Annotated in this window: 53 protein-coding genes and 1 pseudogene (1 of these 54 cut by a window edge); 27 read left to right on the top strand and 27 right to left on the bottom strand. The window is 60.1% G+C overall.

The features are described from left to right. Nucleotides 1-84: 84 nt before the first annotated feature. Genes KGB24_RS22145 through KGB24_RS29245 form a run of 3 tightly spaced genes read right to left on the bottom strand, consistent with a single transcriptional unit; the run spans nucleotide 85 to nucleotide 2107 of the window. A complete protein-coding gene (locus KGB24_RS22145; protein WP_192227438.1) occupies nucleotides 85-723 on the bottom strand; it encodes a response regulator transcription factor in 639 nt (212 codons plus the stop codon). Continuing rightward, entirely contained in the window at nucleotides 720-1982 is a 1263-nt protein-coding gene (locus tag KGB24_RS22150; protein WP_223416328.1) for a histidine kinase, read from the bottom strand. Before KGB24_RS22150 ends, KGB24_RS22145 begins: the two co-directional genes overlap by 4 nt. A gap of 2 nt (nucleotides 1983-1984) precedes the next feature. Continuing rightward, complete coding sequence (locus KGB24_RS29245; RefSeq protein WP_008024888.1) at nucleotides 1985-2107, bottom strand: hypothetical protein; 123 nt, start codon at nucleotides 2105-2107, stop codon at nucleotides 1985-1987. A 157-nt stretch (nucleotides 2108-2264) separates the two neighbouring features. Between KGB24_RS29245 and KGB24_RS22155 the strand changes: the two genes are divergently transcribed. The 6 genes from KGB24_RS22155 to KGB24_RS22180 all read left to right on the top strand — a co-directional run bounded on the left by KGB24_RS22155 (nucleotide 2265) and on the right by KGB24_RS22180 (nucleotide 7613). Then, nucleotides 2265-3449, top strand: coding sequence for an ABC transporter substrate-binding protein (locus tag KGB24_RS22155; RefSeq protein ID WP_223416327.1), 1185 nt, complete (start codon nucleotides 2265-2267; stop codon nucleotides 3447-3449). Between the two features lie 29 nt (nucleotides 3450-3478). Next, nucleotides 3479-4438 (top strand): YVTN family beta-propeller repeat protein, encoded by a 960-nt coding sequence (locus KGB24_RS22160; protein WP_223416326.1) that lies wholly within the window; start codon nucleotides 3479-3481, stop codon nucleotides 4436-4438. After that, nucleotides 4435-5166 (top strand): ABC transporter ATP-binding protein, encoded by a 732-nt coding sequence (locus KGB24_RS22165; protein WP_223416325.1) that lies wholly within the window; start codon nucleotides 4435-4437, stop codon nucleotides 5164-5166. Before KGB24_RS22160 ends, KGB24_RS22165 begins: the two co-directional genes overlap by 4 nt. Continuing rightward, nucleotides 5163-5954, top strand: a complete 792-nt coding sequence (locus KGB24_RS22170) for an ABC transporter permease (protein ID WP_223416324.1) — start codon at nucleotides 5163-5165, stop codon at nucleotides 5952-5954. Before KGB24_RS22165 ends, KGB24_RS22170 begins: the two co-directional genes overlap by 4 nt. A gap of 379 nt (nucleotides 5955-6333) precedes the next feature. Continuing rightward, complete coding sequence (locus KGB24_RS22175; protein ID WP_223416323.1) at nucleotides 6334-6891, top strand: PQQ-dependent catabolism-associated CXXCW motif protein; 558 nt, start codon at nucleotides 6334-6336, stop codon at nucleotides 6889-6891. A 56-nt stretch (nucleotides 6892-6947) separates the two neighbouring features. After that, a complete protein-coding gene (locus KGB24_RS22180) occupies nucleotides 6948-7613 on the top strand; it encodes a response regulator transcription factor (protein WP_008024898.1) in 666 nt (221 codons plus the stop codon). Nucleotides 7614-7934: 321 nt separating this feature from the next. On the opposite strand, the gene nahK is transcribed toward KGB24_RS22180, so the two are convergent. The 4 genes from nahK to KGB24_RS22200 all read right to left on the bottom strand — a co-directional run bounded on the left by nahK (nucleotide 7935) and on the right by KGB24_RS22200 (nucleotide 14452). After that, a complete protein-coding gene (gene nahK / locus KGB24_RS22185) occupies nucleotides 7935-10568 on the bottom strand; it encodes a hybrid sensor histidine kinase/response regulator NahK/ErcS' (RefSeq protein ID WP_162130703.1) in 2634 nt (877 codons plus the stop codon). Continuing rightward, nucleotides 10498-11661, bottom strand: a complete 1164-nt coding sequence (nosP, locus tag KGB24_RS22190; protein ID WP_008024902.1) for a nitric oxide-sensing protein NosP — start codon at nucleotides 11659-11661, stop codon at nucleotides 10498-10500. The genes nahK and nosP overlap by 71 nt, the downstream gene beginning before the upstream one ends. 624 nt (nucleotides 11662-12285) lie before the next feature. Next, complete coding sequence (locus KGB24_RS22195) at nucleotides 12286-13470, bottom strand: porin (protein WP_008040029.1); 1185 nt, start codon at nucleotides 13468-13470, stop codon at nucleotides 12286-12288. A gap of 175 nt (nucleotides 13471-13645) precedes the next feature. Beyond that, on the bottom strand, nucleotides 13646-14452 hold the full coding sequence (locus tag KGB24_RS22200; protein WP_223416322.1) for a sulfite exporter TauE/SafE family protein: 807 nt from the start codon (nucleotides 14450-14452) through the stop codon (nucleotides 13646-13648). Nucleotides 14453-14612: 160 nt separating this feature from the next. On the opposite strand from KGB24_RS22200, the gene KGB24_RS22205 reads away from it, so the two are divergent. Then, nucleotides 14613-15476, top strand: a complete 864-nt coding sequence (locus tag KGB24_RS22205; RefSeq protein WP_223416321.1) for an MBL fold metallo-hydrolase — start codon at nucleotides 14613-14615, stop codon at nucleotides 15474-15476. A 311-nt stretch (nucleotides 15477-15787) separates the two neighbouring features. On the opposite strand, the gene bkdR is transcribed toward KGB24_RS22205, so the two are convergent. Next, nucleotides 15788-16276 (bottom strand): Bkd operon transcriptional regulator BkdR, encoded by a 489-nt coding sequence (bkdR, locus tag KGB24_RS22210; protein WP_008034067.1) that lies wholly within the window; start codon nucleotides 16274-16276, stop codon nucleotides 15788-15790. A 186-nt stretch (nucleotides 16277-16462) separates the two neighbouring features. Here bkdR and KGB24_RS22215 point away from each other — a divergent pair, with 186 nt between their 5' ends. The 5 genes from KGB24_RS22215 to KGB24_RS22235 all read left to right on the top strand — a co-directional run bounded on the left by KGB24_RS22215 (nucleotide 16463) and on the right by KGB24_RS22235 (nucleotide 22648). After that, nucleotides 16463-17698 (top strand): 3-methyl-2-oxobutanoate dehydrogenase (2-methylpropanoyl-transferring) subunit alpha, encoded by a 1236-nt coding sequence (locus KGB24_RS22215; RefSeq protein WP_008034068.1) that lies wholly within the window; start codon nucleotides 16463-16465, stop codon nucleotides 17696-17698. 1 nt (nucleotide 17699) lies between these two features. Then, nucleotides 17700-18758 (top strand): alpha-ketoacid dehydrogenase subunit beta, encoded by a 1059-nt coding sequence (locus tag KGB24_RS22220; protein WP_008034069.1) that lies wholly within the window; start codon nucleotides 17700-17702, stop codon nucleotides 18756-18758. Next, complete coding sequence (locus tag KGB24_RS22225) at nucleotides 18759-20030, top strand: dihydrolipoamide acetyltransferase family protein (protein ID WP_223416320.1); 1272 nt, start codon at nucleotides 18759-18761, stop codon at nucleotides 20028-20030. It begins immediately after the preceding gene. Nucleotides 20031-20033: 3 nt separating this feature from the next. Then, nucleotides 20034-21416 (top strand): dihydrolipoyl dehydrogenase, encoded by a 1383-nt coding sequence (gene lpdA / locus KGB24_RS22230; RefSeq protein WP_192416574.1) that lies wholly within the window; start codon nucleotides 20034-20036, stop codon nucleotides 21414-21416. 212 nt (nucleotides 21417-21628) lie between these two features. Continuing rightward, complete coding sequence (locus KGB24_RS22235) at nucleotides 21629-22648, top strand: branched-chain amino acid aminotransferase (protein WP_008034076.1); 1020 nt, start codon at nucleotides 21629-21631, stop codon at nucleotides 22646-22648. A 182-nt stretch (nucleotides 22649-22830) separates the two neighbouring features. Here KGB24_RS22235 and KGB24_RS22240 read toward each other — a convergent pair whose 3' ends face one another. Next, complete coding sequence (locus KGB24_RS22240; protein ID WP_223416319.1) at nucleotides 22831-23661, bottom strand: ArsR/SmtB family transcription factor; 831 nt, start codon at nucleotides 23659-23661, stop codon at nucleotides 22831-22833. Between the two features lie 82 nt (nucleotides 23662-23743). Here KGB24_RS22240 and KGB24_RS22245 point away from each other — a divergent pair, with 82 nt between their 5' ends. Then, a complete protein-coding gene (locus tag KGB24_RS22245) occupies nucleotides 23744-24856 on the top strand; it encodes a cytochrome P450 (protein WP_223416318.1) in 1113 nt (370 codons plus the stop codon). Nucleotides 24857-24972: 116 nt separating this feature from the next. Then, nucleotides 24973-26004 carry a D-cysteine desulfhydrase family protein gene (locus KGB24_RS22250; RefSeq protein ID WP_223416317.1) on the top strand — a complete coding sequence of 344 codons (1032 nt, stop codon included), beginning with the start codon at nucleotides 24973-24975 and terminating at the stop codon, nucleotides 26002-26004. Between the two features lie 135 nt (nucleotides 26005-26139). Here the strand turns inward: KGB24_RS22250 and KGB24_RS22255 are convergent, their stop codons facing one another. Next, complete coding sequence (locus KGB24_RS22255; protein ID WP_032832522.1) at nucleotides 26140-26478, bottom strand: FKBP-type peptidyl-prolyl cis-trans isomerase; 339 nt, start codon at nucleotides 26476-26478, stop codon at nucleotides 26140-26142. Nucleotides 26479-26641: 163 nt separating this feature from the next. On the opposite strand from KGB24_RS22255, the gene KGB24_RS22260 reads away from it, so the two are divergent. From KGB24_RS22260 to KGB24_RS22270, 3 genes are all read left to right on the top strand, one after another. Then, nucleotides 26642-27721, top strand: coding sequence for a sensor domain-containing diguanylate cyclase (locus KGB24_RS22260; protein ID WP_008035634.1), 1080 nt, complete (start codon nucleotides 26642-26644; stop codon nucleotides 27719-27721). A 137-nt stretch (nucleotides 27722-27858) separates the two neighbouring features. Further along, on the top strand, nucleotides 27859-29667 hold the full coding sequence (locus KGB24_RS22265; protein WP_223416316.1) for a monovalent cation:proton antiporter-2 (CPA2) family protein: 1809 nt from the start codon (nucleotides 27859-27861) through the stop codon (nucleotides 29665-29667). A 78-nt stretch (nucleotides 29668-29745) separates the two neighbouring features. After that, entirely contained in the window at nucleotides 29746-30846 is a 1101-nt protein-coding gene (locus KGB24_RS22270; protein WP_223416315.1) for a DNA alkylation repair protein, read from the top strand. A 16-nt stretch (nucleotides 30847-30862) separates the two neighbouring features. Here KGB24_RS22270 and KGB24_RS22275 read toward each other — a convergent pair. Then, nucleotides 30863-31753: pseudogene (locus KGB24_RS22275) on the bottom strand (LysR family transcriptional regulator); the annotation flags it as partial. Between the two features lie 121 nt (nucleotides 31754-31874). Between KGB24_RS22275 and KGB24_RS22280 the strand changes: the two are divergent. From KGB24_RS22280 to KGB24_RS22290, 3 genes are all read left to right on the top strand, one after another. After that, nucleotides 31875-33521, top strand: a complete 1647-nt coding sequence (locus KGB24_RS22280) for a GMC family oxidoreductase (RefSeq protein WP_223416313.1) — start codon at nucleotides 31875-31877, stop codon at nucleotides 33519-33521. A 291-nt stretch (nucleotides 33522-33812) separates the two neighbouring features. Next, entirely contained in the window at nucleotides 33813-35435 is a 1623-nt protein-coding gene (locus KGB24_RS22285; RefSeq protein ID WP_008032527.1) for an MFS transporter, read from the top strand. Between the two features lie 152 nt (nucleotides 35436-35587). Further along, nucleotides 35588-36376 (top strand): alpha/beta hydrolase, encoded by a 789-nt coding sequence (locus KGB24_RS22290; protein ID WP_223416312.1) that lies wholly within the window; start codon nucleotides 35588-35590, stop codon nucleotides 36374-36376. Between the two features lie 9 nt (nucleotides 36377-36385). Here KGB24_RS22290 and KGB24_RS22295 read toward each other — a convergent pair whose 3' ends face one another. From KGB24_RS22295 to KGB24_RS22320, 6 genes are all read right to left on the bottom strand, one after another. Next, complete coding sequence (locus KGB24_RS22295) at nucleotides 36386-36715, bottom strand: hypothetical protein (RefSeq protein ID WP_008032532.1); 330 nt, start codon at nucleotides 36713-36715, stop codon at nucleotides 36386-36388. A gap of 201 nt (nucleotides 36716-36916) precedes the next feature. Then, entirely contained in the window at nucleotides 36917-37957 is a 1041-nt protein-coding gene (locus tag KGB24_RS22300; RefSeq protein WP_223416311.1) for a GGDEF domain-containing protein, read from the bottom strand. 254 nt (nucleotides 37958-38211) lie between these two features. Then, complete coding sequence (locus tag KGB24_RS22305) at nucleotides 38212-39180, bottom strand: nitrilase-related carbon-nitrogen hydrolase (RefSeq protein WP_223416310.1); 969 nt, start codon at nucleotides 39178-39180, stop codon at nucleotides 38212-38214. Nucleotides 39181-39373: 193 nt separating this feature from the next. After that, nucleotides 39374-40306 carry a GlxA family transcriptional regulator gene (locus KGB24_RS22310; protein WP_223416309.1) on the bottom strand — a complete coding sequence of 311 codons (933 nt, stop codon included), beginning with the start codon at nucleotides 40304-40306 and terminating at the stop codon, nucleotides 39374-39376. A 176-nt stretch (nucleotides 40307-40482) separates the two neighbouring features. Then, nucleotides 40483-41418, bottom strand: a complete 936-nt coding sequence (locus tag KGB24_RS22315) for a phosphatase (protein ID WP_008024127.1) — start codon at nucleotides 41416-41418, stop codon at nucleotides 40483-40485. Between the two features lie 107 nt (nucleotides 41419-41525). Further along, on the bottom strand, nucleotides 41526-42146 hold the full coding sequence (locus tag KGB24_RS22320) for a cell wall hydrolase (RefSeq protein ID WP_223416308.1): 621 nt from the start codon (nucleotides 42144-42146) through the stop codon (nucleotides 41526-41528). Nucleotides 42147-42345: 199 nt separating this feature from the next. On the opposite strand from KGB24_RS22320, the gene KGB24_RS22325 reads away from it, so the two are divergent. Next, the gene (locus tag KGB24_RS22325) at nucleotides 42346-43197 is read left to right on the top strand and encodes a CAP domain-containing protein (RefSeq protein ID WP_223416307.1); all 852 of its coding nucleotides are present in this window, start codon (nucleotides 42346-42348) and stop codon (nucleotides 43195-43197) included. A 250-nt stretch (nucleotides 43198-43447) separates the two neighbouring features. Continuing rightward, complete coding sequence (locus tag KGB24_RS22330; RefSeq protein WP_223416306.1) at nucleotides 43448-44347, top strand: bestrophin family protein; 900 nt, start codon at nucleotides 43448-43450, stop codon at nucleotides 44345-44347. 18 nt (nucleotides 44348-44365) lie between these two features. Here the strand turns inward: KGB24_RS22330 and KGB24_RS22335 are convergent, their stop codons facing one another. The 3 genes from KGB24_RS22335 to KGB24_RS22345 form a co-directional block, all read right to left on the bottom strand. After that, nucleotides 44366-45154: a DeoR/GlpR family DNA-binding transcription regulator gene (locus KGB24_RS22335; protein ID WP_008024119.1), complete on the bottom strand. Its 789-nt coding sequence runs from the start codon at nucleotides 45152-45154 to the stop codon at nucleotides 44366-44368. Nucleotides 45155-45276: 122 nt separating this feature from the next. Continuing rightward, the gene (locus tag KGB24_RS22340; RefSeq protein ID WP_223416305.1) at nucleotides 45277-45945 is read right to left on the bottom strand and encodes an ATPase; all 669 of its coding nucleotides are present in this window, start codon (nucleotides 45943-45945) and stop codon (nucleotides 45277-45279) included. A 136-nt stretch (nucleotides 45946-46081) separates the two neighbouring features. Next, the gene (locus tag KGB24_RS22345) at nucleotides 46082-47008 is read right to left on the bottom strand and encodes a LysR family transcriptional regulator (RefSeq protein ID WP_008024114.1); all 927 of its coding nucleotides are present in this window, start codon (nucleotides 47006-47008) and stop codon (nucleotides 46082-46084) included. Between the two features lie 132 nt (nucleotides 47009-47140). Between KGB24_RS22345 and KGB24_RS22350 the strand changes: the two genes are divergently transcribed. From KGB24_RS22350 to KGB24_RS22360, 3 genes are all read left to right on the top strand, one after another. Further along, entirely contained in the window at nucleotides 47141-47545 is a 405-nt protein-coding gene (locus KGB24_RS22350; protein ID WP_223416304.1) for a RidA family protein, read from the top strand. 90 nt (nucleotides 47546-47635) lie between these two features. Continuing rightward, the gene (locus tag KGB24_RS22355) at nucleotides 47636-48130 is read left to right on the top strand and encodes a PaaI family thioesterase (RefSeq protein ID WP_223416303.1); all 495 of its coding nucleotides are present in this window, start codon (nucleotides 47636-47638) and stop codon (nucleotides 48128-48130) included. A 48-nt stretch (nucleotides 48131-48178) separates the two neighbouring features. Then, entirely contained in the window at nucleotides 48179-48799 is a 621-nt protein-coding gene (locus tag KGB24_RS22360; RefSeq protein WP_008024109.1) for a LysE family translocator, read from the top strand. A 200-nt stretch (nucleotides 48800-48999) separates the two neighbouring features. Here the strand turns inward: KGB24_RS22360 and KGB24_RS22365 are convergent, their stop codons facing one another. From KGB24_RS22365 to KGB24_RS22380, 4 genes are all read right to left on the bottom strand, one after another. Then, on the bottom strand, nucleotides 49000-51480 hold the full coding sequence (locus KGB24_RS22365; RefSeq protein ID WP_223416302.1) for a TonB-dependent siderophore receptor: 2481 nt from the start codon (nucleotides 51478-51480) through the stop codon (nucleotides 49000-49002). A gap of 118 nt (nucleotides 51481-51598) precedes the next feature. Next, a complete protein-coding gene (locus KGB24_RS22370; RefSeq protein ID WP_008033355.1) occupies nucleotides 51599-52555 on the bottom strand; it encodes a FecR domain-containing protein in 957 nt (318 codons plus the stop codon). Next, on the bottom strand, nucleotides 52552-53073 hold the full coding sequence (locus KGB24_RS22375) for a sigma-70 family RNA polymerase sigma factor (RefSeq protein ID WP_223416301.1): 522 nt from the start codon (nucleotides 53071-53073) through the stop codon (nucleotides 52552-52554). The genes KGB24_RS22370 and KGB24_RS22375 overlap by 4 nt, the downstream gene beginning before the upstream one ends. A gap of 279 nt (nucleotides 53074-53352) precedes the next feature. After that, nucleotides 53353-53907 carry a TetR/AcrR family transcriptional regulator gene (locus KGB24_RS22380; protein ID WP_223416300.1) on the bottom strand — a complete coding sequence of 185 codons (555 nt, stop codon included), beginning with the start codon at nucleotides 53905-53907 and terminating at the stop codon, nucleotides 53353-53355. A 126-nt stretch (nucleotides 53908-54033) separates the two neighbouring features. On the opposite strand from KGB24_RS22380, the gene KGB24_RS22385 reads away from it, so the two are divergent. Together KGB24_RS22385 and KGB24_RS22390 are read left to right on the top strand one after the other, a co-directional pair. Continuing rightward, nucleotides 54034-54684 (top strand): DJ-1/PfpI family protein, encoded by a 651-nt coding sequence (locus KGB24_RS22385; RefSeq protein WP_223416299.1) that lies wholly within the window; start codon nucleotides 54034-54036, stop codon nucleotides 54682-54684. Nucleotides 54685-54707: 23 nt separating this feature from the next. Next, nucleotides 54708-55244, top strand: coding sequence for a DUF2867 domain-containing protein (locus tag KGB24_RS22390; protein WP_223416298.1), 537 nt, complete (start codon nucleotides 54708-54710; stop codon nucleotides 55242-55244). 171 nt (nucleotides 55245-55415) lie between these two features. Here the strand turns inward: KGB24_RS22390 and KGB24_RS22395 are convergent, their stop codons facing one another. From KGB24_RS22395 to KGB24_RS22405, 3 genes are all read right to left on the bottom strand, one after another. Next, a complete protein-coding gene (locus KGB24_RS22395) occupies nucleotides 55416-55622 on the bottom strand; it encodes a co-regulatory protein PtrA N-terminal domain-containing protein (RefSeq protein ID WP_008033360.1) in 207 nt (68 codons plus the stop codon). An 89-nt stretch (nucleotides 55623-55711) separates the two neighbouring features. Next, nucleotides 55712-56359: a hypothetical protein gene (locus KGB24_RS22400; RefSeq protein WP_008033361.1), complete on the bottom strand. Its 648-nt coding sequence runs from the start codon at nucleotides 56357-56359 to the stop codon at nucleotides 55712-55714. A gap of 238 nt (nucleotides 56360-56597) precedes the next feature. After that, on the bottom strand, nucleotides 56598-56626 hold the 3' portion of the coding sequence (locus KGB24_RS22405) for a DUF2790 domain-containing protein (RefSeq protein ID WP_008033362.1). The gene runs 250 nt beyond the window's last position; the window shows 29 of its 279 coding nt (coding positions 251-279); its start codon lies beyond the right edge, outside the window — the gene reads right to left on this strand; it ends in the stop codon at nucleotides 56598-56600.

Raw genomic sequence — 56626 nt, forward strand, 5'->3', positions numbered from 1 at the left:
CGGTGGATCAGTCGACATCAATGGTGCCTGCCCCACCGCTATCGCCAGCAAGCCGGCTCCTACAGGGGTGGTGTGTAAATTCGATCACCCCGCCTTGCGCACCACCCCCATATCAATCCCCAGATGCACCAGCTCGGCATGGGAGCTCACCTGCAATTTGCTCTTGAGTAACGTCAGGTGATTGGAGACGGTCTTGCTGCTGATGCTCAGCTGTTCGGCAATCACACGGGCCGGGGTGCCTTTGGCGAGCATCACGAAAATCTCCAGTTCGCGCTGGGTCATGCTCTGCAAACGCGGGTCGCTGGCGTCCTGTTGCGGGTGACACGCCAGTTGAGTGGCCAGGGGCTGTTCGATGTAGGCGTGGCCCGCGAGAATCCGCCGCACCGCCTCGATCAGCACTTCGGGCGCCGAGCTTTTGGTCAGGTAACCCGAAGCGCCCGCCTCCAGTGCCTGGCGCACCAGCGGCAGCTCATCGTGCATGCTGAAAAACAGCACGCGCAGTTGTGGCAGACGCTGTCGCAACCGGCGCGTGGTTTCCAGCCCGCTGATCCCCGGCAGGCCGAAATCCATGATCACCAGATTTGGCACGGCCTCCTGAACCCTGATCAGCGCTTCTTCACCCGTCGCGGCTTCACGCACTTCCATCGCTGGCAGCAACGCGCGCAACAAACTCGCATAGCCCTGACGGACCACCGCATGGTCATCCACCAGCAGAATATTCATGACGCCTCCAAAGGCATGCTCAAGGCCAGCGCCCAACCGGCGCCGGGGTGGCTGATGATGCGTAACTCACCGCCCAGACTGCGGGCGCGCTCGAACATCGAATACAAACCGACACCCGGCCGCTGTGGCTGGAGGGCACCGCATCCGTTGTCACGAATCAATAAGCGCAAGTGGCCGCCGCAGTGTTGCAGGCGAACCCGCACCTGGCTTGCATCGGCGTGGCGAGCGACGTTGGTCAAGGCTTCCTGCAACAGGCGGTAGAGATGGGTCTTGTCCGGCGCAGACAATGGCGGCAACGAAGCGCTGACGCGCAACTGACAATCGACACCCTGTCGGCCTTGCCACTGCTCCACCAGCAACGCGAAAGCCTCGGCCAACGGCAGGTGTTGCAACACCACCGGATAGAGGTCGTGCACCAGCGCTCTGAAACCTTGTTGCAGGTGCTCGCAGTTGTGTTCCAGCTCACGCACCGTGCGCTCCACGGTGTCCGGTTGATCGGCGACCAGGCGCAACAAACAGGCCTGAGCGCGAATCCCCGCCAGGTATTGACTGAGATCGTCGTGCAGGGTCTGCGCCAGATGAGTGCGTTCCTGTTCCTGCACCGCCAGCAAGGTCTGGGTCAGTTGCGTGTTGTCGGCGCGCGCCTGTTCCAGTGCTTCGGTCATGCGATTGAAGTGCACCGCCAGTTGCTGCGCTTCCGGCAGCCCTTGCGCGCGCAGTCGCACCTTGAGCTGGCCTCCGGAAACCTGCCGCAATGCACGCAACAACTCATCGAGCAGGCCCATTCCCCGGCGCACGGCCCAGCGAATGGTCAACAGACTCAACAACAACGCCAGGCCACACAGGCTCAGTAATTGCTGGAGGGAATCCCAGACTTCATCGATTTCATCCCGTGGGTCGACCGCAATCAGCACACGCCGGCCATCCTGCAGATCCAGCTCCCGCGCACTGTGCCTGGCCTCGGCAAACAGCAATCGCCCGAGCCAGGCGTCAAGCCCGTCCTGCATTGGCGGTTGTGCCGATTCGCCCGGTTCGAGCCAGCGCACCCGCACGTGACGCAGACTTTGCGTCAACCGTGGTTGCAGGCTGGCGGGATCGCGCGCGGCGGTTTCGCTCAAGTACTCGACCACCGCCTCGGCGGATTGCAGCTCTCGCTCCACATCCGCCAGCGCCTGGTGCACCAGCAAGCCCATGCACGCCAACGTGACCAGCGCGAAAAATCCGCAGACCCAGAGGTTGATCCGCCACAGGGCCGACACGCCTAGCGCCCCGGTGTCGCAGGCATCACCAGCAGCGACGCGGGGCGCGGGCCGTGGAGTTTGTCGACGCCGATCAGACTCAGGATCAGCAGCAACGGCAGGAGCAGCGCCTTGAGAATACGCATGGTCGATCTCCTTCAGAGTGATGGCCGTTGTTGCCCATGCTAAAACCGCGCCGCCCTCGGCGAGTTACTACCTTGGTACTGCCTCACTGGTACTTTCTGCATATTTCATCCCGTCCTCAGGCTTCCTATGCTGGCGCTACCCGTGATGGAGTGCCCTATGCGCCAGCTTGCCCCCTACGCCCTGATCTACCTGCTGGCGATTGCCTGCGCCGCCGGGCTGGCGACACAAAGTCAGGCGGCCGATGCACCGCTGCAAGTGCAGATCGGCTACCTGGGTTATCACCCCGACCCGGGGCCCTTGCTGTCGAACATCATTCCCGAGCCCGTCGATGCCGGACTGCGTGGCGCCGAACTGGCGATCACCGACAGCAACAGCACCGGGCGCTTTCTCAATCACAGTTACAGCCTGGCCAACGCCAACGTCGACAACCCGCAGGCCTTGCTCGATGCGGCCAAGGCGCAACACGCACAAGGTCTGCGCCTGTTTGTGGTGAACGCGCCGGTGGCCAGCCTGCGGCAACTCAGCGCCGCCCTGCCCGACAGTTTGCTGATCAACGCCGGCAGCCCGGATGACAGCCTGCGCACCACCGATTGCCTGCCAAACGTGCTGCACACGCTGCCGAGCCGGGCGATGCTCGCTGATGCCTTGGCGCAGTTTCTGGTGGTGCGCAAATGGCAGCGGGCACTGCTGATTGTCGGCCCGACCGCCGACGATCAAGCCTATGCCGCCGCCCTGCGCCGCGCGGCGAAACGCTTCGGCGTGCAACTGGTGGCGGAAAAAACCTGGAGTTTCGATAACGATCAACGCCGCAGCGCCCAGGCCGACATGCCGCTGTTCACCCAGACCGCCGAGTACGACGTGGTACTGGTGGCCGATGAACGCGGTGACTTCGGCGAATACGTGCCCTACCAGACCTGGTATCCGCGTCCGGTGGCCGGCACTCAAGGCCTGACCCCGGTGGGCTGGCACAAGACCGTGGAAACCTACGGCGCCGCCCAATTGCAGAAACGCTTCGAAGCCATGGCCGGGCGCTGGATGAACGACCGCGACTTTGCCGCGTGGATGGCCGTGCGCAGCATCGCCAGCGCGGTGAGCAAACTGCGTCAGACCGATCCGATGGCGATCCGCAACCTGGAAATCAGCGACCAATTGCCGCTCGATGGCTTCAAGGGTCGCAAGCTCAGTTATCGCCCGTGGAACGGCCAGTTGCGCCAGCCGATCCCCATCGTGCAGCCGCGGGCGCTCGTCAGCACCTCACCACAGGACGGCTTTCTGCACCCCTTCAACGAAATGGACAGCCTCGGTTACGACAAGCCCGAGGTCAGCTGCCGCTTTCCCTGATCTTCCACAACAACAATAAGGAATCCGCCATGCGCCGCACCCTGCTTTCATGCGCCCTGTTGCTCGCTGCCGGGCACGCCGCGGCCAGCACCGCCTGGGTCTCCAACGAAAAAGACAACAGCATCAGCCTGATCGACATGCAGACCCTGCAAGTCACCGACACCCTGCCCGTCGGCCAGCGTCCGCGTGGTCTGTTGCTGTCCCACGACAACAAGCTGCTGTACATCTGCGCCAGCGATTCGGACCGGGTGCAGGTGATGGACGTGGCCACGCGCAAGATCATCAAGGAACTGCCTTCAGGCAAGGACCCCGAGCAATTCGCCCTGCACCCGAACAATCGCTGGCTTTACGTTTCCAACGAGGACGACGCGCTGGTGACGGTGATCGACACCGAAACCTCCAAGGTGCTGAGCCAGATCAACGTCGGCGTCGAGCCCGAAGGCATGGCCGTCAGCCCGGACGGCAAATGGGCGGTGAACACCAGCGAAACCACTAACATGCTGCACTGGATCGACACCGGCACCCAGACCCTGGCCGACAGCACGCTGGTGGATCAGCGCCCGCGTTTCGTCGAGTTCGCGCCCGATGGCAAACAGTTGTGGGCCTCGGCGGAAATCGGCGGCACCGTGACCATTCTTGACACCGCCACCCGGCAGGTCCTCAAGACCCTGACCTTCCAGATCAAGGGCGTGCACCCGGACAAGGTGCAACCGGTGGGCATCAAACTCAGCGCCGATGGCAAGTACGGTTTCGTCGCGCTGGGCCCGGCCAACCACGTCGCGGTGATCGATGCCAAAACCTTCGAAATCCTCGATTACCTGCTGGTCGGCCGTCGCGTGTGGCAGATGGCGTTCACCCCGGATCAGAAACAATTGCTGGCCACCAATGGCGTCAGCGGCGATGTGTCGGTGATTGATATCGACAGCCTCAAAGTGAGCAAATCGGTGAAGGTCGGGCGCTATCCGTGGGGCGTGGTGGTGACGCCATGAACGCACTGGAAGTCAGCGACCTGAGTTTCGCCTACGGCGCGCGGGAGGCGTTGCGCCAAGTGAGTTTCAGCCTGGCGCCCGGTCGTTTTGCGGCGCTGCTGGGGCCGAACAGCGCCGGCAAATCGACGCTGATTGCCTTGCTGACCCGGCTGTACGATGTGCAACGCGGTGATATCCGTGTCGGCGCTTGTTCGTTGCGGAATGCGCCGCGCCCGGCGCTCAAGCAGTTGGGTGTGGTGTTTCAGCAAAGTACGCTGGACCTGGACCTCAGCGTCGAGCAGAACCTGCGTTATCACGCCGCGCTGCACGGAATGTCGCGGCGTGAAACCGCAATTCGGGTCGATGCCGAACTGGCCCGTCAGTCGTTGACCGAACGCCGTCGCGAGCGGGTACGCGAGCTGAATGGCGGTCATCGTCGCCGGGTGGAAATCGCTCGCGCGCTGCTGCATGAGCCACGCCTGTTGCTGCTCGACGAGGCCAGTGTCGGCCTCGATCCGGCCAGTCGCCTGGCGCTCAATCAACACATCCGCAGCTTGTGCCGCGAGCACCGCCTCAGCGTGCTCTGGACCACGCACTTGCTGGATGAAGTGCAGCCTAGCGATGACTTGCTGATTCTCCATCAAGGCCGTTTGGTCGCCAGCGGCCAGGCCGATGCGTTGAGCCTGGAACACGGCGGCGACCTCGGTTCGGCCTTCGCTCGCTTGACCACCTCGGGAGCCGTGCGATGAACGCGTATTGGCAATGTTTCAGCGGTATCGTGCTGCGTGAATGGCTGCGTTTTGTGTTGCAGCGCACGCGGTTTCTCAGTGCACTGGTGCGCCCGCTGCTGTGGCTGCTGGTGTTCGCCGCCGGTTTTCGCGCGGCACTCGGCATCGCGATCATCGAGCCCTACGACACCTACATTCCGTATGAGGTCTACATCATTCCGGGGCTGGCCTGCATGATCCTGTTGTTCAACGGCATGCAAGGTTCGCTGTCGATGGTCTACGACCGGGAGATGGGCAGCATGCGCGTACTGCTTACCAGTCCCTTGCCCCGCACGTTTCTGCTGTGCAGCAAACTGTTGGCCACGTCGCTGATTTCGCTGTTGCAGGTGTATGCCTTTCTGGCGATTGCCTGGGTGTACGGCGTGCAGCCGCCGGCCATGGGCCTGTTGATCGCCTTGCCGGCGTTGCTGCTGGTGGCGTTGATGCTCAGTGCGTTGGGGTTGTTGCTGTCAAACGCGATCCGCCAACTGGAGAACTTCGCCGGGGTGATGAATTTCGTGATCTTCCCGCTGTTTTTCCTGTCGTCAGCGCTGTACCCGCTGTGGAAGATGCGCGAGTCGAGCGAGTGGTTGTATTGGTTGTGCGCCGTGAATCCGTTTACGCATGCAGTGGAACTGGTACGGTTTGCCTTGTACGAGCGCTTCAACCCGTTGGCATTGGCGGTATGCATCGGCCTGACACTGCTGTTTTCGCTACTGGCGGTACTCACCTTCAACCCCCAACACGCCACCCTGCGCAAATCCAGCTGATTCCAGTGTGCCAGACACGCCGCCATCGCCAGCAAGCCGGCTCCTACAGGATCGTGGATACACCGTTATTTTGTGAACGACATTGGACTGTAGGAGCCGGCTTGCTGGCGATCCAGACAACACGGTGCGTCAGACACACCGCCATCGCCGGCAAGCCGGCTCCTACAAGGGATGTGATCTGCCGTTATCGCGCGGACAACCTCAAACTGTAGGAGCCGGCTTGCCGGCGATCAATGCAACGCGGTGCATCAGGCAAGCCGGCTCCTACAGTCCATCACACCAAAATTACTACTTTAGTACTGGTTTTCCTGTCTATCGTCGCATTCCCAACGCACCGCGACTGGCATGTAATGGGCTCATAACTATAAGGACTGAACCCATGCCGCGTGCCCGACGTGTTCTGCTACGCCCTTCCCTCGCTGTGTTATCGCTGAGCCTGTTGCTGGGCGTCGCACACGCCGAAACACCGCTGTTCTCCGCTGACGGCTACCGCATCGGCCTGTACCGCAGCCCCACGCCGAATCAGGCCGAGGGGGCCACCATCATCGACACCGCCGCCCTGCAAACCCTGCTCACCCAGAGGCCTCGCCCGGTGTTGATCGATGTCTACCGCCGCCAATGGCTGCAAGGGCGTTTCATCGAAGACCAGCCCCACGAAAACCTGCCCGGTAGCCACTGGCTGGCCAACACCGGCGACGGCGACCTGACACCCGACTGGCAGGATTACTTCACACGCAATCTGCAAAAATTCACCGCCGGCGATCCCCGGCAACCGCTGGTCTTTTACTGCCGGTCCGATTGCTGGTTGAGCTGGAATGCGGTCAAACGCGCGGCCGCCATGGGCTATAAGACTCTGTATTGGTATCGCGATGGCCTGGATGCCTGGCAAGCGGCGAACCTGCCCGTGACACCCGCCCTGCCCGAGCCTTTTCCCTGACCTTTACGCGTGCGTGTTGTTGCCACACCATAATCAAAATAATGAGGTGAAAGGCTATGTACAAAATTCTGATTGCCGACGATCACCCGCTGTTTCGCGAAGCCATTCATAACGTCATCAGCGATGGATTCCCGGGCAGCGAGGTCATGGAAACCGCCGACCTCGACAGCGCCCTGGCGCTGACTCAGGACCACGACGACCTGGACCTGATCCTGCTCGACCTGAACATGCCCGGCATGCACGGCCTCAATGGCCTGATCAACCTGCGCAACGAGGCACCGACCATTCCAGTGGTGATCGTCTCGGCGGAACAGGACAAGCAGATCGTACTGCAAGCCATCACCTATGGCGCGGTGGGCTTCATCACCAAGTCCTCGCCACGGGTGCAGATGACCGACGCGATCCAACAGATTCTCAATGGCAACGTCTACCTGCCGCCGGACATCATCCGCACGCAGAAAAGCGGCACCCACCGCCGGATGAACGACACCCCGAGCTTTCCGCCGGAACTGCTTCAGGCCCTGACCCGCAAACAGTTGCTGGTGCTGGAGCGCATGACCAAAGGCGAGTCGAACAAACAGATCGCCTACACCCTGGAAATCGCTGAAACCACGGTCAAGGCCCACGTCTCGGCGATTTTGCGCAAACTCAATGTGCACAATCGGGTGCAAGCGATCCTGAGCGCCGGGGATATTGATTTCGGCTCTTATCTACGACGTTGAGACCGCGCCGCGCCCATCGCCAGCAAGCTGGCTCCTACAGGAACAACGCAATCCCCTGTAGGAGTCGGCTTGCCGGCGATGAGGCCATCAGCACCCGCACAAATTTCAGGGCCGGCCAAGCAAATCGCCAGCAAGCTGACTCCTACAAGAACAACGCAATCCCCTGTAGGAGCCGGCTTGCCGGCGATGAGGCGATCAGCCCCCGCACAAATTTCAGGGCCGGCCAAACAAATCGCCAGCAAGCTGACTCCTACAGGAACAACGCAACCCCCTGTAGGAGCCGGCTTGCTGGCGATGAGGCCCTCGACATCAACAAAAATCTCAAGGCCTACCGAGCAAATGACTCATCGCCGTCTTCAGCTTCATCGGCCGCACCGGCTTATGCATCAAGGTGTGCCCCAACTCTCGAATCTGCAATTTGAGTTCATTGCTGTAATTGGCGGTGATCATCATCGCCGGAATGGCTGAGCCGCGTCGGGCGTTGATCCGCGCCACGGCATCCACGCCGTTCTGATCGTCATCCAGGTGGTAATCGGCAATCAGCAAATCCGCCTCGGCGTGATAATTGTCCACTTGCCGCGCCAAATCCTGCTCCGACAACGCCGTCACCACCAGACAACCCCAGCCTTCGAGCAAGGTGCGCATGCCGGCGCAAATCGCCGCATCGTTGTCCAGCACCCAGACCCGCGCACCGCGCAGGCGTTCGAGCATCGGCTCGCTCATCAACAGGCTCGGCAATGCCTTGGGTGCCGTCGCGCTCAACGGCACCTCGACGGAAAACACCGAGCCCTTGCCCGGCCACGAACGCACGTGAATGCGGTGCCCGAGAATCCCGGCAATTTTCTCGACAATTGCCAGCCCCAGCCCCAACCCGCGATCCTGATCCGGACGTTGCACATCACCGCGTTTGAACTCCTGGAAAATCTCTTCCAGACGGTTTTCGGCGATGCCCATGCCGCTGTCCCAGACCTCGATCGACAGCCGCTGATGATGCCGCCGGCAACCGAGCACCACGCGGCCGCTGTAGGTGTAGCGAATCGCGTTGCTCAACAGGTTGCGCAAGATCCGCGCAAGCAACTGAATGTCGCTGCGCACCAGCGCCGAACACCCGATAAAATGCAGCTCAAGCCCTTCGCTACGCGCGACCTGGGTGTACTCGGCGGCGAGGTTTTCCAGCAACTCGCTCAAGGCGAACGGCGCGATGTCGGCCTTGATCACCCCGGCATCTAGTTTGGAAATGTCGACCAGCGTACCGAGCAGATTCTCCACGTCTTCCAGGGAATTGCTGACGTTGCGCACCAGAATCTCGTTGGCCAGCGGCTCCCGGCGTTCGAGCAAGGCGCTGGTAAACAGGCGCGCGGCGTTCAGCGGTTGCAGCAAGTCATGACTGACGGCGGCAAGAAACTTGGTCTTCGACAGGTTGGCCTGCTCAGCTTCGAGCTTGGCCTCGCGCAGGCGTGATTCAACCCGCCGACGTTCGTCGATCTCGCGCAGCAATTGGTCATTGAGGGTCGTCAGTTCCGCCGTACGTTCGCGCACCCGCAGTTCAAGGTTCTGATAGGCCTGGTGCAACGCCTCGGCGGTGCGACGGCGCTCGGTGATGTCGCGGATCAACACGAAAATCCCCACCACTTCGCCGGTTACCAGCCGATTGGGCACGTAGGAGCGCAGCATGTAGCGCTCCTGATTATTGATGTTGGTTTCGGCGAACTCGAACGTCACGCTCTCACCGGCCAACGCCCGCGCCACATAGGCTTCCAGGCGCTGGTAATGCTGCTCGCTGTGCACTTCGCGCAGGCTCTGCCCGAGCATCACGCCGCGTGGCCAGCAGTACCATTCTTCGTAGACCTTGTTGGTGAACTCGTAGACCAGATCGGCATTGAGGTAGGCGATCAGCGCCGGTACGTGGTCGGTGATCAGGCGAATCCAGCGCTCGCTTTCGCTCAGCGCTTCGGCGTGCTGGTAGCGCTCGGTGATGTCGGTGAAAGTGTTGACGAAGCCGCCGGTGGGCAACGGATGTGTGCGGATTTCCAGGACCCGGCCATCGTACAGACGCTGCTCGCATTCCTGCACCGGGCGCCCGTTGCCGTCGCGGCTGGCCGGGGTCAGCAAGTTCAACTCGCTGTCGGCGATCACTTCGGCGAACGGTCGATGCGCCGCCACCGGCGCCAGGCCGCTGAGTTCAAGGAAGCGCCGGTTCCACAACTCCAGAATGCCCTCGGCGTTGACCATCGCTACGCCTTGGGACAGGTTGTCTACAGCCCGTTGCAACAAGTGCGATTTCTGCGCCACGGCCTGCTCGCGGCGCACGGTTTCACTGAGTTTGACGTCGGTGATGTCGGTGAACAGGATCACCCGCCCGCCTTCCTGGGTCGGCCGTTCGCTGACTTGCAGCCAGCGACCGTCCTGCAAGCGGAACAGCAGGTTCTCGTCGGCCTGCCCGCGCGGTTCTTCGGTGAACAGACCGGTGGACAGCATCAACCGCTTGACCTCGGCCAGGCGCATGCCGGCGTTGATTCGCACCCGGCTGTTACCCCAGAACGCCTTGAAGCGGCTGTTGAACAGCACGATCCGCTGCTCCGCGTCGAATAATACAAAGGCGTCGGAAATGCTCTCGATGGCGTCGATCAGGTGTTGATGCGCGGTTTCCGCGCGCAGACGCGCTTCGCTGAGCAAGTGATTGCCTGACTTCAGTTCAGCCATGGCCTGGTTCAAGGCATCGGTGCGCTCACGCACCTGTTCGGCCAGCACCACCGAATGCTGGAACGCCGCGTACGGGTCGTTGCCGCGGGTGATGCCGGACTCGATCCGTTCGATCAGCGCAGCATTGATGCGCTGCAATTTGTGATTTTCGTGCCGCAGGCTGGCGACTTGAGCCGCAAGCTCAGCGATGTCCAGGGGAGCGGCCTCGGGCAATGGCAACCCCGGTGAAGGTCTGGTTGATGTGCATGCCATTGAACTGTTCTCCGTAGGTGTTGAAACCCATCACCCGCTGGTCGCGCAAAAACCTGCCGATCTGCTCCAGATTGCCGCCGTCTTCCAGTTCCAGGCGCCTGAGAAAACAGTCGCAGCCGATGGTCAACAACAGGTCACCGAGGCGTTCCTGCAAACCGTCGAACAGGGTTTGCAGATTGGGCAGCATCGGCCCTGGAGTCATGACGGTGAGGACGATGCCGTTTTCCACGGCGCAGTAGAAACTCAGGCTCAAGTCCGGGTGCACCTGCTGGATGGCCCGCACGTAATACTGATCGTTGATCCGCACCGCCAGCGGGTGGGCGGCGAAGATCCGATGATCGAGTTCAGCCACGGGCACGCCGATGTGCCGGGCGTACTCCTCGGCGGCCGGTTCGGCATTCAGTTCGAAGACCCGGCGCGAGGCGCTGTCGGCGCCAGTGACCACCAGTTTTTCCGCCCTCGGCAGGATGTGGTGGGTGGTGAAGACTTCGAAGTCGAGCCAGGTGTTGACCAGCACCACCACCGCCGCGCCGCTGTGGAACTCGCCGCCGAAGTAAACGTGGGTGTGGGTCAGGTAATTGTCGTCGCCGGCCGAGCCACCGAAATGCGGAATGTCGCCCAACGCAGCGCTCAACGCCGCGAGCACCATTTCTTCACGGCTGGACAAACCATCGAGCAAGGTCAGGGCGAAGCTGTTGCCCTTGATCGGCGCCAGGGTGTTGCTGCGACAACCACTGACCAGACGCTCGACCATTTGCTGGGCGTCGATCAGGCTGAAGCGCTCCATCTCGTCGATCAATTCGGCATCGATGGAAAAATGCCGATGGTCGAAACCCACCGCCGTCACGCAGTTGCGCCCGTAACCCAGCGGGGTGATTTCACCGGCGCTGGTGCAGCCGACCAGACGGATACCGCCGAAGCTCTGCTGCAAGGCCTGGCCCAGCGCCTGCAAGTCGTACTCGGCGGAGCAGAAAAACAGCACAAAGCCCAAATGCGGATGCAGCAACTGCCGCGCCAACTCCTGGGCCACCTGCTGGGCATCGGTCGCCTGGGACATCGCACTGACGACCCCGTCGCTCTGAACCTGCTGCATCGTCGCCTCCCGCAGGTGCGCATGTGTGAGGTTGGAGTGTACGAAGGCAGCGGTCGGCTACGTATGCTACTTGGGTAGCGGTCAGGCGCTTCGATGGGATGAGAGTTCCAGCAAACACCACAAAACCTGTAGGAGCCGGCTTGCTGGCGATAACGGTCGGTCAGGCAACAATGATGGTGACTGACAGTCCGTCATCGCCGGCAAGCCGGCTCCTACAAATCCGTGCCCGGCGCGCCATTTTCTGCATGAAACAAAACCTGTAGGAGCCAGCTTGCTGGCGATGGCGGTGGGTCAGGCAACAATGATGGTGACTGACAGTCCGTCATCGCCGGCAAGCCGGCTCCTACATGTCCGTGCCCGGCGCGCCGCTTTCCGCCATGACACAAAACCTGTAGGAGCCAGCTTGCTGGCGATGGCGGTGGGTCAGGCAACAATGATGGTGGCTGACAGTCCCTCATCGCCGGCAAGCCGGCTCCTACAAATACGCGCCCGGCGCGCCGTTTTCTGCCATGACACAAAACCTGTAGGAGCCAGCTTGCTGGCGATGGCGGTGGGTCAGGCAACAATGATGGTGGCTGACAGTCCGTCATCGCCGGCAAGCCGGCTCCTACAAGGGATTGGGGGTTACCAGGTCAACACCGCCCCCACCGCGAAGGTGTCGGTGTCTTCGTTTTGCGCGCTGGTTTGGTGGCCATTGATTTCGAACTGGTTGTACTCGGCCACCAGTTTCAGGTTGTCGTTGACGTCATGGAACAGCGCAATGCCGCGAGTTTCATAGTCCGCGCCGCTGCCCACCACGCCGTTGCCGTCGTCCTTGGTCTTGCCGTAGGACAAGGCCAGGCGGTTTTTGCCCAGCTTGTACGAGCCCTGCAACAGGTAGCCGTCGCTGTCGACATTCCGCAGTGTCGGTTCGCCGGCGTTGTTGGTGAAGAACGGGTTGATGCCCTTCGCTTGGAATCCGGAACCGGTCAATGACAAGCCGCCCATTTTCGCCTGCACGCCATAGCCCAAACCTTTGGAGGTCACGGACTGCACCGTGGAATCGGTGTTGTCCGAAGTCTGGTAGCTGCCGTTCACCCAGCTGTAAATCTTCGCCCCGGCAAGGTCGAACTGATAGGTGATCTCGCTCTCGGTGCGCGGGTTTTCCTGATAGGCCTTGCCGGTCGCGCTGCTGTCGTTGGTGTCCACCGGGTCCATGATCCCGACCGCGACTCGCAAGCCGTCCATCACCGGGGTGCGGTAAGTGATCTGCGATGTCGGGAACGGGTACGGATAACCGCTGCCGATGTTGCCGAACGACACCCCGCCGCCATCCACCAACCCGAGCGTGTCGCTGACCTGGCCGTAACCGGCCAGCAACTCATCGAGCAGAATGTTGGAACGGGCAAACAAACCGAAGTCCTTGCCGATCAGCACTTCGCCCCATTCCGGGTTGGCCACCGTGCCGTAGAACTGCCGCACGTCGATGGCGGTGTCGGTGCCGTTGGTTTCGCTGTCGTTGATGGTCACCCAGAACGACGCCCGGGCGCCGAGCTTGAGGTCATCGACTTGCTTGCCCATGTTGAAGCCCAGGTAGTTGGGCAAAAAGCCCATTTTCACCCGCGCCTGTCGACGGTCGAACTGCTCGCCGGCACGGTCGACGTCGCTGTTCACATAGAAGGCGTTGATGTAGCCATCGGTGGAAAACGTGGTCTGGTCCTTGTCGTACAGCATGATTTCGGCTTCGGCCATTGAGCTCAAACCCAGGGCCGACAGGCTGGCGATGAAGGCTGGCAAGTAACGGTGCTTGAAATTCTTATTGTTGTGCATGACGCGCTCCGCAGCGGGGGACTGGATGTCGGAGGCGATTATCGAAAGCGGACCGGCGGCGTCATACGCTGCCTTGGGGGTGGTTTTGAAGTGCTTTGGCGTGGCCGGTGGCGTGCAGCAAGTTGGGTGTAAGACCGGGCCACGACGAGGGCCCGGAACTTAAGGTGTAAGACGCCTAGATGCCGGCCTTGAACAGCATGTAGGCCGCGACCACCACGCAGAGGCTGGCGAAGCCGATCTGCAAGGCCCGGGCCGGGACTCGGGCGCACAGCTGTCGGCCGACGATCATGCCGATGACGCTCGCGACGATGAACGCCACGCCCAGACCATCGATCCGCACCCCGGCATGAAATGCACCGATCACGCCGATGGCAGAAATCAGGCTGATGACCATCAAGGACGTCGCGACGATCCCGCGCATCTGCACATCGGTCAGTTGCTTGAACGCCGGGACAATCAGAAACCCGCCACCGACCCCGAGCAACCCCGAGACCACACCGGTCACCGCGCCGAGTGCGGCCAGGGTTGCGGTGCATTTGGCGGTCCAGGAAAAGCGCCCGGTCTGTTGATCGAGCATGCAGTTTTTCTGGCCCCAGTTGGCGTGGCCGTGATCGCTCGGCCCTTCTTCATGGCGCTCGCGGCGCAGCATCCGCCAGGCCACCATGACCATCAGCAGGCTGAACAGAATCATCAGGATTTTTTCCGGCAGTTGATGGGCAAAGTAGATGCCGACTGGGGAAAAAATCGCCCCCAGCAAGGCGATCAACAACGCCGCGCGATAACGCACCAGGCCATGGCGCAACCCATCGACGGCGCCGACCGCCGCCGCACTGCCCACCGCAAACAATGCAACGGGGGCCGCTTGTGTCATGGTCAAACCCAACCCCAGCACCAGGGCCGGAACCGCAAGAATGCCGCCACCGGCGCCGGTCAATCCGAGGACCAGGCCCATGGCCACACCAAATAAACTTGCCAGCAACATAAAACGCTCGTGATCCATGAGAAGAGCCGGGAACGCCCGGTATCGATGACTGACAGGATAGAGCCCGCGCAGCTTTTTTCCTGCATTGAATTGATCGGGGCTGGTCAGCGCAGGGAAAATGAAACTACCCTGAACACCTGTCCCAAAAGAAACGGCCACCATGCCCGCCTTGATTGAAGCCTTCCTCGACCCCGCCTCATCGACCTACAGTTACGTCGTTTACGAGGCCGACGGCAGCCAGTGTGCAATCGTCGACCCGGTGCTCGACTACGACCCGGCCGCCGGGCGCACCGCCACCACCCAGGCCGATAAAATCATCGCCTTCGTGGGTGAACATCAGTTGCAGGTGCAATGGCTGCTGGAAACCCACGCCCACGCCGATCACATGTCTGCCGCGCCTTATCTGCGTCGCGAGCTGGGCGGCAGGATTGCGATTGGTCAATCGATCAGCAAGGTGCAGGGCGTGTTCAAAGGCCTGTTCAACCTTGAACCGGAATTTGCCGTGGACGGTTCGCAGTTCGATCACCTGTTCGCCCCAGACGAATCGTTCATGATCGGCAACCTCAGGGCCACGGCGCTGCACGTACCCGGTCACACGCCGGCGGACATGGCCTATTTGATCGACAGCAGCGTCATTCTGGTGGGCGATACGTTGTTCATGCCGGATGTCGGCACTGCGCGCTGCGACTTTCCCGGCGGGAATGCCAATCAATTGTTCGCCTCGATCCAGAAGCTGCTGGCGTTTCCGGCCAGCGTGCGGCTTTACGTTTGCCACGACTATCCGCCTGAAAATCGCAAACCCCAGTGCCAGACCACGGTGGGCGAGCAGCGCAAGAGCAACATCCACATCCATGACGGCATCGACGAAGCGGCATTCGTCGCCATGCGCATCCGGCGCGATGCGGGGCTGGGCATGCCGACGCTGTTGTTGCCGGCGATTCAGGTCAACGTACGAGCCGGGAATTTGCCGCCGCCCGAGGAAAACGGCGTCACCTACCTGAAAATCCCCCTGAACAAACTCTGACCCCTTTGTAGGAGCCAGCTTGCTGGCGATGGCGATCCCGAAGCCGCCATCGCTGGCAAGCCAGGCTCCTACAAATACGCGGTGTCACACCAACCCGCCCCCACCACAAAACCTGTAGGAGCCGGCTTGCTGGCGATGGCGATTCCAAAGCCGCCATCGCTGGCAAGCCAGGCTCCTACAATTGCGCGGTGTCACACCAAACCGCCCCCACCACAAAACCTGTAGGAGCCAGCTTGCTGGCGATGGCGGCTTCGGAGTCGCCATCGCCAGCAAGCCGGCTCCTACAGGTTTTGTGGTGTTTGGGGGGGCGGTCAATTGGTCAGGGTCAATCCATTCGCCGGCAGCGGCAGCGCGGTTTTATAGCGCACTTGCTTCAGCGCAAAGCTTGAGCGGATGTTCGCCACACCGGGCACTTTGGTGAGGAAGTCCATCATGAAACGCTCCAGCGACTGAATGGTCGGCACCAGCACCCGGATCAGATAATCCGGATCACCCGCCATCAAATAGCACTCCATCACTTCCGGACGATCCGAGATCGCTTCCTCGAAATGCTGCAACGCCTCCTCCACCTGTTTCTCCAGGCTGACATGAATGAACACATTCACATGCAGCCCCAACAGGTCGGCATCCAGCAGCGTCACTTGTTCGCGAATCAGTCCCAATTCTTCCATCGCCTTGACCCGGTTGAAGCACGGCGTCGGCGACAGATTCACCGAGCGTGCGAGGTCGGCGTTGGTGATGCGCGCGTTCTCTTGAAGGCTGTTGAGAATGCCGATATCGGTACGGTCCAATTTGCGCATGAGAAAAAACCACCTGTTATTTTTGTTTATGCAGATTTTTTAACCTCAAATGACCACCAACGCAACGAAACACAGATAAATATTCTCCTGCGCCGGGCCTATGATGTTTGTAGGACAAGATTTCCATAACACGTGGAATGACGGTCAGCTCACTACAAGAAATTCACAAGATCGAGCGTAGAAGCCATGAACCAAGCGTATGAACCGCTGCGCCTGCACGTCCCTGAACCCTCGGGCCGTCCCGGCTGTAAAACCGACTTCTCCTACCTGCATCTGACCGATGCCGGCACGGTGCGCAAACCCCCAATCGACGTTGAACCCGCCGACACGGCCGATCTGGCCCGCGGCCTGATTCGCGTGCTCGACGATCAGGGCAATGCCTTGGGCCCGTGGGCCGAAGGCGTACCGGTAGAGATCCTGCGTAAAGGCATGCGCGCCATGCTCAAGACGCGGATCTACGACAACCGCATGGTGGTCGCCCAGCGTCAGAAAAAAATGTCGTTCTACATGCAAAGCCTTGGCGAAGAAGCCATCGGCAGCGCCCAGGCCCTGGCCTTGAACATCGACGACATGTGCTTCCCGACCTACCGCCAGCAAAGCATCCTGATGGCACGTGAAGTGCCGCTGGTGGACCTGATCTGCCAGTTGCTGTCCAACGAGCGCGATCCGCTCAAGGGCCGTCAGTTGCCGATCATGTACTCGGTCAAGGAAGCCGGTTTCTTCACCATTTCCGGCAACCTCGCCACCCAATTCGTCCAGGCTGTCGGCTGGGGCATGGCCTCGGCGATCAAGGGCGACACCAAAATCGCCTCGGCCTGGATCGGCGACGGCGCCACTGCCGAGTCGGACTTCCACACCGCCCTGACCTTCGCCCACGTGTACCGCGCGCCGGTGATCCTCAACGTGGTCAACAACCAATGGGCCATCTCCACCTTCCAGGCAATTGCCGGTGGTGAAGCAACTACGTTCGCCGGTCGTGGCGTCGGTTGCGGCATTGCCTCCCTGCGCGTCGACGGTAACGATTTCTACGCGGTCTACGCCGCTTCCGCCTGGGCTGCCGAGCGCGCCCGCCGCAACCTTGGCCCGACCATGATCGAATGGGTCACCTACCGCGCCGGCCCGCACTCGACCTCCGATGATCCGTCCAAATACCGTCCTGCCGACGACTGGAGCCACTTCCCATTGGGCGACCCGATTGCGCGCCTGAAGCAGCACCTGGTGAAAATCGGTCACTGGTCCGAAGAGGAACACGTCGCCGTCAGCGCCGAACTGGAAGCCGAAGTGATCGCCGCGCAGAAAGAAGCCGAGCAGTACGGCACCCTCGCCGGCGGCCAGATTCCGAGCGCCGCGACCATGTTCGAAGACGTTTATAAAGAGATGCCGGAGCACTTGAAGCGCCAGCGTCAAGAGTTGGGGATCTGACATGAACGATCACAACAACAATATTCAACCGGAAACCGCCATGACCACGACCACCATGACCATGATCCAGGCCCTGCGCTCGGCCATGGATGTGATGCTTGAACGTGACGACAACGTCGTGGTGTTTGGTCAGGACGTTGGCTACTTCGGCGGCGTGTTCCGTTGCACCGAAGGCTTGCAGAACAAGTACGGCACCTCCCGCGTGTTCGATGCGCCGATCTCCGAAAGCGGCATCGTCGGCGTTGCCGTGGGCATGGGCGCCTACGGTTTGCGTCCGGTGGCCGAGATCCAGTTCGCCGACTACGTGTACCCGGCGTCGGACCAGATCATTTCCGAAGCCGCCCGCCTGCGTTATCGCTCGGCCGGCGAGTTCACCGCCCCGATGACCCTGCGCATGCCTTGCGGCGGCGGCATCTACGGCGGCCAGACGCACAGCCAGAGTATCGAGGCGATGTTTACTCAGGTCTGCGGCTTGCGCACGGTGATGCCGTCCAACCCGTACGACGCCAAGGGCTTGCTGATCGCCTCCATCGAAAACGATGACCCGGTGATCTTCCTGGAGCCAAAACGCCTGTACAACGGCCCGTTCGATGGTCACCACGAACGTCCGGTCACGCCATGGTCGAAACACCCGGCCGCGCAAGTCCCGGACGGTTACTACACCGTGCCACTGGACGTCGCCGCCATCACCCGTCCGGGCAAGGACGTGACCATCCTGACTTACGGCACCACCGTTTATGTGTCGCAGGTTGCCGCTGAAGAAACCGGTATCGACGCTGAAGTCATCGACCTGCGCAGCCTGTGGCCGCTGGACCTGGAAACCATCACCAAGTCCGTGAAGAAAACCGGCCGCTGCGTGATCGTTCACGAAGCGACCCGCACCTGCGGTTTCGGTGCCGAACTGGCTGCCCTGGTGCAAGAGCATTGCTTCCACTACCTGGAAGCGCCGATCGAACGCGTCACCGGTTGGGACACCCCCTACCCGCACGCGCAAGAGTGGGCGTATTTCCCTGGTCCGTCCCGAGTGGGCGCGGCTTTGCATCGGGTTATGGAGGTCTGAATGGGCACGCACGTTATTAAAATGCCGGACATTGGTGAAGGCATTGCAGAAGTTGAACTGTCGGTATGGCACGTCAAAGTCGGCGACATGGTCGTCGAAGATCAGGTGCTGGCCGATGTCATGACCGACAAGGCGATGGTCGACATCCCTTCGCCAGTTCACGGCAAGGTCATTTCGCTGGGCGGCGTACCCGGCGAAGTCATGGCGGTTGGCAGCATCCTGATCAGCATTGAAGTTGAAGGCGCGGGCAACGTTAAAGAGTCGGCCCAGCCTGCGGTTGCAGCCGCGAAAGAAGCACCGGCACCCAAAGTCGAAGCTGTTGTGGCAACCAAACCGGCTCCTGCCGCAGCGCCGCGAGCGGCCGTCTGCCAGGGCCCGATGGTGGCTCGCGAAGCTGACGAGCGTCCGCTGGCCTCCCCGGCCGTGCGCAAACATGCACTGGACCTCGGCATTCAATTGCGCATGGTGCGTGGCACCGGCCCTGCCGGTCGCGTGCTGCACGAAGACCTGGACGCCTATCTGGCGCAAGGTCAGTCGAATGCTACGACTGCCACTGCCGCTTACGCCCAGCGTAACAACGAAGAGCAGATCCCGGTGATCGGCATGCGCCGCAAGATCGCCCAGCGCATGCAGGACGCCACTCAGCGCGCCGCCCACTTCAGTTATGTCGAAGAAGTCGACGTCACGGCCGTGGAAGAACTGCGTGCGCACCTGAACGAAAAACACGGTGCGACCCGTGGCAAGCTGACCCTGTTGCCATTTTTGGTCCGTGCGTTGGTTGTCGCCCTGCGCGACTTCCCACAGATCAACGCCCGTTACGACGACGAAGCCCAGGTCATCACCCGCCTCGGCGCGGTGCATGTGGGCATCGCCACTCAAGCCGACATCGGTTTGATGGTGCCCGTGGTGCGTCACGCCGAAGCCCGCAGCCTGTGGGACAACGCCGCCGAAATCTCCCGCTTGGCCAACGCCGCGCGTAACGGCAAGGCAAGCCGCGATGAATTGTCCGGCTCGAGCATCACCCTGACCAGCCTCGGCGCATTGGGCGGAATCGTCAGCACCCCGGTGCTGAACCTGCCGGAAGTGGCGATCGTCGGCGTCAACAAAATCGTCGAACGCCCGATGGTGGTCAAAGGCCAGATCGTGATCCGCAAGATGATGAACCTCTCCAGTTCCTTCGATCACCGCGTGGTCGATGGCATGGACGCGGCGCAATTCATCCAGGCCGTTCGTGGCTTGCTCGAACAACCCGCTACCTTGTTTGTGGAGTAAGGCATGCAGATTTTGAACACCACGCTGCTGATCATCGGCGGCGGCCCTGGCGGTTATGTGACGGCGATCCGTGCCGGTCAGCTGGGCATCTCGACCATTCTGGTGGAAGGCGAATCGTTGGGCGGTACTTGCCTGAACATCGGCTGCATCCCGTCGAAAGCGTTGATCCACGTTGCCGAGCAGTTCCACCAGACGCAGCACCACAGCAAACATTCTGCGTTGGGCATCAGCGTCTCGGCGCCGACCCTCGATATCAGCAAAAGCGTCGAGTGGAAGGACGGCATCGTTGATCGTCTGACCACTGGCGTTTCGGCGCTGCTGAAAAAGAACAAAATTCAGGTTATTCAAGGTTTTGCGAAAGTTATCGATGGTAAAACCGTAGAAGTCGGCGACACGCGTATTCAGTGCGAACACCTGGTGCTCGCCACCGGGTCGAAAAGCGTCAACCTGCCGATGCTGCCGATTGGCGGGCCGATCATTTCCTCAACCGAAGCCTTGGCACCAACATCGGTACCGAAACGGCTGGTGGTGGTGGGTGGCGGTTACATCGGTCTGGAACTGGGGATTGCCTATCGCAAGCTCGGCGCCGACGTCAGCGTGGTCGAGGCACAGGATCGCATCCTGCCGGCCTACGACGCTGAACTGACCCAGCCTGTTCATGATGAATTGAAAAAACTCGGCGTGAAGCTTTACTTGAAGCACAGCGTCCAAGGCTTTGATTCTAATAACAATACATTGCAGGTTCTGGAACCGAACGGCGAGACCCTGAACCTGGAAACCGATCAGGTGCTGGTTGCCGTTGGCCGCAAACCCAACACCCAGGGCTGGAACCTCGAAGCGCTGAATCTGGACATGAACGGCTCGGCGATCAAGATCGACAACCGTTGCCAGACCAGCATGCGCAACGTCTACGCCATCGGCGACCTCAGCGGTGAACCGATGCTTGCGCACCGGGCCATGGCTCAGGGCGAGATGGTGGCCGAACTGATCAGCGGTAAAACCCGCGAATTCAACCCGACGGCTATCGCTGCCGTGTGCTTCACCGACCCGGAACTGGTGGTGGTCGGCAAGACCCCGGACGAGGTCAAGGCGGCGGGTCTGGACTGCATCGTTTCAAGCTTCCCGTTCGCGGCCAATGGCCGGGCGATGACGCTGGAATCGAAAAGTGGCTTCGTGCGAGTGGTCGCTCGTCGGGACAATCACGTGATTGTTGGCTGGCAGGCCGTTGGCGTGGGTGTTTCGGAATTGTCGACCGCGTTTGGCCAAAGCCTGGAAATGGGCGCCCGACTGGAAGACATCGCCGGCACCATCCATGCGCATCCGACCTTGGGCGAAGCCGTCCAGGAAGCGGCGTTGCGGGCTCTTGGCCACGCGCTGCACCTGTAAAACAAAGCGTACGCCGAACCTGTAGGAGCCGGCTTGCCGGCGATGGCGGTATATCTGGCACACCGAGTCGTATCGATCGCCGGCAAGCCGGCTCCTACAAGGAATGCATTCCGGGCTGCGAATTGGGCCCGGAATGAAGTATTGTTGTCCCCATCCAAAAAACGTCAGAAGCCTTGAACCGTTTCGACGGTTGTTAAGTGATAGAGGGTGTCATGGGTAACGAAAGCATCAATTGGGACAAGCTGGGTTTTGATTACATCAAGACAGACAAGCGCTATCTGTCGCACTGGCGTAATGGCGAGTGGGACAAAGGCACCCTGACCGAAGACAATGTGCTGCACATCAGCGAAGGCTCGACTGCCCTTCACTATGGCCAGCAATGCTTCGAAGGCCTGAAGGCCTACCGTTGCAAGGACGGTTCGATCAACCTGTTCCGCCCGGACCAGAACGCCGCCCGCATGCAGCGCAGCTGTGCCCGCCTGCTGATGCCGCATGTGTCGACCGAGCAGTTCATCGAAGCGTGCAAGGAAGTGGTCCGCGCCAACGAGCGTTTCATCCCGCCTTACGGCACCGGCGGCGCGCTGTACTTGCGTCCGTTCGTGATCGGCGTGGGTGACAACATCGGCGTGCGTACCGCACCCGAGTTCATCTTTTCGATCTTCTGCATCCCGGTCGGCGCTTACTTCAAAGGTGGCCTGACTCCGCACAACTTCCTGATCTCCAGCTACGACCGTGCCGCCCCACAAGGCACCGGCGCAGCCAAGGTCGGTGGCAACTACGCCGCCAGCCTGATGCCTGGTTCCCAGGCCAAGAAGGCGCATTTTGCCGACTGCATCTACCTGGACCCGATGACCCACACCAAAATCGAGGAAGTCGGTTCGGCCAACTTCTTCGGGATCACCCACGACAACAAGTTCGTCACCCCGAACTCGCCGTCGGTACTGCCGGGCATCACCCGTCTGTCGTTGATCGAACTGGCCAAGACGCGTCTGGGCCTGGAAGTGGTTGAAGGTGACGTGTTCATCGACAAGCTGTCCGACTTCAAGGAAGCCGGCGCTTGCGGTACGGCTGCCGTGATCACCCCGATCGGCGGTATCAGCTACAACGACCACCTGCACGTGTTCCACAGCGAAACCGAGGTCGGCCCGGTCACCCAGAAGCTCTACAAAGAGCTGACTGGCGTGCAAACCGGTGAGATCGAAGCGCCAGCAGGCTGGATCGTCAAGGTTTGATCTGACCTCTGCTGCATCCAAGCCCCCCATCGTCTTGGCGATGGGGGGCTTTTTTTTTGGGGCTTTCACTGGCTTAGCCCGGTCCATTGTAGGAGCCAGCTTGCTGGCGATGGTCGTTAACGATAACGCGTACGGACTGGTTCACCGCGACGCACTTGAGCTCATCGCCAGCAAGCTGGCTCCTACAGGTTCTGTGTTTCCCGAGAATCCGTGTCAGGAACTCCGTTTGCCAGTGTGATCCGCTTGCCCCCCCTGCCCTTGATGCCGCTGGCCTGACCGGCCTGGGTGATCAATCCCGGAATCAGCGCGCCGACGGGCAGACTTTGCTTCAGGTCAAACCGGGCGCCGATTTCCTTGCGGCCCAACTCGGTCAACGTCAGCGCCCGGCTGTCCAGATCCTGCGTCACCCATTTGCGCTTGATCGCCGTTTGCAGCAACGCCGCGCCCAACGAACCACCCAGATGCGGTCGGCGCATGTTCCAGTCCAGGCACGGGCAGGCAAACCGTCGGCGCTGCGTGGTCAGGTCGTTGACTTCAATGCCCAGCCCTTCGAACAACGCCTCGCCGCTGTCACTCAGCCGATAAGCCAGCTCATCGGTTTCCAGCAACCAGCCTTTTTCCAGCAGCCGGTCATGCAGCAACACCGCCAGCGTGCCGGCCATGTGGTCGTAGCACGTGCGGGCAAATTGCAGACGGTCCGGGGTGCGTGGGTTGAACGTCGGCGCGGTGTTCTGGCCGATCACCATCAACGCTTCCAGCGCATGGGCCACGCGTTTGTCCGCGAGGCTGTAATAGCGATGACGCCCTTGAACATGCAGACGCAGCAGCGCCAGGTCCTTGAGTTTGGCCAGATGCGCGCTGGCAGTGGAAGCGCTGACTTCGGCAATCGCCGCCAACTCAGTGCTGGTGCGGGCGTGGCCATCCATCAAAGAACACAACATTCTGGTCCGGGCCGGTTCGGCAATGGCCGCCGCCACCTGTGAAACACCGAGGTCGTGTGGTTCTGCGTTCATATTTCGCTCCCGGACGAATCAAGCCCTTTTCGGACTGGAGATAGTAGCAACACTTCTCCCACCACGAACAAGGCTGCGACCCATGGACCCGATCATCGCTGCGACTCATGCCGATCCTTATCCTTATTACGCGCAACTGCGCGCTCAAGGCGGACTGGTTTTTCACCAGGGACTGAAACTGTGGGTGGCCAGTAGCGCCAAAGCGGTGGCGGCGGTGCTGGCGCATCCTGACTGTCACGTGCGGCCGACTCACGAACCCGTGCCCAAGGCCATTGCCAGTGGCATGGCCGGCAAGGTCTTCAGTCAGTTGATGCGGATGAACGAGGGCGAACGCCAGCGTTGCCCAAGATCGGCGATCCAGCCGGGGCTGGCGCTTATTGACGGGGAGGAAGTCAACGCGTTGGTCGGCGCGCGGCTGCTCAGCCCCGACGCCGAAGGGCTGCACAAGGCAATGTTCCTTGGCCCGGTGTGTGTTGTGGCGGCGTTGCTGGGGTTTTCGCCCGCACAGGCTCGGGTGATCAGCGAGCTGACCGGGGATTTCGTCGCGTGCCTGTCGCCCCTCAGCGCTCAGGCACACCTGGACGCTGCCCATGCGGCGGCGGAACAGTTGCGCGGTTATTTCATTGAGTTGCTGGACGACCCGGACAATCAAAGCGCCCTTCTTGCCGGTATCCGCCAGCGGTTTTCGGCAACCTCCGACGACAGCGAAGCCCTGACTGCCAACCTCATCGGCCTGTTCTCCCAAACCTATGAAGCCACCGCCGGGCTGATCGGCAGTGCGTTACTGGCGTTGATTCGACATCCGCAGTGGCTGAACGATTCGATCAACATTGACGCCCTGCTGGCCGAAGTCCAGCGCTTCGATCCGCCGGTACAGAACACCCGTCGCTTCGTCGCCGCATCCTGTGAAATCGAGGGTATGAACTTCAATGCGGGCGATGTGATCCTGGTGATGCTGGCGTCGGCAAATCGCGATCCGCAGTTCAATGAGCAGCCTGATGCATTCATGCTCGAACGCCCGCAGCGACGCAGTTTCACCTTCGGAGCCGGTCGTCATCAATGCCCGGGGCAGGTGCTGGCCATGTGTATCGCCAGCGCCACGCTGGCGCAGATTCTGGCATTGAAACCCGCGCTGGAGCGATTGACCTGGCGCTACCGCCCTTCCTTGAATGGCCGAATCCCGCTGTTCTCGTGAAGTGCATGTCTGCACATTTGTTACATCAGGTTAAGGGTGTAATGACTGGCAATGCGTTTATCGCGAGTGACTTTCTCCCTAGAGTCACTCTGATAAACGTCAGCGAGACGCCATCGATGCAAACCCAACTGGACAAAGCCCTGAGCGCTTTTGCGCGAGCAGACCTTCTGCAAGGCCCCACGCCCATTCAACGAGCCGAACGCCTCGAACAGCTGTTGGGCCTGGGGACGCGAGGAATTCGCCTGTTTCTCAAGCGCGACGATCATATGGTGCTCGGCGGTGGCGGCAACAAACTGCGCAAACTCGAATTCCATATTGGTGCGGCGCAGCAGGCCGGCATTGATACGGTCATTACCGTCGGCGGCGTGCAGTCCAACCATGCACGCCTGACCGCCGCAGCCTGCGCACGTTTAGGCATCGCCTGCGAATTGATCCTGACGCGCTCGGTCCCCAAGACTGATGTGGATTACGAACTCAACGGCAATGTGCTGCTCGACCAATTGTTTGGCGCGCAACTGCAAGTGCTGGCGGGAGGCACCGACTCGCTCGCCCGGGCCGAGGCTCGCGCGGCGCAACTTCGGGACGCGGGGCACAAGGTGCTGGTGATTCCCATGGGCGGTTCAACGCCCCTCGGCAGTCTCGGTTATGCGCGTTGCGCCGCAGAAATCACCCAGCAGGAGACGGCACTCGGCCTGGCCTTCAATCAGATCGTGGTGCCCAACGGCAGCGCCGGCACCCACGCCGGGCTCGCGGCCGGCTTCCAGTTGCTGGACCGAGGGGCCTCGATGGTCAAGTCTTATTCGGTGTTGTCGGATCGGGAATCGTCAGCGAACCGTACCCTGAATTTGACTCAGGATACGCTGGCATTACTCGGCGGCAATACCAGCGTACGACCCGAAGAGATCGTCGTTGACGGCAGTCAGTTGGGCGAAGGTTACGGTCTGCCTACCGAAGCCATGCAAGACGCCGTGCGACTGATGGCTCGCGCCGAAGGTTTGTTGATCGACCCGGTGTACTCCGGCAAGGCGTTTGCCGGCCTGGTGGCGGATCTCAAGCAAGAACGTTTTCGCGCCGGGGACAACGTGCTGTTTGTGATGACGGGCGGGACACCGGGGTTGTATGCGTACCGGGAGACGTTTCAGGGTTAGCCCCAATTCGCCGAACGCCTGATCGACCGCGTTATCGTTCATCGCTGGCAAGCCGGCTCCTACAACACCCTTTGTAGGAGCCGGCTTGCCGGCGATGGCGTTATGACAAACGACACATCCCCACTGACGCGCCAATCAATCATCCCGCGTCAAAACTTCCAGCAATTCAATCTCGAAAATCAGGTTCGAATTCGGCGGGATCGCCCCCATCGTGCGCTCGCCATAGCCCAGATGCGCCGGCACCAGCAATTTGCGCTTGCCACCGACCTGCATCCCCATGATCCCCTGATCCCAGCCCTTGATCACGCGTCCGGTGCCGATCACGCACTGGAAAGGTTTGCCCCGGCTGTAGGAAGAATCGAACTCGCTACCGTCTTCCAGCCAGCCACGATACTGGGTGGTGATCAGCGCACCTTTGACGGCAGCTTTGCCGTCGCCCGCTTCAAGATCGATTACCTGCAGTTCATCATTCATCATGTTCACTCTATTGTTCACTCGCCCAATTGGACGTAACGGCGCCGTTTTCCCAGAAACGTGCGCGATTGGCAACCCATACGGCCTGTTTCTACCATTAGGCGTGAACTAAGATATGCAGCACCTACCATAGGAATCAAAACGCCATGACGGCAACCTCTGCATGATTCATGTCTGGACCGGCGCAGCCATTTGCGCGTTGCTGCTTGCCTTGATTATCGCGCTGATCTGTCGCGAGCGTTCGCTGCGAAAGCAGCTCGACGAATATCGCGTGCTCATCACCCATCTGTCCGAACGACAAAACATCCATCAGGACAGCGACGCCGAACGCTTCAAACGCAGCCAGTATTTCGCCCGCATCGGCACCTGGGACTGGGATGTCGACACCGATCGGCTCTACTGGTCGGACGCGATTTACGGCATGTTCGGCTTCAAGATCGGCGAAGTGACGCCCTCCTACGCCTTGTTTTGCGCCTGCGTGCATCCCGACGACCGGGTCAGGGTGCGGGCCGGTGAGCTGCGTTGCCTTGAAACCGGCGAGAACCATGACGAGGAATACCGGGTCATCTGGCCCGACGGCACCATCCGCTGGTTGCGCGAGACCGGCAACGTGGTGAAAAACAACCACGATGAAACGATCAAGATGATGGGCGTGGTCCGCGACATCACCGAGGAAAAAGCCTCCGCCAGTTACCTGCAGCACCTGGCCCATTTCGACCCGTTGACCGGCCTGCCCAACCGGCTGGTGCTCGAAGAGCGTTTGTCCGAGGCGCTGGAACAAGCCCGTATCACCGCCACCCGAGTAGCGCTGGTGTTCGTCGACCTCAATGGTTTCAAGGCCATCAACGACCGCTATGGCCATGCCGCCGGCGACCGCGTACTCGTCACCACCGCCACGCGCCTGAAGCGAATCCTGCGCTCAACCGACACCGTCGCCCGCATCGGTGGCGACGAATTCGTGGTCATCCTCCAGGGCCTGCCGCAAGGCGGCAGTTTGCAAGACGAAGCCCGCAACATCTGCCAGAAAATCTTCGTCGAACTCTCTCCCCCCGTCACCATCGGCAACGACCAGCGCCACATCGGCACCAGCTTGGGCGTCGCGGTGTTCCCGGACCATGCGCCGAGCATGGACCGGCTGATTCATATTGCGGACCTGGCGATGTATGCGGCCAAACGCAGCGGGAATAATCAGTATCGGCTGGGTGAGCAGGGGTTGAGCCACAGTCGTGTCGAATCAACCTGATCGGACTTCGAGTGCACTGAAACAGTCCCGATTGTTGCACTCGCGCCATTCATACAATCATTGCAGGCCTGGCTTGCGCCCGTCGTCTCAGCCTTTATCCTTGTACCCCCCGCCGTACCGAGTTCTGGAGTTTCCCCATGCCCCATGAAGGCAACCTGTTGCAAGCCGCTGTCGTGTTCCTGTTCGCGGCGGTGCTCACCGTCCCCTTAGCCAAGCGCCTGCAATTGGGGGCGGTGCTGGGTTATCTGTTTGCCGGGGTGATCATCGGGCCGTCGGTGCTGGGGCTGATCGGCAACCCGCAAAGCGTCAGTCATATTTCCGAACTCGGCGTGGTGTTGCTGCTGTTTATCATCGGCCTGGAGCTGTCGCCGCGACGCTTGTGGGTGATGCGCAAATCGGTGTTTGGCGTCGGTCTCGCGCAGGTGCTGCTGACCGGGTCGGTGATTGGCGTGGTGGCGCTGTTCGTGTTTGGCCAGCCGTTGAACAGCGCGATTGTGCTGGGACTGGGCCTGGCACTGTCCTCCACGGCCTTCGGCCTGCAAAGCCTGGCCGAACGCAAGGAATTGACCAGCCCCCATGGGCGTCTGGCATTCGCGATTCTGCTGTTCCAGGACATCGCAGCGATCCCGCTGATCGCCATGGTGCCGTTGCTGGCGGGCGGTGATCACACCACCACCGCGACTGAGGATTTGAACCACGGCTTGCGCGTTTTGGGCAGCATCGCCGTGGTGGTGATCGGCGGACGGTATCTGCTGCGGCCGGTGTTCCGTGTGGTGGCCCGCACCGGTCTGCCGGAGGTTTCCACCGCCACTGCGTTGCTGGTGGTGATCGGCACGGCGTGGCTGATGGATCTGGTCGGCGTATCGATGGCGCTAGGGGCGTTCCTCGCCGGTTTGCTGCTGGCGGATTCCGAATACCGCCACGAACTGGAAGCGCAGATCGAACCGTTCAAGGGTCTGCTGCTGGGGCTGTTTTTCATCAGCGTCGGCATGGGCGCGAATCTCAGCCTGCTGCTCAGCGCACCGATCACGGTGCTGGGCCTGACCCTGTTGCTGATCGCCATCAAGCTGCCGCTGCTGTTTGTCGTGGGACGACTGGCTGGCGGTTTGGGCAAGGTCAGTGCGATTCGCCTCGGCATCGTACTGGCGGCGGGCGGTGAGTTTGCGTTTGTGGTGTTCAAGATCGGCCGCGACCAGAATTTGTTCGAACCGCGCCTGTACGATCTGCTGGTGCTGACCATCACCCTGTCCATGGCGGTGACGCCGTTGTTGCTGCTGATCTGCGCGCGACTGGTCAGCCCCAAGGTGCAGCCGGTGGTGGTGCCGGAGAAATTCCGCGAGATCGACACCGACGAGCCGCGTGTGGTGATTGCCGGCATGGGCCGGATGGGGCAAATCGTCGCCCGTATCCTGCGCGCGCAGAACATCAAGTTCGTCGCCCTCGACACCTCGGTGGAAACCATCGAACTGTCGCGCAGCTTTGGCGGCGTGCCGGTGTTCTACGGCGACCCGATGCGCCCGGAAATCCTCAGCGCGGCCAAGATCGAGCACGCGGAATACTTCATCATCGCCACCGACGACCCGGACACCAACATCAAGACCGCCGAGGTCGTGCACCGGCTGTACCCGCACATCAAGATCATCGCCCGCGCCCGTAACCGTCAGCATGTGCACCGGTTGGTGGACCTGGGGGCCGAGGCGATTCGGGAAACCTATTATTCGAGCCTGGAAATGAGCCGGCGCACGCTGGTGGGATTGGGCCTGACCCAAGCGCAGGCAGATGCGCGGATCAAGCGTTTCCAGCATCACGACGAGCAAGTGCTGGAAGCACAGCATGCGGTGTATGACGATGCGGCGAAGGTGTTGCAGACCGCGCAGGAAGCCAGGGCGGAACTGGCGAAGCTGTTTGAGTCGGATCAGCTTGAAGAACAATCCGCCAAGACTTGAGGACCTCATCGCGGGCTTGCCAGCGATGAACGATAACGCGGTGCATCTGGATAAATACTCATGTCAAAGGAATCCACCATGGCTGCCGACCAACCCGCCCCCGCCCTGAAGGAAATCTTCAACGCCGAGCGCCTCAAGCACATCGCTACCGAGATGACCGCGGTCTACCCCGACTTCAATGCCAAAGCCTTCCTGAAACTGGCCAACGACGGGCTGGCCGAGCTGTCGATCATGCAGCGCATGGCCCGGGTCAGCGAATCTCTGCACGCGGTGCTGCCGCTGGGTTTTGACGAGTCGCTGGAGGTATTGCGCGCCCTCGCCCCGCGCCTGAACAGCGGTTTCGTCAGCATCTCGCTGCCGCATTACGTCGCGACTTACGGCGCCCATGCTTTCGAGCCGTCCATGGCTGCGCTCAAATACTTCACCACATTCGGCTCTGCTGAATTCGCGATCCGCTATTTCCTGCGCAGTGACCTCAAGCGCGCGTTGGCCGTGATGCACGATTGGTCGCTGGATGAAAACGAACATCTCCGGCGCCTGGCCAGCGAAGGCTGTCGCCCGCGCCTGCCGTGGTCATTTCGCCTGGAACAGATTCAGGCCGACCCGAGCCTCGCCGCCGCGATCCTCGACAACCTCAAGGCGGACGCCAGCCTTTACGTGCGCAAGTCGGTGGCCAACCACCTCAACGACATCACCAAGGACCATCCCGAGTGGGTGCTGGACCTGATCGAAGGCTGGTCGCTGGAGAACAGGCATACCGCATGGATCGCCAGACATGCACTACGCAGCCTGATCAAACAGGGCAACCAGCGGGCGCTGGCGATCATCGGCGCGGGCGGCAAGCCCGAGGTCGAAATCATTGATGTGAACGTTGAACCGGCCGTGATTGGCCTGGGGGAGAAAATCACCTTGTCCTTCAGCGTTAAATCCACGGTCGAGGATAGTCAGCGCCTGGTGATCGACTACGCCATCGATTACGTCAAAGCCAATGGCAGCACCTCGGCGAAGGTGTTCAAGCTCAAGGCATTGACGCTGCCCGGCCATGCGACCGCCCTCCTCAGCCGTGGTCAGCACATCAAGGAACTGACGACGCGCCGACATTACGCAGGCAAACATGCAGTGCACATCCTGGTGAACGGCGAACGCCTCGCCAGCACGGCCTTCGAAATCCTCCCCTGAACACGCGATCCCCTGTAGGAGCCGGGCCTCGCAGTAGATCCTGTTCTCGCTCACACAACTCCACCACGTAATCCCACAACACCCGCAACCGCACGGACTTGTGCAGCTCGCGACGGGTGCTGATCCAGTAGCTGCGCTGGATGCTTTCATCCGGCAACAGCGGCACCAGCTGCGGATCGGCGCTGGCCATGTAGCACGGCAGCACCGCAATCCCCAGCCCCGAGCGCGCCGCCTGTTGCTGGGCGATCACGCTGGTGCTGTGGAACACCACCTGCGGATTGCGGCAGAAGCTGTTGAGGAACATCAATTCCTGACTGAACAGCAAGTCGTCGACATAGCCAATCCACGCGTGGCGCCCGAGGTCTTCGCGGCTGCGCAACGGTGGCGCCCTGTCGAGGTAAGCCTGGCTGGCATACAGCGCCAGGCGATAGTCAGTGAGTTTGCGCGTGACCAGCATGTCGGCTGCGGGGCGTTCGAGGTGGATGCTGATTTCCGCTTCGCGGTTGAGGATGCTGACAAATCGCGGCACCGCCACCAGCTCCACTTCCAGCCCCGGATAGCGCTCGAACAAACCGTTCATGCGACTGGCGAGGAACATGATGCCCAGGCCCTCGGTCACCCCCACGCGAATCTTGCCCAGCGGCGCCGTCGATTGGGTGATCTCTTCCTGGGCCAGCAAGGCGACGTTCTCCATCGCTTCGGCGTGTTTGAGCAACGCTTCACCCGCTGGCGTCAATTCATAACCCTGGGCGTGCTGGACGAACAGCGCCGTGCCGAGGCTTTTTTCGATGGCCTCGATGTGCCGGGCCACGGTGGCGTGGGTGGTGTTCAAACGGCGGGCAGCGGTGAGCAAACGCCCGCTGCGCTGCAATTCAAGAAAAAACCGCAGGTCATTCCAATCGAACATGAACCGTCCTTAGGGATACGCTGTTTAAAAACGCACAGCGGCTGCGCAAAAACTAACATTCTTTTGACGAAAGCTAACAACTAGGATGATCGACAACAAGAACAACAATACGAGGTCAGGGATGCAGACTTCCCTTGATGAATACGATTACATCGTGGTCGGGGCCGGGCCGGCGGGATGTTTGCTGGCCAATCGATTGTCGACCAACCCGCAACACCGGGTCCTGCTGCTCGAAGCCGGCGGCCGCGATAACTACGCATGGATTCACATCCCCGTGGGTTACCTGTTCTGCATCGGCAACCCGCGCACCGACTGGTGCTTCAAGACCGAAGCGCAAGCAGGCCTGCAAGGTCGCGCCCTGAGTTACCCGCGCGGCAAAGTGCTCGGCGGTTGCTCCTCAATCAACGGCATGATCTACATGCGCGGCCAGGCCGGCGACTACGATGGTTGGGCAGCCGATGGCAATCCCGGCTGGCGTTGGGACGATGTGCTGCCGCTGTTCAAGAAAAGCGAAAATCATTTTGCCGGCGATTCCGAATTTCACGGCGCCGCCGGGGAATGGCGGATCGAGCGCCAGCGACTGTCCTGGCCGATTCTCGATGCGTTCCGCAGCGCGGCCGAACAAAGCGGCATCGCCAGCATCGATGACTTCAATCAGGGCGACAACGAAGGCTGCGGCTACTTTCAGGTCAATCAGAAGGCCGGGATTCGCTGGAACGCGGCCAAGGCATTTCTCAAACCGGTCCGCCATCGTCCCAATCTCACCGTGCTGACCGACGTTGAAGTCGACCGCGTGCTCCTGGAAAACGGCCGTGCAGCGGCGGTCAGCGCACGCTGGCAGGGTCAGGCGAAAACCTTCAAGGCGCGCAAGGAAATCGTCCTTTGCGCGGGTGCCGTCGGTTCGCCGAGCATCTTGCAACGCTCCGGCATCGGCCCTCGCCCGCTCCTGGAAAAACTGGGTATCGGTGTGGCCCATGAGCTGCCCGGTGTGGGCGGCAACTTGCAGGATCACCTGCAACTGCGGCTGATCTACAAACTGCAAAACGCGCGCACCCTGAACCAGATCGCCGGCAGTGTGTGGGGCAAGATCGGCATGGGGCTGCGTTATCTGTATGACCGCAGTGGCCCGCTGTCCATGGCGCCGAGTCAGCTCGGTGCGTTTGCCCGCTCGGGGCCGGAGCAGACTTCGGCGAACCTCGAATACCACGTGCAGCCGCTGTCGCTGGAGCGCTTCGGCGAGCCGTTGCATGCCTTCCCGGCCTTCACGGCGTCGGTCTGCGATCTGCGTCCGCAAAGCCGTGGGCGAATCGACATTCGCTCGGTCAACCTGCAGGACGCGCCGCTGATTCAACCCAATTACCTGAGCCATCCGGAAGATTTACGCGTCGCCGCCGATGCGATCCGCCTGACCCGGCGCATCGTTTCCGCGCCTGCCCTGCAAGCGTTCAAACCGGTGGAATACCTGCCCGGTGACAGTTTGCAGAGCGAAGAACAACTGCACGAAGCCGCCGCGCGAATTGGTACGACGATTTTCCATCCGGTCGGTACGTGCCGCATGGGCAACGACGGGGACGCGGTGGTCGATGCCGAATTGAAAGTCCACGGCATCCCCGGCCTGCGCATCGCCGACGCCTCGATCATGCCGCGCATCACCTCGGGCAACACCTGTTCGCCGACGCTGATGATTGCCGAAAAGGCCGCACAACTCATCCTCAACCCCGCCACAAGGAGCCTGACCTCACCGATGGAACTGGTGACCAATGCCTGACCTCCAAACACAAAACCTGTAGGAGCCAGCTTGCTGGCGAAAGCGGCGGATCAATCAACATCGATGTCGCCTGAGACACCGCTTTCGCCAGCGAGCTGGCTCCTACAAGGGTTGTAGGTGGGGCACAAGAAATATGAACGACAAAGATCAACTGCAGGAGCTGGCTTGCCAGCGATAGCGGCGGATCAATCAACATCGATGTCACCCGATGCACGGACAGTAGCGGCACCCGCCCACAAGGCCGGTGCCGACAGTGGAACAACAAAAACAATCACTGTGAGGGATACCGATATGTCAGAACACGTTCAATCTCTGGAAATCACGCGCAGCACCGATGCCAGCCGTGACACCCGCAAAGTCATCTTCGCTTCGTCACTGGGAACGGTGTTCGAGTGGTACGACTTTTTCCTCTACGGCGCCCTCGCGGCGGTGATCAGCAAACAGTTTTTCGCCGGGGTCAACGACACCACCGCGTTCATTTTTGCACTGATGGCATTCGCCGCCGGCTTTATCGTGCGGCCCTTCGGTGCGCTGGTGTTCGGGCGGCTGGGAGACATGATCGGGCGCAAATACACCTTCCTCGCCACCATCGTCCTCATGGGGGTCGCGACGTTTTGCGTCGGGTTGCTGCCGACTTACGCGAGCATCGGCATCGCCGCGCCGATCATCCTCGTGGTGCTGCGCATGCTTCAGGGCCTGGCCCTGGGCGGTGAGTACGGCGGCGCTGCGACCTATGTCGCCGAACACGCGCCCATCGGCAAACGCGGATTCCACACCAGCTGGATTCAGTCCACCGCGACCCTCGGCCTACTGCTGTCGTTGCTCGTGGTGCTGGGTTGCCGCTACTTCACCGGTGATCAGTTCGAAGTCTGGGGCTGGCGGATTCCGTTTCTGTTTTCCATCGTGCTGCTGGGCATCTCGACCTGGATTCGCCTGAGCCTGCACGAATCGCCTGCGTTCGTGAAAATGAAAGAGGAAGGCAAACTCTGCAAATCGCCACTGCGTGACTCCTTCGGCAAATGGGAAAACCTCAAGGTCGTGCTGATCGCGCTGTTCAGCATCAACGCCGGGCAAGCGGTGACGTTTTATGCGGCGCAGTTCTACGTGCTGTTCTTCCTCACACAGTTCCTGAAAATGGACCCGGCCCTGGCCAACAGCCTGCTGATCGTCAGCGTGATCATCGGCGCGCCGTTCTTCATTTTCTTCGGTTGGCTGTCGGACAAGGTCGGGCGCAAACCGGTGCTGATGATCGGCCTGTTGCTGGCCACCGCGCTGTACTTCCCGATCTTCAAGACCCTGGCTCATTACGCCAACCCGGCGATCGACCAGGCCAGCCGTCAGGCACCGATTACCGTACTGGCCGACCCGGCGACCTGCACCTTCCAGTTTGATCCGGTGGGCAAGGCGAAATTTGACAGCCCGTGCGACAAGGTCAAAACCTTCCTGGTGAAACAGGGCCTGCCCTACAGCAGCGAAGCGGCCCCGGCCGGCAGCGGCGTACAGGTCAGCGTTGGTGACGTGAGGCTTGAAGGCTTTGACGAAGCGGCCCTGCGGGGTGCGGTGACCCTGGCCGGGTATCCGTCAAAAGCCGACGTCCAGTTGATCAACAAACCGATGATCGTGGCGCTGATCGTCGCGCTGATCATCATCTCGGCCATGTGCTACGGGCCGCTGGCGGCGTTGATGGTCGAGCTGTTTCCGACGCGCATTCGCTATACCTCGATGTCCCTGCCGTATCACATCGGCAACGGTTGGTTTGGCGGGTTCTTGCCGACGGTGTCGTTCGCGTTGGTGGTGTACACCGGGGACATTTTCTATGGGCTTTGGTACCCGGTGGTGATTACTGCGGTGAGCCTGGTGGTGGGGATGATCTGTCTGCGTGAGACCAAGAACGTGGATCTGGATACTAACTGAGGGTTGGTTGGTGTTTGGGCGGTTGGGGGCATGTCCGTTGCTGCGGTAACGGATATGCCCCCTCAAAAACCACACCACCAAGGGGCCCGCCGTGATTCAACTACACTCTGAAAGCGATCAAGCCGTCGCGGTCGTCAGGCCCAGAGCAGTCAATGCCACCCACTCACGTTAGCCGAATGTCGCGCACCCTGATGTATCTCGTCGTCATCGTTACCGCGTTGTACCTGGCGCTTTGCGTCGCGCTGTTCGTGTTCCAGCGAGCCCTGATCTACTTCCCGCAACCCGCCGCGCTTGGGGCGCCCGAAACGCTGCTCACGCTATCGGTGGCGGACGCGCAGGTGCAGGTCACCGTCAAACCGCACGACGGGCCAAATGCACTGATTTATTTTGGTGGAAATGCCGAGGACGTTTCGCGCAACCTGCCCGTGTTTTCCCAGGTATTCCCCGACCATGCCCTGTACTTGCTGCACTACCGGGGCTTCGGTGGCAGCACCGGCTCACCTTCCGAAGAGGCGATTTCCCGCGATGCCCTGACCTTGTTCGACAAAGTCTACGACACCCATCCCCACATCGCCGTGGTCGGCCGCAGCCTGGGCTCCGGCGTCGCCGTACGCCTCGCCAGCCAGCGCCCGGCCTCCCGACTGATCCTGATCACGCCCTACAACAGCCTTGAAGACCTCGCCGTCCGCCAGTTCCCGATATTCCCGGTGAAGTGGCTGCTGCAGGACAAGTTCGAATCGTGGAAATACGCCGAGCACATCTCGATACCGACGCTGTTGCTCGCGGCCGGGCAGGATGAAGTCATCCCGCCCTCCAGCACAGAAAAACTCTACGGGCATTTCACCAAAGGTGTGGCGACCCTGAAGGTTATTCCTGGCGTGGGGCACAATTCGATCTCCGACAGCCCGGAGTATCTGAAGCTGATGGAGGATGGGTTGTAGCTCACTCGGTCATTTACGCGCCAACTTAAAGCGCACGCAATCTTCGTAGAAACTCTGGCGCAGTGCCGCAGGTTTGATCCGCGACGGGCTGTCGTAGGTTTGCTCGGTAATACCCATGGCCGTCATGCGCATCCACGGTTTGCTGAACTTGTAGGTCTGTAATTTCTGGCGGGCGGCGTACAGCGAAACGCCGGCCAGTTTGAGTTCCTGGGCTCTGGCTGCAGTGCCCGCGCCCCAGCTGCACATATACCGGTCATTGGCTTGAAGGTCTTTGGCCTGGGCGGAGACGGCGATGCCCGCCAGGCCTAACGAAATCAGCTTAATCCATACATTGCGCATTTAAAGCCAGCCCTAACCACCTGAAATTAAAGTGATTCTGTCTGTAACTTTCGGGCTTCGGGGCCAGCAAATTGCCTTATTTCAAAACTTCTCGGTTTTCCCGTGACCCGCTTGAGTCCGATAACGCCGACCAGGATGACGACGATGCACAAACCCCGCAGCAAATAGATCGGGCCGGCGGCTTGAAAGGCGTTTCAGCGCTTAACGATGCACCCGGTTCCGCCCAGCGCGCTTGGCCTGGTAGAGCGCATCATCGGCGCGGGTCAGGAGGCTGTCCATATTCTCGCCGGGTTGCGCGAAAGCCACGCCAAAGGACGCCGTGATTGTATCGAGCACCTTGCCATCAACCCGCGCCTTGATCCGCAACGATTGTACTTTCACCCGCAGTTGCTCAGCAAAAACAGCGGCACTCGCCAGGTCGGCGCAGTGTTGCAGAATCACGCAGAACTCTTCACCACCGTAACGCGCCGCCGTGGCGTGGGGTGGCAACGAACTGCGCAACACCTGCCCGACATGCTGCAGCACTCGGTCGCCCAACGGGTGACCGTACTGATCATTGAATTGCTTGAAGTGGTCGATATCCAGCATGACCAGCGCGACGCCCTGGGACTCATTGCTCAGCGCCTGCTCCAGCAAACGGGTAAAAGCGGTACGGTTGAGCAATTCGGTCAGGCCATCGAGCGTGGCCGCCAGTTGTGCACGCTCAAGCTTGCTGCGCAGGCTCTTGATCTCACTCTGGGCCGAGTGCAGTTGGGAGAGGAACTGTTCCTGCTGACTGTGCATCAGTTGGGTGCTTTGTTGCAGCTCACTCAAAATGCCCGGCAAGCGCTCATTGACGGGCGACTCGAGCATTTCCAGGCAACGTCCCAGACTGCTCTGAAAGTTGAGATTGCCCTCGACGCTGCGCGAAACGTCGCGCTGCATGTCGTCCACCAGATTGATCGCCTGTTGCTGCCCGGCGCGAGCCTCTTCCAGCTCGTCGCGAATGATGTAGTCGCGGAAAAGCCGGGTGGCGGATTCCGGTGGGAAGCAATCGAAGTCTTTGACCACCCGGTCCAGATGACGATTGAGTTCGGGGTCCAGACCTTTGCTGTAGGTGTACCACAGCGCGTAATGCACCGGATTGGGTGGAATGTTGTGACGAACCATCAGCGGAATGGCTTGTTTGAGCAGCGCCGCGGCCTCGCGGGAATCTTCCGGATACAGCGCAAGGGCAGTCGCACGCGTCTCTGATTGGCTCATGACTTCACTGTGGTTGTTAATGATAGGCAAATGCAAAACGTTGCGAGCATAACCATACGCATGACAAACGGCCATCCCCCTGTGTATTGCCGTGCCATTCGGGTTGATTCAGGTCAGTTTTATGGCCGGCATTGGCGCCCCCCCAGCGGCAATGCCTTGAGCAACGTGTCAGCCTTTGCGACCGAGTCGACGGTCATCAGAAAGATCACCCGGCGGTCAGGGCTTGAGCGTTCCGATGACCATGACTTTCATGATCACACCTCTTCCGCTTGCGCAGTGACGGCCAGCTTCGGCTGCAAGTTGCGCTCATGCACATGGCGATGCGGTGTGCGGTCGATGTTCAGGCTGAGGATTTCCGGACGGCTGTAGTGGCCGCGACCATCCATCTGACGCTTGCGCATTTCGATCTGGAACAAGTCGATGTCGGCTATGACTTCGCCTTCACCTTCGGTCAGTGCGCCGACGACTTCACCTTGCGGATCGATGATCGCGGTGTAGCAACCACCGGAGATCGGACCAATGCCGCAACCGGTGTCCGCCATGATTTTCGCCTGCTGTTCCGGGTACAACCAGGCCGTCGAGTTCACCACGAAACACGCCGATTCCAGCGCGTGCATGCGGATGCTGACTTCCATCTGGCGGGTGAACCGCTCACCGGCGAACGAACCGGGGTACATCGAGGCGTGAATCTGTTCGCCATCCTCGATCAAGGCGTAACGCGCCAGCGGATTGTAGTGTTCCCAGCACGCCAGTTGACCAATGCGGCCAACAGCGCTGTCGGTTGCGCGCAGGCCGGAACCATCGCCCATGCCCCAGATCATGCGCTCATGATAGGTCGGTGAAATCTTGCGACGGGCCTGAATCAGGGTGCCGTCTGCATCGAACAGCAATTGCGTGTTGTAGAGAGTACTGCCATCGCGCTCGTTGACGCCGATGGACACCACCATGTTCGCGTCCTTGGCGGCTTTGCCAATGGCATCGGTGGTCGCGGAAGGCACGACGACAGCCTGATCGAGCAATTTGTAGTGCTCGGAGCCCATTTCGAACGGCGCCTGCACAAAGGAAAAGTATGGGTAGTACGGCACGATGGTTTCCGGGAAAACGGCGAACTGCACGCCTTTCTCGCCGAGTTCACGGATCTTGTCGACGACCTTTTCTACAGTACCTTCACGGCTGTAGAGCACAGGTGCGATCTGGACGGCAGCGGCTTTGACGATGGTCATGGCGGTGATCTCAGTGGGGAATGGGCTTCAACGAGATCGAGATTACGCCAATAATATTTTGGCTCAAATGTCGAATACACCACCTTTTAAGCCACGCAAGTGACTTACCGACGATGGCGTTTTCGAAATCGCCATCGCCAGCAAGCCGGCTCCTACAGATTACGCGGAGGTTCGGAATTGTGGTTCACGCAAGTCAGCCTCGATTCGCACGCTGGATGACTTGCGGAGGTTGACCAAAGGCGCGAATAAACGCCCGGCGCATCCGCTCGCGATCACCAAAACCGGTCTCTGTCGCCACCACATCGATGGCGTGCCGGCCGGTTTCCATCATCAGTCGCGCGGCCTCCACCCGCAGGTTTTCAATGGCCTTGGCGGGTGATTGACCGGTTTCGGCATGGAAGACGCGACTGAACTGTCGCGGGCTGAGGTGGGCGGCACTGGCCAGTTCCTCGACCGACAGCTCGGACTTCAAATGCTGCTTGGCATAGGTCAACGCGGCTTGAATGCGGTCAGTCTTGGGCTCGAGTTCAAGCATCACCGAAAACTGCGACTGCCCGCCCGCGCGTCGGTGGTACACCACCAATTGCCGGGCCACCCGCCGCGCCACTTCTGCACCGAGGTCACTTTCCACGAGCGCCAATGCAAGATCGACACAGGCACTCATACCGGCAGCGGTCCAGACGTTGCCGTCGTTGATGAAGATCCGGTCCTCCTCCACCTTCACCTTCGGGTAGGCCCGCTGCAGCGCCGGTGCATGGCACCAGTGCGTGGTCGCTCGGCGGCCATCGAGCAGACCGGCCTCGGCCAGCGCGATGGCCCCAGTGCAGATCGAGCCGACCCGGCGAGAGCTCTGACTGGCGCTGCGCAGAAACGCCACCATGCCCGATGAAACCGGACGGATCAGGTTGTCGCCCATCACCAGCAGCGTGTCGAACGAGCGCTGATCGAACGCGGTGGTTTCCACGCCGAAGCCGGCGGAGGTCTGCACCGTCCCGCCGTGTTCCGACAACAAGGTGAGGCTGTACACCGGCTCGTCGGCGGCGCCGTTGGCCATTTCGAACGCCGCGCACATGGCCAGGCCCAGCACCTGGAATTCGGGGTAAACGATGAGGCCGATCTCGTGCATAACGCCAATTCCTGATGACCGTAAAGGAGGCTTGATAGCTTTTCAGGCCATCGAATTTTCACTGTACGCCATGATCAGGTCTACACCTAACGGAAAGCCGTTAGCCGGCAACACGAGGCTCTGCCGTGGTCGATGCGTTGAACTATGCGAAGTTATGGAGGGATCGCGGCTGGCACTCAGTGCCGGGACATCAACCCATGCAGCACACCGAACCGCAAACCGGGCTCGGACGGTGTCATGTGCGAGACGCCGAAGACTTTGAACGCTGCCAGCATCAGCACCAGCCCACCGGGCAGGATGCTCAGGCGGTGACTTTGCAGGCCCGCGAGCCTGAGTTGATTGACGTGCCCCACTTCCAGCAGGCGCAGCGACAGGCGCAACAGGCCGCTGTAGGTAATGCCGCTCTGGCCTTCGTCGTTCAAACCGTTGGCCTTGAGCACTTTGGCGAGCATCCGTGCGGTGCCTGATGAGCCGATCACCTGCTGCCAGCCCAGCGAGCGATAACGGCGCGCCACGCGTTCGAATTGCAGGGTGGCGACACGCTCGGCTTCCAGCAGCGCCGGGGCGGTGATGCGCCCACCTTGAAAATAACGCGCACCAAAGGTGCCGCTGCCGATGGCAATGCTCTCGGTCAACAGCGGCTGCGCGCCCTGCCCGAGGATCAATTCCGTGGAGCCGCCACCGACGTCGATCACCAGCCGTTTGCGTTCCGTACCGGGAACCGTGTGAGCCACACCGGCGTAAACCAGCCGCGCTTCTTCATGCCCGGAGATCACGTCGATGCGAAATCCCAGATGCCGCTCTGCGCTGGCCAGGAATAATTGCGCATTGTCGGCTTCACGCACGGCGCTGGTCGCCACCGCCCGCACACGACCGGGCTCAAAGCCGCGTAACTTTTTGCCAAATCGCGCGAGTGCCTGCCATCCGCGATCCAGTGCCATTTCGTCCAGCGCACCGCCCTGAAAACCCTCCGCCAGACGCACCGGCTCGCGCAGGGTTTTCACTTCCTGGATCACCAGTTGCTGATTCCGCTTGACCGACTGGCCGATCATCATGCGAAACGCATTGGAACCCAGGTCGATGGCCGCAAACAGGGAGGCATCTCCTTTCATTGAGGTATTCCTTGCAAATTCATCTGTCAGCAGACCCAGGCCCGCTGAACGTTCAAGACGGTTTGCAAGAATTTTTACATGGGTTCGATGACATCCAGATGACATCGCTAATGGGCCTCTCCACCCTTGGGCTTATAGAAGAGAAACATGCTGGTCTCGGTGGTCTTGATGTATTCGCCGGCCCAATCGGGGTTCACGTTGCGGTCGTGAAAATACATCGCCCCGTTGGTGCGATCGTTGAGCTGCTTGTTGAGTGCCTTGCGCGCGATTTCCTTGGCGATCATGTATTGGGTTTCTTCCTGGACCTGATCGGAACGCCCGTCACACCACCAGGAAAACTGGCAATTCTTGGTTTCAGAACCTTGTTTGACCACCGCGCACACCGTGTCCGGAAAGCCCTCATGGCCCAGGCGATTCATCACCACGCTGGCCACGGCTTCCATGTCGGCGGAGGATTTGCCCTTGGCTTCCCAATAAATGGAGCGCGCCAGGCAGGTGATTGCATCGTCCAGCGGCGACGCGCCTGCCGGGTCGACCGCCTGCACTTCGGAGGTGGTAATCGCTTCGGACTTGGGCACCGGCACATCGGCCCCCTTCTCCGCCGCTTTCTGTTCCAACACTTCGGCCTTGTTTTCGGCCGCTTCCTTTTTTTGTTCCTGTTCAGTCGCCGATGCCTGGCCGCCGAGTAGCGTGATTGCAAAGCAGGTTGCTATCCAAATCAAGCGCATGATCGACCCTTCTGAGTGGACTGGATTCAAGCATCAAACTGTCGACGCTGAGCGCCCTGGCCGGCGACATCGCTTGATTGTAGTTGCCCGTTTTCATTTCGACAGATGGCCGACAACCTGTATTTCGGAGCGAAAAGGCATTGCGCTCACAGGGGTGAAATCGCGCATCATGGGCGCAGTCCGAACAAGGGAGATTTCCATGCGTGTCCTGCCACCCGTTTTGCGTCTTGCCACGTTGTCGCTGGGGCTGTTGTTCGCCATGAATGCGCTGGCGACCGACGAGAAACAACTGATCGACTCGATCAACGATTACCGCAGCCAGAACCAGCGGTGCGCAGGCCAGGTCTCGTCGGAACTGCCGCCGCTGGCGGGTGATCCACGGCTGGCGTTGTCCGCCACCAGCATCGGCAATCTGCAACAGGCCATGGTCGCCGCGAATTATCCGATGAAGAACGTGCAGGCGATCAGCCTGTCCGGGCCGCGCGATGCGGCGGCGGCGATGAAAGCGATCCAGGAGAGCTTTTGCCAGATAGTGCTCGATCCGCAATTCGTCGACATCGGCGTGAGCCGCCAGGACCGTGAATGGCGCATCGTGGTGGCCCGTCCATTGTTGAGTGCGCGCCTGGGCGACTGGCAGACGGAAGGCCAGAAGCTGCTCGCCGAACTCAACGTCGCCCGCAGCCGTCCACGTCAGTGCGGCACGCAATCCTTTGCCGCCGCCACGCCGTTGACCTGGAACGCCACACTGGCGACAGCCGCCGAGACGCATGCGCGGTCCATGGCCAACAACAATTACTTCGATCACAAGGACCGCGACGGTCGCACGCCGGGTGACCGGGCAGAACTGGCGGGTTACAGCGGCCAGCAGATCGGCGAGAACATCGCCGCCGGGCAAGACAGTGTGCGCAAGCTCGTCGATGGCTGGGTCGCCAGCCCCGGTCACTGCGCGAACCTGATGAACCCGCAGTATCACGAGCTGGGCGCGGCGTATGCGGTGGACCCGAAGAGCGATTCGGGGATTTACTGGACAGTGATGTTCGGTTCGCCGTAAACCGCATCTCCTGTAGGAGCGAGCCTGCTCGCGATGGACGTAAACGATGACGTGTTCTTCCTGAATGAACGCGGCGCCCTGAAGTCCATCGCGAGCAGGCTCGCTCCTACAGATACAGATCCGCGTTTGGCGTTGTCATAGACTCTGTCAATCAACTGGTCATCTAAAGTGATTGGACGCCCCGGCCCGTTGCTTCTAGCCTGCGCGCACTCATTTCGTGAACAGCGCCCTCCGACACAGGCAAAGCACCATGATCGTCCGCCCCAAACCCAATCTGATCAACATCCTCACTTCGCTCAAGGGCTCGATCGCCAGAAAAATTGCGCTGCGTTGCCTGATGGTCACGCTGCTGGCGTCCATCATCGTGCTCGTGGAAAGCCTGCACCCCAACTACTTCGCCAAAGTGAACGCGACGCCGTTCACCTTGCTCGGCCTGTCGCTATCGATTTTCATGAGCTTTCGCAACAACGCCTGTTATGACCGCTGGTACGAAGCCCGTAAAGCCTGGGGCGAAATGATCGTCGCGATCCGTTCGATGATCCGCGAAACCCAAGTGATCAAGGACGCGCACGTGCGGCAGAACATCCTGCGCAACCTTTGCGGGTTCGCCCACGCGTTGAACGCAAAATTGCACGGCAAGCGCGAACTGGACGCGGCTGGTGAATGGCTTGAGCCGAGGCCGGACGACAACGCGCCGGACATCAGCGGGCGCATTCTCAACCATGTCGGTGAGCAATGTTCAGCACTCGGCGAGTCCGAAGCCATCAGTGAGTTTCGCTATACGATCATGGCCAACCACCTGACGAGCCTGAGCCGTTCGCAAGCGGCCTGCGAACGGATCAAGCACACGCCACTGCCCTTCGCCTACACCCTGCTGCTGCACCGCACGACCTACCTTTTCTGCCTCTTGCTGCCCTTCGCCATGGCAGAGTCGCTGGGCTGGCTGACACCGGTTTTCACCGCCATTGTCAGCTACACGTTCTTCGGCCTGGATGCGATTGGCGATGAACTGGAGGACCCGTTCGGGCGTGACGAAAACGATCTGCCGACCCATGCGATGGTGCGCAACATCGAGCGCGAAATCCTCGCGGCACTGGGTGAAACACAACTTCCTCCGGCCCTTGAACCCGTCGATTTCGTGTTGAGCTGAAACGCCAGCGGGACAGGTTCAGGCCAGCGCCTGAACCACCTCGATCCCCAGTTTCCGATAATCCCCGACATCGCCCGACGCCACATGGCGCTCGGTGATCAGCGTATGGATACGGTTGCACGGCGCGACCACAAACGGCTCGACCGCGCCCAGTTTGTCCGCCGTGGTGACGGCGATCACCTGCGAAGCACTGTCGAGCAGCGCCTGTTTCACCGGCACCTCATCGAAGTGCAACGAGCTGATGCCAACTTGCGGATGAATCGCGCAAACCCCGGTGAACAGCACATCCGCCTTGATGCCCTGCAACAAGCGCACGGTCTCGTGTCCGCTGACCGACATCGTCGCGAGGTTGAGTTGCCCGCCTGCCAGAATCACCTTGATGCCTTTGTATTCGGCCAGGGTGATGGCGGTCATTGGCGAGGTCGTGATGGCGGTGATGGAAATGTCCGAAGGCAACGAACGTGCGATTTGCAGCGTGGTGGTGCCGGAATCGAACATCACGATCTGGCCATTCTCCACGCGACTGGCGGCGAGCTGCGCGAGGTGGGTTTTCACCTCATCGGTTTCGCTGACCCGCGTGAAGTAATCCTTGCCCGTGTCCTTGGGCCGAGGCAGCGCGCCGCCGTGCACACGTTGCACCAGACCGGCCGTGGCCAACTCCGACAGGTCCCGGCGGATGGTGTCTTCCGAGACGGCGAAATGCTGACTCAACTCGGAGGCCATGACCTTGCCGTCACGTTCGAGGATCAGCAGGATTTTCTGCCGGCGCAGATGAGGGAGTTCGGCGGCCGAGTGATGGTCATGCATGTTTATGCCTGAATTTGCGGGTTTGTGCGAGATTAGCCAAGCCTTTGTGCAAACACAATCGATGCAGGGTTCAGAGGGGCCCATCGCCGGCAAGCCGGCTCCTACAGGATTGCGGTGAAGCGTCAGTTGATCGCGATTTGAGCCACATGGCCTGAGGTCACCAGCGCCTTCAGCGAGGTGTCGAACTGTTTCAGTGCATTCACTTGCAATGCGGTTTGCTGGTCGATCTGCGCGGCGATCTCCGGTGCGGCTTTGCCATGCACCCAGACCGAAGGCATTTGTTGTGCGCGCGAGCCCTCGGCCTTGCCGATGTATTGCAGGTTCGAGTCGTAGAATTTGGCCATGAACCGCGCTTCAACCTGGTTGTTGCGCTTGGACACCAGACGGCTGTAAGTGTCGAGCATCACCACCACATCCGGGTGCGCCTGCACCAGCGCATCGAGGTTGTCGTAGACCGTCACCGAGGCAAACTCTTTCTGCAACGACCCCATCAGCCAGTTGATCGCCCGTTTCGGATCGGAGCTGTCGACGAAGGCGCCGCTGATGCGTGAATCCAGTTCAGGGTTCTTTGCGCCGTTCAGTGCAACCGAGTGGTACTGCTCAAGGTATTCGAGGGTGCTGACGGTGTTTTCGCTGTAGAGCACGCCCACTGATTGCGCGTGTTGCAAAGTCGCGGCGCTGTCGGCGACCGGCAGGAAGTGGCAGGACTGTTCGGCGGCGTATGCTGGCACGGTGGCGGCAACGCTGCCGGTCAGGACAGCGACAAGGGCCAACAGAGTAGAGATTCTCATCGCGCAGGTTCCTTCGGTGGCGAATTCGGTATGTGGCTATCCTCCTCCCTTGGCGAAAAAACAGAACTTGCGATTCTTGATGATGGTTATTGATCAAACGAATGGTTGCGGCAAAAGGGATCGTTACCCCCTAGCCTCATGCCCCCGGCCGATCAGCAACCGGCGCATGCTGCGCCATCAACTCGACCACCCAATCAATAAACACGCGCAGCTTCAGGCTGATGTGCCGGTTCGGCGGGAAGGCCACATACAAGGGCATCGTCTCGAGACTCCAGTCCTCGAACAGCGGTACCAATTCACCGCGAGCCTCGTAGTCCCGGGACATGTATTTGGGCAGCCAAAGCACACCGAGCCCGGCGAGGCCCGCCGCAAGAAATGCGTTGCCATCATCGACGGCCAGTACATAACGTCCTTTGACCTGCACACGCTCACGTTCGTTGTACATCGCGTAGGGCACCGGTTTGCCGGTGCGCGCCCACAAAAAGCCGACGACTCGATGATCCGAATCCTCCAGCTCTTGCGGATGCAAAGGCACACCGACGCGAGCCAGATAGCTCGGTGCTGCAAACACCCCAAGCGGCAGGTCAGCGACACGCCGGGCCATCAGCGACTGGTCCATCAGCTCGCCGCCGCGCACCACACAATCGACGTTTTCATCGATGATGTCGACGATGCGATCGCTGACGCCCATGTCGATCTGGATGTCCGGGTATCGCGCATAAAACGCAGGCAATGCCGGCACCAGAATCATCCTCGCCAGCGGGCTCGGCACATCCACGCGCAGCCGGCCTCTGGGCAACGTCGACGCACCGGACAGGCTGGTTTCGGCATCGTCCATGTCGGCCAGCAGCCGCAACACCCGCTCGTAATAGACGGCGCCATCAGCCGTGACGTTGACCTTGCGCGTGGTGCGGTTGAGCAACTTGACGCGCAACCGGGCCTCCAGTTGCTGCACCAGTTGGGTCACGGTGGTCTTGCTCATGTGCAGGGTTTCGGCCGCCTTGGTGAAACTGCCCGCCTCCACCACCCGCGCGAATGCCTGCATTGCATCAAAACGGTCCATTGCAGCCCCAGGTATCGATAGGATTGTTTGGATATCACAAACAGTGCTGGCCAAGGTTGCTCGTTTATCGCCCCGATGCAAGTCCTTACAGTCCCTTCATCGTTCACACAGAGCCCTTGATGGAGGCCTTTCATGACGCAGCGCGATGTTGTTTTCCCAGCCAAACGCCAGGCGCTATATGAGCGCAATCGCTACTCGCCGGCTATTCGCTCCCACGGCTTTTTGTTCGTCTCGGGGCAAGTCGGCAGCGCTGAGGATGGATCGCCCGAACCGGATCTGGAGAAACAGGTGCGGCTCGCCTTCACCAATTTGAACGCGATCCTCGTGGCGGCCGGTTGCACCTTCGACGATGTGATTGATGTCACCGTGTTCATCGTCGACCCCGAATCGACCTTCGAAACCATCTGGAAGATCGTGCCGGAGTTCTGGGGTAACGCACCGCACCCGACGTTGACCGGAGTCGGCGTAACGTGGCTGTATGGCTTTCAATTCGAGATCAAGGTGATTGCCAGGCTTCCTGACACCGCCGAGGAATGAACTGACGCCTGCACAGGGAATGAACGCGGCTATCCGTTCGGCGTTAGAATCGGGAAATGTTCAGCCCACACTTTTGAGGATGACCCAGGCATGTCCACACCCGACATTTCCCTGCAAGACACCGCGGCGCCGGAAGGCGTTTGTTATGGCTGTGGCAGCCGCAACCCGCATGGGCTGCACGTCAAAAGCTTCTGGCACGAAGACGGCGAGCATGTCATCGCCGAGCACGTGCCCGACGCCAGGTATTGCGGCTGGCCGGATCTGGTCTACGGCGGTTTGATCGCGATGCTGGTGGATTGCCATTCCAACTGGACCGCGATGGCCTATCACTACCGGGCAGAAAACCGCGACGCCGCCAGCCTTCCGCGCATCAATTGCGTCACGGGCAACCTCGGCATCAAGTTCATCAAGCCGACGCCGATGGGTGTCCCGCTGACCCTGCGGGCGAAAGTCGAAGGTGATGTCGGGCGCAAGACCCGGGTCATCTGCGAGATCTACGCCGGGGACGTGCTCACGGCGGTGGGCGACTCCACTTTTGTTCGCGTGGACACCGCTCAATTGGCCGACGTCGCGCATAACCGATAGGTCGCCGCGTGATAACGTGCGCGCATCCTCTTTTGGAAGCGCACGCCCATGTCCATCGCCGACAATCTTCTCGCGTTTACCTTCGCGGCCACGTTGCTGACACTGACGCCTGGCCTCGATACCGCATTGATCCTGCGAACCGCAACGGTGGAAGGCCGACAACAGGCCTTCCGCGCGGCATTGGGCATCAATGCTGGCTGCTTCCTGTGGGGCGCCGCCGTCGCTTTTGGTCTGGGCGCGTTGATCGCTGTCTCGGAACTGGCCTTCAACGTCCTGAAATACTGCGGCGCCGCTTACCTGGCGTGGCTGGGCCTGAACATGCTGCTGCGCCCGCGCCGCTCGCTGTCGCCCCTCGAAACCGACGCAAAACCAACGGCCAACTGGTTTCTGAAAGGCATGATGGGGAATGTGCTCAACCCGAAAATCGGCATTTTTTACGTCTCTTTTCTCCCTCAGTTCATTCCCCAGGGCCACTCGCTGATTGCCTGGACTTTTGGCCTGGTCAGCATTCACGTGGTGCTCGGCTTGATCTGGTCGTTGACGTTGATTCGCGCTACACAGCCACTCGCCCTGGTGCTGCGGCGTGAAAAAGTCATCAAGTGGATGGACCGCACGACGGGCATGATCTTTGTTCTGTTTGCAGCGCGGTTGGCGTTCAGCAAGCGGTGAGCAGCGCTCCCCTGTAGGAGCCGGCTTGCCGGCGATGACGTCCGAACGGGCAACGTAAAGTTCAAGACCGCATCGCCAGCAAGCCGGCTCCTACAGTTCTGTGTTTCCCGGAATTGTGTGAAGAACCCAAAAAAATGCCCGCCTCTTGCGAAGCGGGCATTTCGTTCACGGGTTACGCGTTGTTTTCTGCGCGGCCTGCGTTAAAAACTCGCTTTGACCGACACCATAAAGTTGCGTGGATCACCGTAGTAGTTGCCGAAGGTCTCGGTACCGATGGTGGCGTAGTAGCGCTTGTCGAACAGGTTGTTGCCGTTGAGCGCAACCGACCAGGTGTCGTCGATGCGGTAACCGATGCGGCCGTTCCAGACCGCATAACCTGACTGGCTGATTTTTTCGCCACTGGAGGGTGAAACCCGGAAGTTATCGCTTTGCGCGTTGACGCCGGCACCGATCGTGAATCGCTCAAGCGGCCCGCTCAGGGCGTAATCGCCCCACATGCGCAGCACATGCCGAGGCACATAACTGTTGAACGCTGCGCCGTTCAGGCTGGTGTCGATGTCGTCGAGGGTTTTGGTCTGGGTATAGGTGTAACCCGCCAGCACTTGCAGGCGCTCAATGACTTCACCGCTGACCTCGGCCTCGAATCCCTGGGCGCGAACCTTGCCGGCATTGACGTAGCAGTAACCATCGGATGAAGGACAGGATGAGTTGTAGTCCGTCTGCGCCTGATCTTTCTGGATCGTACGGAACAGGTTGAAGAAACTGTTCAGGCGACCGTCGAACCAGGCGCCCTTGATCCCCAGCTCATAGCTCTGGCCCACGAGCGGCTTGAGCGCCGAACCGTCTTCCGAGCGGAAATTGCCTTGCGGGGTAAAGATATCCGAGTAGCTGGCATAGGCCGTCAAGTTCTCGTTCAGGTCCAGCAGCACACCGGCAAACGGCGTCACCTGCCCGGTCTCGGTAGCGCTGGAATGTTCCGAGGTGCCTGTGTTGATGAAGTCGGAGTCGGTTTCGGAGTAGTACCAGCTCACCCGACTGCCGACGACGAATGTCAGCGGATCAGCCAGTTTCAACCGCAGTGTCGAGTAAATGCCCTTCTGTTTGGTCACCGAATTGACCGGCCCGCCGCGAGACGAGTTGTCGATAAAGTAACTGTCATCCGGCTCCGGAATATGTTTGTCGGGGTTGAACACATTCTGGCGTTGCTTCAGAAACGCCACCGAGTAGAAGTCGTCCTTTTTTGAACGGCTGGCGTTGGCGCCCACGATCAATTCATGTTGCTGGCCGAACGCGTTGAACTTGCCATCCACGTACGCATCAAGGCCGTAATCGACTTGATCGTAATCGTACATGCTGCCCAGCATGCCGGTGGTATTGGTGCCAGGCGTCACGGCGCCGGAAGCGAATGCGTACTTGATGTCCTGGGTGTTTTTTGTATAAACACTGGCGACCTTCAAGCTCCAGTCATCATTGAACCGGTGATTCAAATCACTGAAAACGGTGGTGCGCTGGCTGCGCCACGTGTTCCACGAAGGATCGAGGCAGGTCGAGCGGCTGAGCTTCAAATCGCTGCGGTCCCGGTAACGCGGCAGGCCACCCCAGCAAGGGTTGGCGTCCACATCTTCATAGGCAACGCCCAGGCCGAGTGTCGTGTCGGGGCTCAAATCAGCGTCGAGCGCGCCGTAATACACCTGATCCTTGCGACTGGCGTCATCTACCGAGTAATGCCGACTTTGCTCGGCGACAACGGCCCGCCCCCGCAGGGTCCCGGATTCGTTCAGCGGGCCACCGGTGTCGACCTGTCCGCGATAGTTGTCCCAGCTGCCACCGGAGAGCGTGATGTCGGTGTGCGGGGCCGTCTGGCCGCGTTTGCGCACGAAGTTCACCCCGCCGGCGGTACCACCTGAACCTTTCATCATCCCGGCTGCGCCGCGAAGGATTTCGACACGGTCGTAGTAGGCCATGTCACCGCTGAAACTGTCGGCCTGAACATAGAGGCTGCCCATGTCCAGAGGGACGCCGTCGTACTGATACTGGCCCGACATGCGAAACCCGCGCGAGTAGAAATACTTGCCGCCCATGGTCGAGTCGTAAACGGTGATGCCTGGGGTCTTTTCCATGACCTGGTCGATGGTGTTCAGGTTCTGGTCATCGAGCATCTTGCGCGTCATCACCGTGACCGACTGCGGCGTTTCCCTGAGTGAGTGCTCACCCTTGCCGATAGTCACCGCACCCGTAGTGTACGAGCCGCTGTTTTCGGTGGTCGCGCCGAGCATTTGCCCATTGATGTTGGTCGCGCCCAGTTCAAGGGCCGAGCCGGCAGCCGGAGCTGGTCGCAGGACATAAGTACCGTTGGCCTGGGGTTCGGCTTGCAGACCACTTCCGCCCAGAATCCGCGCAAACCCTTCGCTAATCCCGAACGCACCGTTGAGGCCCGGGGATTTCAACCCTTCGAGTTGTCGCGCATCAAAGGATATGGCGGCACCCGCCGCACTGGCGAATTGGCTGAGCACTTCGGTCAGGCTGCCGCCGGGAATGTTGAACGATTTCACCGGGTTCTGCTGTTGCGCCGGCACCTGTGCCGCAAGCGTTGCCGTTGACCAGACGCCCGCCGTCGTTGCCGCCAATAGCCCGACCGTCACTGCGGTCGCCAGACGATCAGACTTGTACACCCGAGACATGCTTACCCTCCCCCAAAAACAATCAATAAAAACTCACTGAGGGATGAGCCGAACGATGTGTATGAAAAGTGCAAAGGCTGGAAAATTATTTTCAGTTCTATCGCGAGCAAGCCCACATTCAGAGCAAATCACCACGCGACACGTCGACCCAATATCGGCTGAACCGGGTGATCCGCAGCGAGAAACCACTCTCCAGCGCAGCCAGCGCCAGGTCGGTGTTATCAATGGGGAAAGCGCCGGACACCTTCAATTGAGCGATACGCGGATCACAGCGCAGCACACCTGTGCGATAGCGCGAAAGGTCAGCCAGCAACTCTGCCAAGGGGCGATTGATGGCAATGATGCTGCCCGTTTGCCAGGCGCCGACGGCTGCGTCGTTGCGCCGTACCGCCCCCAACGAGTGACCATCAAAGTCCAGGGACTGGCCGGCCTCCAGACGCACCGTCGAGCCACCGCCAACCGAACGGACCTCTACGGCCTTCTCGATCACCGCCACCCCGCCGCCCTGTTCAAGGGAACGGACGATAAAACGCGTCCCGAGCGCCAGCACCTCGGCATGACGGGTGAGCACCTTGAAGGGTCGTTGCAAGGGATCGACAGCGGTCGTCACAAGGATCTCGCCACGCAACAGTTCGAGCACACGCTGACGACCGTCAAAATGAAGATTCACCGAGGTGTCGGTATTGAGCAGCAACGAACTGCCATCCGCCAACCGGATCTCACGGCGCTCACCCACGGCGGTGCGAAAATCGGCGAACAGGTTCTGCGAGGTTTCACTGCGCCAGCCCAGCCAGCCCAGCGAACTGGCTGAGGCAAGCACCAGCACACTGCGCAACACCTGACGCCGGGATCGATCAGCTCCACGCAACGCTGGCGATGCCAGGGCGCCCGGCACACTGGCCATCTGCTCGCCGACGTCCGCCATGCGTTGCCAGGCTTGTCGATGAGCAGGGTCGGCGACCAGCCAGTCGTTCCAGGCAGCCAGGTCCGAATCGGTGGCGACACCCGACCGCAGTCGGGCGTACCACTGGGCGGCAACGCTGATCGCCTTCAACTCAACGGGCGAAAGGCTCATGCCAGTTGCAACTGAATCTGCATCAGGCAGCAATGCTCCATGGCTTTGGCCATGTAGTTGTTGACCGTGCGAGAGCTGATATTCAAGCGCTCGGCAATCTGCGGGTAGGTCAAACCGTCGAACTGAGACAGGATGAACGTCTGTTTGACCTTCGTCCCCAATCCTTGCAGCAGGCGGTCGATCTCCATCAGGGCTTGCAACAGGATCGCCTGTTCCTCCAACGAAGGCTGCTGCCATTCGGGCATGGCCGCCAAGGCTTCCAGATAGGACTGTTCCAACGAACGCCTGCGGAACAGATCGATCAGCAACCCCTTGGCGATCATCGACAGGTAAGGTCGCGGCTCGCGGATATCGAGTGCGTTACGCGCCTTGATGACCCGGACGAAGGTGTCCTGCGTCAGGTCTGCCGCATCGAACGCATTGCCCAGGCGCTTGCGCAACCAGCCATTGAGCCAACCGTGATGGTCGCAATACAGATCATTGACGGCGCGACGCAGGGATAAATCGTTGGCGGACATGACGATGGAATAATTCGCGAGTGATAATTACTCGCATTGTCATGCGTGCAATGGGTGATTTGCAATAGCCACATTGGCTGACAGGCCCCCTGGTACGAGGGCGCGGCTGATGACACGTCTCTGCAAGTTGCACCGGTGCTGCTAGATCGCGTTAGCCAGGCGGCTTGCCTTGAAGGGAATGGCGTTCAAGCAGCCATTCGGTGAAGGAATTGAGTGCTGCCGAGAATTTAGCGGCATGCGAACTCTATTTATTCAGTTACCCAATTTATAGCTCGTGAATTAGGCCCGCCACGGTGGAAGAGCCCCTTCGAAAAGTGAAAAGGCTCGACTCAGAAAACTGTTGAAGCGAGCGGCATCACGTCGCAGCCCTGCCTGTTGACCACCAATCAGGCACAGATGGGCCACCCGACCAATCACTTCTGCTTCGCCTGGCAAAGGGACCAAGCGCCGGCACGTCCGTATCGCGAAGTCCAGTCGTCTTGTGTCAACACGCTGCTGAAACTCGCCTACCAACGGATCGTGCAGCGACCAGGCGCGGATGGAAACTTCCCGCCCAGGTTGTTTCTCAGCGGCAATACTCAAGTAGCGTTTCAAGATTTCGCCCGCGCTACGACCCTGCGCCGCATAAGTGAGCATGCGCTCCGTGTAGTCTTCTTCCCAAGCGGCCAGCAAGGTGCGGACAAAGTCTTCGCGATTACGGAAATGGTGATAGAACGATCCGCGGGTCACATTCAATCGGCGCGATAGACTCTCGGCCGAAACACCACTATGTCCTATTTGGTCGAGGGCCTCAAAACCAGCCGCGATCCAATGGTTGCGAGTTAATTTTCCCACCCGTTATTTCGCTCCATGTTTAGCGCCATACAGACTGTGTATGGCGCGCAACCGATTGATACGCTGCGAACACCAGCAAAGATAGCCGTTGCGTTTTGCACGCTAGCACTTTTCATGGAGCTCGCCTTGAAGAAAATCGTTCTGGTTGCTTTCGACCAATTCACTGATATCGACCTATTCCTGATGTGGGACATTTTGTGCCGCAACACTGAGGACTGGCACGTCCGGATATTGGGTTCCAGCGCTATCGTGCGATCGGCGCACGGCCTGCCTGTTTCGGTGCACGGTCCGCTTTCCGAGGCCAATAGTGCCGACGCGGTATTGTTCGTCAGCGGCAAGGAAGGGATACCCGCTGCACTTGCCGCCCCGGATTTCCTGCCGTCGTTTGAACTTGACTCCAGACGCCAGCGAATCGGCTCCATATGCGCCGGAGCTTTCATTCTCGAACGGCTTGGGCTGCTCAGCGGCCAAGCAACTACACATCCGGATGCACGATCGAGCTTGCAAGCTCTGGGACTTGAACCCCTGGACCAGCCTCTTGTTTGCCAGGGGAACGTTGCAACTGCTGGCGGATGCCTTTCGGCGCTCTATCTGGTGGGATGGCTGGTTGAATCCTGGTTCGATGTCGGCAAGCGCCGTGCGACGTTGCTCCCTGTTTTGCCAGCTGGGCAGCAAGAGCTCTATGATGCGTTGATCGGGCTCAGCATCCGACAAGGAGCGTTATACGACAAACCATCGCAACAAGAAACGCGACATGGCATGTCATCTAATTGGTAGTTGGAACTCAGGAGAGATCCCCGATGCCCCGAGAATTTGAGCTCATTATGTCCGTGCCAGTACCCTCGAGGTCCGGCATCACCCACCTTTACAAGCCGATGAACCTGGCAGACGCTTTTGCGATTCGGCTCCCGGCGGGCACCTCCAGCAATCCAGATTTGCTGGCTCGATTCATCCTTTCCCACCAGCCATCCTGGATCGGATGGCTCATGAAAGTCCGAGACACTATCGTTGCCTGTTTTGGTATCAAGACAGCCAGACATTTGGCAACGCTTGCTGATCGGATTCAAATCTTCAAGGTCTACAGCTCGAACCAGACTGAAATCGTGTTGGGAGAGGACGACAAGCACCTCGACTTCCGGATATCGATCCTGTGTTCTGGAGAGGCAGAGCCAGAAGGCAGTCGCCAACTCGTTTTTTCAACCGTGGTCCAGTGCCACAACCGTCTAGGCCGGGCCTACATATTCGTTATTGCCCCATTTCACCGCTTGGTTGTTAAGGCCAGCCTCCTCCGTGCAGCACGCATCGGTTGGCCTCTGGCTACCGGCCCCGAAGGCTGAGAGCTGTTGCTGATCCATCGGACACGAGATCGCGTCACTTTGACGGTGCCACGCGGGTGCTGGATTTCAACGCAGATGTTCGATGAAGGAGCCAGGGGATTTCAGGGGCGGGATTTCAGGGACAGACCACATTTAGAAAATGTGGCCTGTCCCCTAATGACCCGACACAGATCAGCCGTTGGTGCGATCGGTCGCCTTGGCTTTGCTTTCGGCAACAGCGGCTTCAGCCTTCTGTTTCTGTGCAACCTGGAAGGCTTCCATCGAGACTTTCCGGGCCGACTCCATGCGTGTGAAGGTCCGATCACCGCCACCTGTGGCCATAGCCAGAGTGGAAGCGGTCAGAGCGGCGGCGACGAAAAGAACTTTCATGGATTTCATTTGGGTTTCCTCAAGTGAGAGTTTATTAATAGATAACAGTGGTAGTTATTTGCTAAAGCATTACTTGCTTATTCAACCTGACTTTAGCATTAAGCCAGGGCGGCGTTTTGTTGCGTCCAGGTGCCTTGCTCCATACGCCCGTCGGTCTCTCTGCTTTTTGCCCAGGCGGTGAGCAGTACCATCATTGCGAATCCACCAACGATGAGAACCGGATAGGCTGCCAGCAACTCGATCAGCGAGTATTTCCAGGCCAGCGGACGACCAACACCCAACATGGCGGCATAGAACCACGACACACCAGAGAGCGCACCCGAGAACAGCGCCAGCATGCGAAGGCTGAAGGAAAGTTCAAGTAACGAACCGGCTTTTTTCAGCGCCGGCAATACAGCGCTATGCAACAGGAAGCCGTTAAAGGTCAGCAGTACAACGATCCCGATTTTTGCTTGCAACTTTGGATTCTGGAAATACTCCATCCCCTTGCCGGCATAATCGATCCCGATAATGCCAATGCCCGTAATCCAAAGAGCTACAAGTGCAAGTACGACGGTTTTTTGAAGGCTTTCCATATGTGCGTCATCATGGTGACCCGACACGTCCCCCTTCAGGAGTTGCTTGACCATTGCAACGTCACTGGTCAAGACAAGACCGATTGCAACACAGCAGGCGATAAGATGGAAATACACAACGCCCAAACGAAAATATTCCACGGTGGACGAAGAAATCATACTAAGTTCCATGGTTACCTCTTGACTTCAATAGTGAATCAACATAGTTCTCGGCACAGCTTGATTGGAGTTTGCCGTTGCTGATTGTAATTAGGATCCAACAATTATTATTAAATAATCTCGCAGTGTTATGCTGCCAGGATAATAGTGATTTTCGCGAATGAACTTTTAATCATCCGTACTTAGTGCATATGAGGTTTAACTTCCGCTTCTGGAGTCGGCGAGATCCAGAACCCTATCGGCGAGCGGATCAGGCGATGCTGGTGGGATTTGCAGGGC

Source organism: Pseudomonas sp. BF-RE-25 (genome assembly GCF_019956105.1).
Lineage (GTDB): Bacteria > Pseudomonadota > Gammaproteobacteria > Pseudomonadales > Pseudomonadaceae > Aquipseudomonas > Aquipseudomonas migulae.

Bases quoted from the DNA above. Each gene is read 5' to 3' on its own strand.
- KGB24_RS22145 (WP_192227438.1), bottom strand. From the start codon at position 723: ATGAATATTCTGCTGGTGGATGACCATGCGGTGGTCCGTCAGGGCTAT.
- KGB24_RS29245 (WP_008024888.1), bottom strand. From the start codon at position 2,107: ATGCGTATTCTCAAGGCGCTGCTCCTGCCGTTGCTGCTGATCCTGAGT.
- KGB24_RS22155 (WP_223416327.1), top strand. From the start codon at position 2,265: ATGCGCCAGCTTGCCCCCTACGCCCTGATCTACCTGCTGGCGATTGCC.
- KGB24_RS22160 (WP_223416326.1), top strand. From the start codon at position 3,479: ATGCGCCGCACCCTGCTTTCATGCGCCCTGTTGCTCGCTGCCGGGCAC.
- KGB24_RS22165 (WP_223416325.1), top strand. From the start codon at position 4,435: ATGAACGCACTGGAAGTCAGCGACCTGAGTTTCGCCTACGGCGCGCGG.
- KGB24_RS22170 (WP_223416324.1), top strand. From the start codon at position 5,163: ATGAACGCGTATTGGCAATGTTTCAGCGGTATCGTGCTGCGTGAATGG.
- KGB24_RS22175 (WP_223416323.1), top strand. From the start codon at position 6,334: ATGCCGCGTGCCCGACGTGTTCTGCTACGCCCTTCCCTCGCTGTGTTA.
- KGB24_RS22180 (WP_008024898.1), top strand. From the start codon at position 6,948: ATGTACAAAATTCTGATTGCCGACGATCACCCGCTGTTTCGCGAAGCC.
- nahK (WP_162130703.1), bottom strand. From the start codon at position 10,568: ATGGCATGCACATCAACCAGACCTTCACCGGGGTTGCCATTGCCCGAG.
- nosP (WP_008024902.1), bottom strand. From the start codon at position 11,661: ATGCAGCAGGTTCAGAGCGACGGGGTCGTCAGTGCGATGTCCCAGGCG.
- KGB24_RS22195 (WP_008040029.1), bottom strand. From the start codon at position 13,470: ATGCACAACAATAAGAATTTCAAGCACCGTTACTTGCCAGCCTTCATC.
- KGB24_RS22200 (WP_223416322.1), bottom strand. From the start codon at position 14,452: ATGTTGCTGGCAAGTTTATTTGGTGTGGCCATGGGCCTGGTCCTCGGA.
- KGB24_RS22205 (WP_223416321.1), top strand. From the start codon at position 14,613: ATGCCCGCCTTGATTGAAGCCTTCCTCGACCCCGCCTCATCGACCTAC.
- bkdR (WP_008034067.1), bottom strand. From the start codon at position 16,276: ATGCGCAAATTGGACCGTACCGATATCGGCATTCTCAACAGCCTTCAA.
- KGB24_RS22215 (WP_008034068.1), top strand. From the start codon at position 16,463: ATGAACCAAGCGTATGAACCGCTGCGCCTGCACGTCCCTGAACCCTCG.
- KGB24_RS22220 (WP_008034069.1), top strand. From the start codon at position 17,700: ATGAACGATCACAACAACAATATTCAACCGGAAACCGCCATGACCACG.
- KGB24_RS22225 (WP_223416320.1), top strand. From the start codon at position 18,759: ATGGGCACGCACGTTATTAAAATGCCGGACATTGGTGAAGGCATTGCA.
- lpdA (WP_192416574.1), top strand. From the start codon at position 20,034: ATGCAGATTTTGAACACCACGCTGCTGATCATCGGCGGCGGCCCTGGC.
- KGB24_RS22235 (WP_008034076.1), top strand. From the start codon at position 21,629: ATGGGTAACGAAAGCATCAATTGGGACAAGCTGGGTTTTGATTACATC.
- KGB24_RS22240 (WP_223416319.1), bottom strand. From the start codon at position 23,661: ATGAACGCAGAACCACACGACCTCGGTGTTTCACAGGTGGCGGCGGCC.
- KGB24_RS22245 (WP_223416318.1), top strand. From the start codon at position 23,744: ATGGACCCGATCATCGCTGCGACTCATGCCGATCCTTATCCTTATTAC.
- KGB24_RS22250 (WP_223416317.1), top strand. From the start codon at position 24,973: ATGCAAACCCAACTGGACAAAGCCCTGAGCGCTTTTGCGCGAGCAGAC.
- KGB24_RS22255 (WP_032832522.1), bottom strand. From the start codon at position 26,478: ATGAATGATGAACTGCAGGTAATCGATCTTGAAGCGGGCGACGGCAAA.
- KGB24_RS22260 (WP_008035634.1), top strand. From the start codon at position 26,642: ATGATTCATGTCTGGACCGGCGCAGCCATTTGCGCGTTGCTGCTTGCC.
- KGB24_RS22265 (WP_223416316.1), top strand. From the start codon at position 27,859: ATGCCCCATGAAGGCAACCTGTTGCAAGCCGCTGTCGTGTTCCTGTTC.
- KGB24_RS22270 (WP_223416315.1), top strand. From the start codon at position 29,746: ATGGCTGCCGACCAACCCGCCCCCGCCCTGAAGGAAATCTTCAACGCC.
- KGB24_RS22280 (WP_223416313.1), top strand. From the start codon at position 31,875: ATGCAGACTTCCCTTGATGAATACGATTACATCGTGGTCGGGGCCGGG.
- KGB24_RS22285 (WP_008032527.1), top strand. From the start codon at position 33,813: ATGTCAGAACACGTTCAATCTCTGGAAATCACGCGCAGCACCGATGCC.
- KGB24_RS22290 (WP_223416312.1), top strand. From the start codon at position 35,588: ATGCCACCCACTCACGTTAGCCGAATGTCGCGCACCCTGATGTATCTC.
- KGB24_RS22295 (WP_008032532.1), bottom strand. From the start codon at position 36,715: ATGCGCAATGTATGGATTAAGCTGATTTCGTTAGGCCTGGCGGGCATC.
- KGB24_RS22300 (WP_223416311.1), bottom strand. From the start codon at position 37,957: ATGAGCCAATCAGAGACGCGTGCGACTGCCCTTGCGCTGTATCCGGAA.
- KGB24_RS22305 (WP_223416310.1), bottom strand. From the start codon at position 39,180: ATGACCATCGTCAAAGCCGCTGCCGTCCAGATCGCACCTGTGCTCTAC.
- KGB24_RS22310 (WP_223416309.1), bottom strand. From the start codon at position 40,306: ATGCACGAGATCGGCCTCATCGTTTACCCCGAATTCCAGGTGCTGGGC.
- KGB24_RS22315 (WP_008024127.1), bottom strand. From the start codon at position 41,418: ATGAAAGGAGATGCCTCCCTGTTTGCGGCCATCGACCTGGGTTCCAAT.
- KGB24_RS22320 (WP_223416308.1), bottom strand. From the start codon at position 42,146: ATGCGCTTGATTTGGATAGCAACCTGCTTTGCAATCACGCTACTCGGC.
- KGB24_RS22325 (WP_223416307.1), top strand. From the start codon at position 42,346: ATGCGTGTCCTGCCACCCGTTTTGCGTCTTGCCACGTTGTCGCTGGGG.
- KGB24_RS22330 (WP_223416306.1), top strand. From the start codon at position 43,448: ATGATCGTCCGCCCCAAACCCAATCTGATCAACATCCTCACTTCGCTC.
- KGB24_RS22335 (WP_008024119.1), bottom strand. From the start codon at position 45,154: ATGCATGACCATCACTCGGCCGCCGAACTCCCTCATCTGCGCCGGCAG.
- KGB24_RS22340 (WP_223416305.1), bottom strand. From the start codon at position 45,945: ATGAGAATCTCTACTCTGTTGGCCCTTGTCGCTGTCCTGACCGGCAGC.
- KGB24_RS22345 (WP_008024114.1), bottom strand. From the start codon at position 47,008: ATGGACCGTTTTGATGCAATGCAGGCATTCGCGCGGGTGGTGGAGGCG.
- KGB24_RS22350 (WP_223416304.1), top strand. From the start codon at position 47,141: ATGACGCAGCGCGATGTTGTTTTCCCAGCCAAACGCCAGGCGCTATAT.
- KGB24_RS22355 (WP_223416303.1), top strand. From the start codon at position 47,636: ATGTCCACACCCGACATTTCCCTGCAAGACACCGCGGCGCCGGAAGGC.
- KGB24_RS22360 (WP_008024109.1), top strand. From the start codon at position 48,179: ATGTCCATCGCCGACAATCTTCTCGCGTTTACCTTCGCGGCCACGTTG.
- KGB24_RS22365 (WP_223416302.1), bottom strand. From the start codon at position 51,480: ATGTCTCGGGTGTACAAGTCTGATCGTCTGGCGACCGCAGTGACGGTC.
- KGB24_RS22370 (WP_008033355.1), bottom strand. From the start codon at position 52,555: ATGAGCCTTTCGCCCGTTGAGTTGAAGGCGATCAGCGTTGCCGCCCAG.
- KGB24_RS22375 (WP_223416301.1), bottom strand. From the start codon at position 53,073: ATGTCCGCCAACGATTTATCCCTGCGTCGCGCCGTCAATGATCTGTAT.
- KGB24_RS22390 (WP_223416298.1), top strand. From the start codon at position 54,708: ATGCCCCGAGAATTTGAGCTCATTATGTCCGTGCCAGTACCCTCGAGG.
- KGB24_RS22395 (WP_008033360.1), bottom strand. From the start codon at position 55,622: ATGAAATCCATGAAAGTTCTTTTCGTCGCCGCCGCTCTGACCGCTTCC.
- KGB24_RS22400 (WP_008033361.1), bottom strand. From the start codon at position 56,359: ATGGAACTTAGTATGATTTCTTCGTCCACCGTGGAATATTTTCGTTTG.